Here is a 47,072-nt window from a genome sequence, read left to right as displayed (position 1 = left end):
AAAAGCTATATTTAATAAAAAACAAACTAAGAATTTACCTAATACATTTTGTTTCGCTGTTCCTTTATGGCAACATCAGACATATACTCATCAAAAGTTGAGTAGCGATCAATATTCCCTTTTGGAGTAAGCTCAATTATTCTGTTGGCCACCGTTTGGGCAAATTCATGATCATGGGTAGTAAATAGAACGGTTCCCTTAAAATTCTTTAGAGAGTTATTAAATGCAGTAATACTTTCCAGATCCAAGTGGTTGGTAGGTTCATCTAGCATAAGTACATTGGCTCTTATCATCATCATTCTACTTAACATACAACGAACTTTTTCACCTCCTGAAAGAACAGTACATTTTTTAAGAGCTTCTTCACCACTGAATAACATTTTACCCAAGAAACCTCTAATATATACCTCTTCCCTTTCTTCTTCGGTTTTTGCCCACTGTCTTAACCAATCAACAAGATTAATGTTTTCGTTAAAATAATCCTCATTATTCGCCGGTAAATAGGATTGGTTGGTTGTAACTCCCCATTGATACTTTCCTTCACTTGCCTTTTTCTTTCCATTGATAATCTCATAAAAAGCAGTTGTAGCTCTAGAGTCCCTAGAAATTATTGCAACCTTATCCCCTTTTGCCAAATTGATATTTACATTACTAAACAACAAATCACCATCTTCAGAGGTGGCAGATAATTTATCTACATTTAAAATCTGGTCTCCCGCTTCTCTCTCTCTTTCAAAAATTATGGCTGGGTACCTTCTACTGGAAGGTTTAATGTCTTCAATCTTTAATTTTTCCAGCATTTTTTTTCTAGAAGTTGCCTGCTTGCTTTTTGCAACGTTGGCGCTAAAACGCTGTATAAATTCTTGTAGTTCTTTTGCCTTATCCTCTGCTTTCTTATTCTGTTGTGCTCTCTGTCTAGATGCTAATTGGCTACTCTCATACCAAAATGTATAGTTCCCAGAAAATAAATTAATTTTTCCAAAATCTATATCAGCAATGCTCGTACAAACAGAATCTAGAAAATGTCTATCATGTGATACAACAATCACAGTATTGTCATAATTAGCCAAAAAATGCTCTAGCCAAGTAATTGTCTCATAATCCAAATCATTAGTTGGCTCATCCATTATTAAAACATCTGGATTACCAAACAATGCTTGTACCAATAGGACTCTAACTTTTAATTTAGAATCCATTTCTGCCATACTCATGTAATGGAATTCTTCACTAATACCAAGATTAGATAATAATGCCGCAGCATTGCTATCGGCATTCCATCCATCCATTTCCTCAAACTCTACTTGGAGCTCCCCTATTCTATCTGCATTCGCATCATTATAATCCGCATACAGCGCATCAATTTCCTTTTTTATTGCAAACAAAGGTTTATTGCCCATCACTACCGTTTCCAAAACTGGAAAATCGTCATAGGCATTGTGATTTTGTTCCAAAATTGACATTCTTTTCCCGGGCTCTAAATGAACATGCCCAGAAGTTGGATCAACTTCCCCGGATAAAATCTTTAAAAAGGTTGATTTCCCTGCACCATTGGCACCAATGATACCATAACAGTTTCCCTGGGTAAAGGATACATTTACCTCATCAAAAAGGATTCTTTTTCCAAATTGCACTGATAGGTTGGATACAGATAACATAGCTTAATTTTAATTTTTTGCAAAAATAGATAATTTTACCCCCTTAAACCAATAAACTTAAAAAGCTCGTACTTTATCCATGGTTTAATACAGTTTCACAACATTTAACTACCTATTAACAATCAGTATTTGTTGGGTTTAGTAGCTTTGTTTATAATATCTAGTATTGTATATGGATAAACTTTTACCTTACCTATGTGCTTTTTTACTTATTGGTTGTAGTTCGATTGAAAAAAAATCAGCTTCAACTGTTTACTTTGCGGGTGAAATTGTTAACCCTACAAGTGATTATGTGGTGCTTTATAAAGATGATGTTGTTGTGGACTCTGCCAAATTAGATTCCCAAAACAGATTTTCTTTTAAATTGGATTCAGTCACTGAAGGTCTACATCATTTTGACCATACGCCAGAATTACAATATGTTTATTTTGAAAAAGGCGATAGTCTTTTAACACGTTTAAATACTTCAGATTTTGATGAGTCTCTTGCCTTTTCTGGCCAAGGTGAAGAAATCAATAATTTTCTAATTGATATGTTCTTGACACATGAGGAGGAAGCCTATTTTGTTCACTCTTTATTTAAATTGGAGCCAGATGCATTTTCAAAAAAAATTGATTCGTTAAGAAATCAGAAAATTGAAGCCTTAACAGATTTACAATCAACTGCTGATCTTTCTAAAAAAGCAATAGAAATGGCACAGGCTAGCATTGATTATAACTACTACATATACAAAGAAAAATATCCTTACTATCATAAAAGAAAAACAGGCGAAAAGGATTTTCACAACCTTTCAGAAAATTTTTATAATTATAGAAAAAAACTAAGTTTTAATAATAAGGCCCTAACATATTTTAGACCTTACTATGATTTTATGAAGTACCATTATGGTAACCTCTCATTTACAGATTGTTCTCATAAGTGTGCAATTGAGAATGGTATAGTAAAAAATAACTTGCATTTTTACCAACACAAACTAAAACTTATTGATAGTTGTGTTAAACAAAAAGACTTGCGTGACAATCTTTTTAGAAATGTTGCTGTGGATTATTTATTGAAACATGATATTGAGAAAAACAATGATACGTTTATTAGCAATTTTCATGAATACTCTCAAGAGAATAAACATATTACTGAAATAGATGCACTTTACAAAAGCATCAAGGAAATACAGCCAAATAAAGAAGTTCCAAATCTCCTTGTTTATGATACTAAAGGAAATGAAGTTCTATTAAAAGAAATAACCGCTTCTCCAAGCAAAGTTGTATTCTATTTTTGGTCCAGTACACAAAAAAAGCATTTTGATAATATAACAGAACATATTTCCAAACTATCTGATAAACATCCAGAATATGAATTCGTTGGTATTAGTGTAAAAACTGATTTGAAAAGATGGTTGGCTCTAATAGAGTCCAAGGGCTTGGATGAATCAAAACAATATAGAGCAACAGATTATGATAAATTAGTTCATACCATGATCGTTTTTGATCCTAATAAGGCATTTATTGCAAAAGATGGTATGGTCGTAGATGCTTTTGCCAATCTATATACTTCATTTTAATAAAAACTTTCCAAGCAATAAAAAAAGCCTTGGTTTCCCAAGGCTTTTTTGTTTATTAATTTGAACTTTAATTTCCTTTTTGGTAATCGGCTAAAAACTTAGCAAGACCACTGTCTGTTAAAGGGTGTTTTAATAAACCTTCGATAGAAGACAAAGGCCCTGTCATTACATCAGCTCCAATTTTAGCACAGTCAATAACATGCATGGTATGTCTAATAGATGCAGCCAATATTTCTGTTTCAAAAGCATAATTATCATAAATCAATCTGATTTCAGAAATCAAATGCAAACCATCCGTTGATATATCATCCAAACGACCAAGGAAAGGAGAAACATATGTAGCACCTGCCTTAGCAGCTAAAAGTGCTTGCCCAGCTGAAAATACCAATGTTACATTAGTTCTTATTCCTTTATCAGAAAAATATTTGCACGCTTTAACACCATCAGCAATCATAGGTAACTTTACCACGATTTGCTCATGCAACTCAGCCAATTCCTCTCCTTCTTTAACCATATTAGCAAAATCAGTAGAAATAACCTCGGCACTAACATCACCATCAACAATATTACAGATATCAACATAATGTTTTAAGATATTGTCTTTACCTGTAATTCCTTCTTTTGCCATTAAGGATGGATTCGTAGTTACTCCATCTAAAACTCCCAATTCTTGAGCTTCTTTAATTTGTCCTAAATTGGCCGTGTCTATGAAAAATTTCATGCTATACTTTGATTTAAATTATTATCTATATTCTTTAAAGGTGCAAAATTACAACTTATAATGATTTAGCAATAGTTTCTCATATACTTTATCTGGTAAAACCATTTTTAAAACAATTGAGAACTTTTGTATGAATTCTCCAACTTTATAATGTACTTTGGGTTTCTTAGTTTTTATTATCTTATAAACTTGCTCTGCCACCTCTAAGGGATTCCCCCCACTATCAACATGCTCATTCATCATTTTTAAAGTATTACCATAATTCTTCTTGTAGGGTGAATCATTGAGGAACGGTGCTTGGTATCTACCAGCTGCTATATTTGTTGCAAAATCCCCAGGGGCCAAATTGGTCATTTTAATTCCAAAGTCCTTGATTTCCATTCTAAAAGCTTCGGTAATAAGTTCCAAAGCACCTTTGGTAGCAGAATAGATTCCCCTGAATGGAAGCCCCATATAACCCGCAATAGAGGTTATGTTAATAATTATCCCTTCTTTTTGTTCTCGCATATGTGGCAAAACTGCCTTAATCATGTGTAAAGGACCATGGAAGTTTGTATCAAATGCTTTTAGAATTTCTTCATGTGGCGTTTCTTCGATTGGACCAGTTATACCAACCCCAGCATTATTTATTAAAACATCTATTCTTCCCTCTTTCTCTGCTATGTATTTAACCGCATCGTCAATGCTATCAATTTTCCTAACGTCTAACTGCACCAATTCAAATTCATTGAACTCTTTATAATTCATCAAATTTCTTGTGGTACCGTAAACTGTGAGCCCTTTAGATTTCAAATAAATGCCTATTGCTTTTCCAATTCCAGATGAACCTCCAGTAATCAATACAACTTTACCATTCATAATAGTGTAATATGTATGCAAATAAAGCAATAAATAAGGGAAAGAAAAAAGGAAGAAGTTACGGCAGACTTTTGGGTACAAAAAAAGGCAAGCTACCTACATCGCACCGCTACAACCGCTTACCCTTGCTGCGTTCCCACCCTGGGGGATTCTGCAGGAGCTGGTCGTGTAGGACTTGCCAACGGCAAATATACAACCTTTTAAATTTGATGCAATCGTTTTACTTTCTAATTTTTATTGGATAACTTGCCAGTAAATACATTGTACAAAATGAATTTTTATAAATTTTTAGCACTCAGTTCATTAACCTTTTTGCTTAATGCATGTGGAGGAGGTAATATTCCAATTTCTGAACTTTTTTCTATACAGTTAGAAGGAAATAAAAATGTTTTTAGTCAAAATCAAACTGTTGCTATAAGCTTAAAAAATATTAAAGGAAAAAAGGTAAACAATGTAGTTTACTCATTTGATGGGCAAGAACTTTCTGTTATAGACAACAAAATTACACTTAGTACTCCCAAACTGGGAAACAAAACAATAAAGGCAAGCATAGAGTATGAAAATGGTTCTGGAGAGATTTTAAAAGATATTAAGGTATTGTCCGCAACTTCTCCAGAAGTGTATACTTATGAAATTATAAATACATATCCCCATGATAATAAAGCTTTTACTCAAGGGTTAGAATTTCAAAGAGATACTTTATATGAAAGTACTGGAAAAAAAGGGGGTTCATCCCTTAGAAAGGTAAATTTTAAAACAGGTGAGGTCATTGAGCAAATTGATTTGGAAGATGCTTTCTTTGGTGAGGGTATTACGATTTTAAATGGTAAAATTTATCAATTAACATGGAAAAGTGGAACTGGTTTTGTATACGATTTAAATGAATTCAAAAAAATAGATAGTTTTAAATATGGACAGAGCAAGGAAGGTTGGGGCTTTTGTAATGATGGTGAAAAACTATATAAGAGTGATGGCTCTGAAAAAATATGGATACTGAACCCAGATACGCTTATTGAAGAAGACTATCTAGAAATTGTTACTAACAAATCAATTTTTAACAAGGCAAACGAGCTGGAATATGTAAACGGAAAAATCTATGCCAATGTATATGAAAAGGAAAGCATGATGATTATAGATGCAGCAAGCGGGGCTATAGAAGGCGTTGTTAATTTTGGTGGTCTAAAAAAATTGGTGACTAAAGGAGAAAATTGGGATGAAGTCAATTCTGTATTGAATGGCGTTGCATACAACCCCACTAGAGAGTCATTTTTTGTTACAGGCAAGTACTGGGATAAACTCTTTGAGGTTAAATTGATGAAAAAGTAATGAATGTCCATGAAAAAATTATTCAAGTTCAAGAAAGTGATTTGGATGATTTAAACCATGTTAACAATGTGCAGTACGTATATTGGATACAAGATATTTCTAGAGAGCATTGGCAACTACTAGCTCCAAAGGAAATACAAGATTCTGTAATTTGGGTCGTTATTAATCATAACATAACTTACAAAAATGCAGCTAAATTAAATGACCAAATTATTGTCCATACATATGTGGCCAAAACTGAGGGTTGTTTTTCAATTAGGGCTGTAAAAATGTATAATAAGAAAACTGGTGATTTATATGTTCATTCTGAAACCAAATTTTGCTTACTCAATGCCAAAACTTTTAAACCAATGAAAGTCACAAAAGACATTGAGGGAATTTTTTCAAACTAAATCCCCACGCAACTTGCTATGCGAAAATATTTATTTGGTCTAGTAGTAATTATTTTAATTCTAGTATGGAGTTCTTGTCGTAAGAATTTTGACTATCAAACCAGTGCAGGAAATTTAGAGTTTTCCAAGGACACTGTCTATTTAGACACTGTTTTTACCAATATTGGCACTAGCACCTATTCTTTAAAAGTATATAACAAAAGTAATATTGATGTTCTTATACCATCCATTCAATTGGCAAATGGGCAAGGAAGTAGTTATAGATTAAATGTAGATGGATTGGCTGGCAAAGAGTTTCAAGACATTCCAATTTTGGCAAAGGACAGTATTTTTATTTTTATAGAAACAACATTTGATGTAACTCCCACAAATGAAAAAGAATTTTTATATACAGATGCATTACAATTTTCATCAGAAGGCAATATGCAAGAGGTACAATTGGTGACTTTAGTTAAAGATGCCGTTTTCTTATATCCGAAAAAATTATCCAATGGCAGTAAAGAGTCGTTGCTTTTAGGAAATGATGAAAATGGAAATGAAATCCGTGTTGAAGGATTTGTTCTTGAGCCACCCCTACTAACGTTTACCAATGAAAAACCATATGTAATATATGGTTATGCGGCTGTTCCAGAAAACGAAACTTTGATAGTTGATGCCGGATGTAGAGTATATTTTCATGAAAATTCTGGTATAATTGTGCAAAACACTGCTTCTATTAATGTTATGGGAGAACTTAGTGATAATCAAAAAAAGCTAGAAAAAGAAGTCATATTTGAAGGTGACCGTTTGGAGCCAGAATTTGAATATACTCCAGGACAATGGGGAACCATATGGATAGCGCCAGGAAGTATAGATAATAAAATAAATTATTTAACAATAAAAAACGCGTCAATCGGCTTGTTTGTGGAAGGAGATGGAGTGTTGAACACCCCTACTCTTTCTATTAAAAACTCTCAAATACACAACAGTTTAAATATTAATCTTTGGGCAAGAACGGCATCTATTACTGGAGAAAATCTTGTCTTAGGAAACGCTGGCGTTTCTTCTCTCTATTGTAATTTAGGTGGTTCATATACATTTACACATGCCACCATTGCAAATTATTGGAACAATGGTTTTAGAAACACCCCTTCGCTCTTAATTGATAATTTTGTTGAAACTGAAACTTCTATTTTATCTAAAGATTTAATGAATGCGGATTTCATAAACTCTATAATTGATGGTAACAATAGCCATGAGTTGATTTTAGGAAATAATAATTCTTTTTCTTTTAATTATACATTTAAGAATTGCTCTATAAAGTTCAATGAATCATCAGCACAGTTTCAAGAAAATCCATTATATGATTTTAACAACTCATCTTTGTATAACTCCATTTTATTAAATGTGGATTCAGGTTTTTTGGAAGTACAGAAAAATAATTTCAAAATTGATGAAGATTCACAAGTAATAGGCAAAGCAGATGTTGGCAATTCACAAACTATACCAATAGATATTTTAGGAAATGATAGAACAACTTCTCCAGACATTGGAGCTTATGAATTTGTTCCAAATAATTAGAAATTTTATTATTTGTAGTCTTTTTCTTTCAATATGTATTGATTTTCAGCATTTTAACATAGAAACCATACATATTCTATGGTTTATCTTTAATGTGGTGATAATCAGAATCTTTAATTTTATTATCCATACAGAGAATCCATGGAATATACGTTTATAGTTATTGATTCTAATGCAACTTCTAGCTTACAATTTCAACACTATTTGGAAGAGTATGGAGATTTCTCTTTTTATGGATTGGCAAAAGATAGTGTTGAGGGATTGAACATTATCTTAAAACATTTACCAGATGTGGTTTTTATCAATTTAGATAAAAATACCCAACAATATTATGAAATGGTAAATGAACTATACAAGTATGTATCCAATATGCCCATTATAATAGGTATGTCTAAAACCAAGAATCATGCTTATGACGCAATAAAGAATAATTTTTTTGATTATTGGTTGCTACCCTATAATGAGTTGGATATCCTTAAAACTTTAATGCGTTTAAAAAAACATGTCCCCAAAGAGAAAACGGCTTCAACTATTTGTTTGAAATCATATAGTGATTTTCAGTATTTGAATACAGATGAAATTCTTTATCTAAAGGCTGATAATAATGCTACTGATTTTATTATGAAAGATGGACGTACTATTAGTGCGTTTAAAACGTTAAAAACATTTGAAGGTAGTCTCCCTGAAAACTTTATAAGGGTTCACCAAAGTTATATTTTAAACATGGACTATGTGTCTAGAATAAATTACGGAAAAAGTATTTGCGCTTTAAAAATAGGTCAAGAACAACTTCCATTTTCCAAATCCTACAAAAAGAACATAGATTCTTTAAAAAAAGTATTGGCAAAAAATACAATCTCTACCTTAAATTAGTAAAATACTCACAAATAGTGACAGAATACTCATAGACTAATAGTGTTTGCTAAAGTCTACTTCTTCAAAAGGATATTCATCTTGTTCCATACTATTTTAGTTAAAAATTAAATATTTAACCTTTTAACACAAATAGATTATGAGAAAAGTAATGGGAATTTTAGCAGTAGCACTTATGAGTATGGGTTTATTTTCTTGTGAAGCAGACAATACTGATCAAGCATTATATGAAACTGAAGCTGGCGGTGGCACTAGTAACCCAACTGATGGTAGAGAGTAATTAATTTATTTAGATATAAAAAAAGCCTTACATCCATGATGTAAGGCTTTTTTTATATCTTGTATTCTTTAGTACAACCATGCTACCAACCAAAACCAAATACTTATTTTTTTTTATAAATTTCTTATTTTTTTTTATTGCTTGCCACAACAAAGAAAATATTGTGCAAAGTGATAAAGAACAAAAAATAGATAGTATTTTCTATTTAATCAATATTGAAGGTAGAAACCAAAATTTACCTACTACCTCTAGAAGGCGTGCTTTAGAAAAAGCTTCTACTAAAATGCAAGAAATTAATGATGATTCATTGCTTACTAAATACTACTCCCGCTTATCTCTTGCTTATTTACGGTTGCCTGATTCTGCATTATTTAGGGAAAACAACCATAAAACCATGGAGTTCTCTAGGATAGCTAAAGACACTATTGTTCATGCAGAAGTGCATTGGGATTTAGCACAATTTCATAGAGACCATGGAGTCCAAGATAGTGCCTACTACAATTTTAATGAAGCCTTGAAACTATACCAATCTTTGGGTAATAATCTTTATGCAGGAAGAATGTTAAACAACATGGCTTCTGTACAATTAGATATCAAAGATTATACTGGTAGTGAAATAAATACAATTAAGGCTATTGAGTTGTTAAAGCCCTTGAAAGCATATGAAAGATTATTCTATTGTTATAACAATCTTGGTTCAGTAAGTTTGAAAATTAACGAGTACAATGAGGCATTAAAATATTTTAATGAAGCATTAAACTACCTTAACAAAACAGATAAAAAACATGTTTTTTTCGCAACAGTAAACAACAATATATCTCAAGCCTACCAAGAAATGGAAGAACATGAAAAGGCTCTAGAGGGATTTAATAAAGTGCTAAGAATAGATAGCTTGCAATACAAAAACCCAAAAGAATATGCCCTTGTTTTAAATAATTTAGGATATAGCAAGTTTAAAATAAATGACACAACTGAGCTTCCTGAGCTTTTTTTAAGTGCAATAAAAATACAAGACAGTTTAGAGTATATATGGGATGCTTCAATAAGTTATAGCTCATTGGCAGAGTATTATCTACACCAAGAAGATTCTATCAGTGCTATACATGCTTCTTTAAAAGCAAAGAGCAAAGCAATTCTAAGTGCTAATAATGATGAACTCTTAAAAACATTAAGACTCCTTCCTAATATAGACCCAAAAAATGCGGTTAAATATGTTAATGAATATATTACCCTCAATGATAGCTTGCAATATGAAGAGCGTAAAATAAGAAATAAATTTACCCGCATACGCTTTGAGACCAATGAGTTTATTGAACAAAATGAACTTTTGGACAAACAAAGACAACTATGGTTGGGCATTGCTATTATATCATTTTTATTGGGGGCGTTGTTATTTATCATTATATCCCAGCGTATTAAAACTCAAAAATTGCAATTCCAACAAAACCAGCAAAAAAGCAATGAAGAAATTTTTAACCTAATGCTTACCCAACAAGGGAAATTAGAAGAAGGAAAACATATTGAACAAAAAAGAATATCCGAAGAACTGCACGATGGCATTTTAGGGCAAATGTTGGGCATACGATTAATTCTTTCTGGTTTGAACAAGAAAAAAGATGATAAAGCCATAATACAAAGAGAAGAGTTAATTAAAAAACTCCAATTAATCGAGGAAGAAATAAGGGGTATTTCACATGAACTAAATTATAATTCACATGACAAAGTCAACAACTTTATACTTTCTTTACAAGACTTACTAAATACAATTGGGGAATCTGCAAATTTATCCCATAATTTTACCTATAATGAAGACTTAGATTGGGATCAATTACTGGGTGATGTTAAAATTAATATCTATAGAATTGTACAAGAAAGTTTACAAAATTGTGTTAAGCATGCACAAGCCAAAAATATCAATGTGAATTTTGACACTGAAGATGGTAATATAATAATCACTATTATAGATAATGGAAAAGGGTTTATAACCAAGAAAAGACGTAATGGAATTGGATTAAAAAATATTTCCTCTAGAATAAAAAAACTAAATGGTTCTTACTCCATTAAGAGTAAAATTGGAAAAGGTACAACTGTCACCCTAATAATACCCATAGATGGGAGTATGATATAGAACAAGATTTTGTATCTTGCGTAAGAAAAAACAATCAATTTTGTAGATGAAAAATGTAAGAATACTTGCTGTTGATGATCATGAAATGACAATTATTGGCTATAAGTTTATTTTAGAGGATATTGATTTTCAAGACTTTAAAGTCCATGTAGATATAGCCAATTCTTATGATGTAGGTCAAGAAAAAATTATAGCTTCAGGTAAATCATTGAAATATGATATTATATTTTTGGACATCCAATTGTTTTCATCAGATGAAAAAAGAATGCAAACTGGAGAGGATCTCGGGATTTTAGCCAGAGAGATTGTTCCAGAATCTAAAATTGTTTTCATGTCATCATTCAGTGACAATTATAGAATTAACAGTATTTTAAAATCTGTTAACCCAGATGGATACATGGTAAAATCTGATATTGATCCAAAATCACTGGAAGAATTAGTAAATACAATAATGACCTCCCCCCCCTATTATTCATCAAAAGCATTAGTGGCTATTAGAAAAAAAATGGCCAATGATATTGTTTTGGATGAAAACGACAGAAAAATACTTTACTACCTGTCTAAAGGAACTAAGACAAAAGATATAGTTTCATATGTTTCTATTTCATTGCCAAGCATTGAGAATAGGAAAAGACAGCTTAAAACAATCTTTGGAATTGACAAACAGAATGATCTTGCATTAATTACAGAAGCAAAGAAAAGAGGTTTTATTTAGCATTTTTACTCTTTTATTGATAAAATCACCTAAAAACCATACATATTTTATGGTTTTTCTATAAAATTTATCAATTTTAATACTATAATTTTGTTAAAGGCTCTTGTAATAATTCCCAATTATATGTCTTTAAAAGGAAACGTATATACAAATTCATTCCGTTTTAATATTGATAACACGGCTCATATAAAAGGTCTTGCCGAGTTTAAACATGAATTGGAAAAAGAATATTTTTGTAATCTTAATGTTCGTTCTTATTCATCCAATGATTTTTCAATTAATTTGGTATTGGAGCTGAACTTTAATATGAATCTTTCTGAAATGATTCAATATAATGACCTTCTTCACCTTGAAGAAAATATTTCTAAAATAAAAGACAAAGTAAAACTAACAGTCTTTAACAAATGTTTTGCTGATTTAGAAAAAATAAATAAGTGCACTATAGATATTGAAGAAATAAATATTTATACAACTCAAACATCATTTACAATACAAAAAATATATCCAAAAAGTATTCTAGAACAAATAGAATCTATTCTAGAAAAAATCATTGTACATCAAGCATCTTTTACCACATGTACATTGGAAGTCCCATACGAAGTATACATTCCTGTTTTTGAGGAAAATCAATTATCAGAAGTGAAAAATGGAAAAGGTATGGAGAATGATTATTTTAAATATTGGGGTTTATACATACAATCAAGAGACACAGCTATCATATATGACTTACATACAAGTAGTCAATTAAAGAATGATCTTTATATTCTAAGCCAGTAATAATATTAAAATCCTTTCAAATAGTTTTTTAGCTATTAAATAAAGGCCTGTTTTGCATTAGATGGTTTACTTTTTCCTTAACTGCACTTAAAACCGTTTCATCTTCAGGACTAAGAATTACTTCATCTACCAAATCTACAATAGTTTGCATATCATCTTCTTTTAGACCTCTTGTGGTGATTGCCGCAGTACCAAAACGGATGCCAGATGTAATAAAAGGTGATTTATCATCAAAGGGAACCATATTCTTATTTGCTGTTATCTCAGCTTTCACCAGTGCTTTTTCAGCATCCTTCCCTGTTATGTTCTTGTTTCTCAAATCAATCAACATCATGTGGTTATCTGTTCCACCGGATATGATTTTATAATCTTTTTCAACAAAAGCACTAGCCATTGCCGCTGCATTTCTTTTTACCTGTAACATATAATGCAAAAACTCATCAGACAAGGCTTCTCCAAACGCTATGGCCTTAGCGGCAATAATATGTTCTAAAGGCCCTCCTTGGTTTCCAGGAAAAACAGCCAAATCTAACAAAGCTGACATTTTTCTAAGATTTCCGTTCTTTAATTTTATGCCAAATGGGTTCTCAAAATCTTCACCCATTAATATAAGACCTCCCCTAGGTCCTCTTAATGTTTTATGGGTTGTAGTTGTAACAATATGGCAATGTGGAATGGGATCGCTTAGAATTCCTTTTGCAATCAAACCTGCTGGATGAGAGATGTCTGCCAACAAAAGAGCATTAACACTATCTGCAATCTCTCTAAAACGCTTAAAATCCATATCTCTAGAATACGCAGATGCTCCGGCAATAATTAATTTTGGGTTTTCTTTACTTGCGATTTCTTGAATTTTGTCATAGTTAAGCTCACCTGTTTCTTCATCAACTCCATAAAAAACAGGATTATATAATCTACCAGAGAAATTTACAGGGGAACCATGGGTTAAATGGCCACCATGAGATAAATCGAAACCTAAAATTGTATCTCCAGGTTTTAAACATGCATGATAAACCGATGCATTAGCTTGAGAACCAGAATGTGGTTGAACATTGGCATATACCGCACCAAACAATTCCTTTGCCCTATCAATGGCAATTTGTTCTATTACATCTACCACTTCGCAACCGCCATAATATCTTTTCCCAGGATATCCCTCAGCATATTTGTTGGTAAGAACAGACCCAGCAGCCTCCATAACCTGTGGGCTTACAAAATTCTCTGAAGCTATTAACTCAACACCATTACTTTGACGTTCTTTTTCTTCTGTAATTAAATCAAATATTCTATTATCTCTTTGCATCTTTTGCCTATTGAATAAGGCGCAAAAATACAAATTGTACATTGTTAAATAAAAGAAATATTATAATAGATTAGAAACTTATTAAACACAAATAAACAATTCCTCATAGAATAAAATAAGTATATAAAAGAGAAATTATCAGAAAGAATAATAGTTATTTAAAATGTAGTAAAATAGAGCATTTCACCAGATTTATAAGATATTACATCGTTTTACGTTAGCATTTAAGTTGGTTTTGGCACGGCAATTGAATTCCACCTACGAAACCCTTAAAATGTATTATTATGAAAAAAGCATTACTTTTTAGTATCGTCATTGTTTTTTTAATCGCTTGCGGAGGGGTCAAAAAAACACAAGAAGCTATCAACACTGGAAATTATTACAGTGCAATTAACAAGGCTTTAAAGAACTTAGCAGATAACAAAACAAAAAAAGGGCATCAGCCATATGTTTTATTATTGGAGGAGGCTTTTGAAAAGAATATGTCACAAGAATTGGAACGTATCTCCTTTTTACAAAAAGATGGAACCCCAGCAAATTTTGAAGCAATCTATAATGGGTATACTAACCTTAGAAGTATTCAAGAAAGAATAAAGCCAATTCTGCCTTTACCAATTTTTGATGAAGATAGAAATGCCCGATTTGCATTTAAGGATTATAACAGTAAAATCATAAGCGCTAAAAATAACTTGTCTGACTATTTATACCAAAATGGATTGACGTTGATGGAGAATGCTGTTGAAAAATATGATTTTAGAAAAGCATATGAAGATTTTAAATATTTAAACAAAATAAATCCTGGGTATGCAGACAGCAAACAAAAAATGGAAGAAGCATATAATAAAGGACTGGATTTTGTAAAAGTAGGTATGGTAAATGATACGGAACAAATAATTCCAGAGCGCTTGCAAGAAGAACTTTTAAACTTTAACACATACGGATTGGATAATCTATGGACGGAATACCATACTTCTCCATTAAATGAAATAAAGTATGATTATGAAATGCAGGTGGCTTTTAAGGACATTAGCATATCTCCAGAACAAATAAAAGAGCTACAAATAATTAAGGAAAAACAAATTAAAGATGGTTTTAGTTATGTTCTTGATTCTAATGGAAATGTAGTAAAAGATAGTCTTGGAAATGATATTAAAGTTGACAAGTTCAAGACCATAAGATGTGATTTTTATCAATTTGAACAATTTAAATCTGCCCAAGTAGTAGGTAAGGTAAGTTTTATAGATTTAAAATCTAAACAACAATTAAATTCTTACCCATTGAGCAGTGAATTTGTATTTGAGCATATTTATGCAAATCATGATGGAGATAAAAGAGCATTGGAGAACAGCCAATTACCACTATTAAATCTAACACAAATGCCATTTCCAAGTAATGAACAAATGGTTTATGATGCTGGAGAAGATTTAAAGGCTAGATTAAAAGAAATAGTAAAGAGACATCATTTTAATTAAAAAAAGCCCTGTTTAACAACAGGGCTTTTTTATATGTAATCTTCAATTTTAATATCTGATATGGCACCATGCGAAGCATGGGTAACAACCGCTTCATTTTTAATAATAAGTAATTGCGGAGATTGATGTATAACTTGAAACTTATAACCTGTTTCGTTTGAAACCTCTCTGTATTTATGCAAATCCAAATAATAAACATCCACACTATTCTCTGGTGCGTTATATCCACCAGTGAACATCTTTAATACCATTCTACTAATACCACATGTGGTGGAATGCTTAAAAATAGCCTGAGCCTTATCGTTAGATTTACTTTTTATCTCCTCCAACTGCTCTATTGTTGTTAAAGGGATCCATGGAAAAGTTACTTCTGCATTTTTAACATCTTCTGTACTTTTTCCAAATAAGTTCTTAAATAATGTCATTAATATGATTTTTCTTTAAGTCGTGCAAAACAAGCATACTTACATTCTGCCGAAATGTCTTGAAAATAAAGGTTGTAACCGCCATTTTGTCTGTCCTTCTTAATTGGTAAGATTGTTGAAACCTATATTCTGAAAGCAAAAATAACAGAAAAATATAACTATATGAACTTTAATAATTTCACTATAAAATCACAAGAAGCTATACAGCAAGCACAACAACTTGCACAAGAGCTTGGCCATCAACATATAGAGAATGAGCATTTCTTTAAAGCCATTTTAGAAGTTGATGAAAATGTACTACCCTTTATTTTAAAGAAGTTGGATGTTAATGTTTCCCTCATCAAACAAATATTGGAAAAAGAGTTGGAAAGTTTTCCAAAGGTCTCTGGTGGAGAAATAATGGCCTCTCGTGAAGCTGGAAAAACTTTAAATGAAGCCAGTATTGTTGCAAAACAAATGGAGGACGAATTTGTTTCTATTGAACATCTATTGTTGGCTATTTTTAAATCAAAAAGTAAAATTGCCCAAATCTTAAAGGACCAGGGTGTTACCGAAAAAGATTTGAAAGCTACAATTACAGAGTTGAGAAAAGGCGGAAAAGTAACCTCTCAAAGTGCGGAGGACACGTATAACTCACTAGAAAAGTATGCCAAGAATCTTAATGCAATGGCAGATAGCGGAAAGTTAGACCCTGTTATTGGTAGAGACGAAGAAATTAGGCGTGTATTGCAAATATTATCTAGACGCACTAAGAACAATCCTATGCTAGTAGGTGAACCTGGAGTTGGTAAAACAGCAATTGCAGAAGGTTTAGCACATAGAATTGTGCAAGGAGATATTCCCGAAAACCTAAAGGATAAAATTCTTTATTCTTTGGATATGGGGGCATTGATTGCTGGAGCAAAATATAAAGGTGAGTTTGAAGAACGATTAAAATCTGTAATTAAAGAAGTAACTTCATCAGATGGAAATATCATATTATTTATTGATGAAATACACACACTAGTCGGTGCTGGTGGCGGACAAGGAGCCATGGATGCTGCTAATATTTTAAAGCCGGCATTAGCAAGAGGTGAACTAAGAGCTATTGGTGCAACGACTTTGGACGAATATCAAAAATACTTTGAGAAAGACAAGGCTCTTGAAAGAAGGTTCCAAAAAGTTGTGGTAGATGAACCAGATACTGAAAGTGCCATTTCAATTCTTAGAGGGATCAAAGAAAAGTATGAAGCACATCATAAAGTCCGTATTAAGGATGAAGCAGTAATTGCTGCTGTGGAACTATCTCAGCGCTATATTACAAACCGTTTTTTGCCAGATAAGGCAATTGACCTAATGGATGAAGCTGCTTCTAAGCTTAGAATGGAAATTAACTCCAAACCAGAAGAATTGGATGTGTTGGATAGACGAATCATGCAATTGGAAATTGAGATTGAAGCTATAAAAAGAGAGAATGACATGTCTAAACTCAAGGCTTTAAATGTAGAAATTGCAAACTTAAAAGAGGAGCGCAATGAAATCTTTGCTAAATGGGAAAGTGAAAAAAACGTGGTGGATAATATTCAAAAAACAAAACATGATATAGAGAATTTTAAAGTTGAAGCCGAGCGGGCAGAACGTAACGGTGACTACGGTAAAGTTGCAGAATTACGGTATGGGAAAATTAAAGAAGCCCAAGAAAATTTGGAATTACTCCAAAAGGAGTTAGAAATTCAGCAAGAGGTAGGTACCTTAATTAAAGAAGAGGTTACAAATGAGGATATTGCAGAAGTAGTAGCCAAATGGACCGGAATACCAGTTCAGAAAATGTTACAAAGCGAACGTGAAAAATTATTGAGCTTGGAAGATGTGCTTCATAAAAGAGTAGTCGGTCAAATTGAAGCCATAGAAGCTGTGTCCGATGCTGTTAGGAGAAGTAGGGCTGGGTTACAAGATACAAAGAGACCTATTGGATCTTTCTTATTCCTTGGAACAACAGGGGTGGGAAAAACTGAGCTTGCCAAAACATTGGCTGCTTATTTGTTTGATGATGAGAACGCAATGACAAGAATAGATATGAGCGAATACCAGGAAAGGCATTCTGTTAGCAGATTAGTGGGAGCACCTCCTGGATATGTTGGGTATGATGAAGGGGGGCAATTAACCGAGGCTGTTAGAAGAAGACCCTATTCTGTAATATTGCTGGATGAGATTGAAAAAGCGCATCCAGATACTTTTAATGTTTTGCTTCAAGTATTGGATGAAGGCAGGCTAACAGATAACAAAGGGCGAGTAGCAGATTTTAAGAACGCAATCATAATCATGACTAGTAATATGGGAAGTCATATTATTCAAGAAAAATTTGAAAAAGTACAAGATTTGGAAAAAGCTACTGAAGAGTCAAAAAATGAGGTTCTTGGGTTATTAAGGAAGGCTATTCGTCCAGAATTTTTGAATAGAATAGATGATATTATAATGTTTACCCCATTAAGTTTAGATGACATTACTAAAATTGTGAAACTTCAATTAGGGCAGCTAAAAAGAATGGTAGCAAAACAACATATTACAATTGATGCTACTGATGAAGCTATTTCATATTTGGCAGAAAAGGGATATGACCCTCAATATGGAGCACGACCAATAAAAAGGTTAATCCAGAAAGAAGTCCTTAACAATTTGTCTAAGGAACTCCTTGGAGGAAAAATAAAAGCTGATAGTATTATTCTAATCGATTCTTTTGATAACCATTTGGTTTTCAGAAATCAAAATGAACTAGTTAAATAAAATTCTAAATCAACAATAAAAAGGCATTCAAATTACGGATGCCTTTTTTTATTTAAAATATATACCATACAGTATATAGATTTTTTATATTCGTAAAAAATAACTCTCTTAATGTCAACCAAAGCCCAAAAAACTACTGCTTATATTATTGAAACAGTAGCGCCTATTTTTAATAAGCATGGTTATATGGGCACAAGCATGAGCGATTTAACGGAGGCTACTGGTTTAACTAAAGGGGCCCTGTACGGGAATTTTGAAAACAAAGAAGCGCTGGCTCTTTCTGCTTTTGAATATAACAGCAAAAAATTACTGGGTTCCATTGATGAAAGACTAGAGATAGAAGGCACTGCTTTGGATAAGATTTTTTCCCTTACAAAATTTTTTAAGAATTATGATATTTTCACAAACGAACTAGGAGGCTGCCCAGTATTGAACACTGGTATGGATGCCCAAAACAATAATTCATTGTTGGCTGCAGCAGCTAAAGAAATTATTAAGGTAATTGAAGGTAAAATAGCCTTGGTTTTAGAAAATGGTGTAAACAATAATGAATTAAGGTTACCAGTACCGCCATTGCAATTTGCCAAGCAATTGTACACAATGTTACAAGGTGCTGTGGCAATGTCTTCCATGACAAAAGACCGAAAATATTTAATAAACACCGTAGCTTATCTAAATCTTTTGGTAACTAACGAAATCAAAAAATAGATTTCCTATTTTATTCTAAAAATCCATGTTCTATCTGGATATTTACCATTGAATTTACTTATTCTTGCCTGTTCGGCTTCTTCAATAGTGTTATATCTTTTTAAATACACATAATTATACTTATTAATACTACGATAAAAAGATTTAGGTTCTAAACCTTTATCCTCCAACGTTCTCATGAATTTCTCAAAATAAATTTTGGTTCTATATACATTGGCAATAAGGTAGTATCCAGGTTGTTGGTTATTTTCAGAAATAGCTTCTTCATAGTGCCCTCTTGTTTTAGCCTTGTTTTCTTCTAAAGTAGCCATATCATTTTCTTTAGCCTTATCAACTTGAGCCAACCTTACAGCTGCTATAGAATCCCTCAGTTTTTGTTCCAACGCTTTTTGTTTGGCAATTCTATCAAGTTCAGCCAACCTAACAGTATTTATTGAATCTTGTTTTTTCTGTTCCAATTCTTTTAAAGCAGCAATTCTATCCAATTCAGCTTTTCGCTTAGCTGCTTTCCTTTTAGCGGCTCTAGTTTGGACCAGTTTAACCTTATTAATTGAGTCACTTTTTTTCTGTTCTATTTCTTTTTGCATGGCTACCCTAGCCTCCGTTTCTTTAGCAAGTGCAATGGAATCCTGCTTTTTTTGTTCCTCTATAACAATTTCTTGTTTTCTTATAGTGGATATAGAGTCTAACTTCTTTTGCTCAAGAATAGCTGTTGAATCCACAATTTCTTCTTTCTCCTTCAATATCTCTTCTATTTCTGGAAGAACATCTTCCTCCTCTTCAATATCAAAGTCAACAACTTTTTTTCTTTCATCTGGCTTTCCAAAACTAAATGCAGAAACAATTTCAAAACTTGGGTCTTTATCTTTTATAGATGCATCTGTACCAAACTCAACTAAAGCACCCAAAGAAAACATCTTAAAAAGCTTTGCGCCGCCACCTACGGAAAATCCATAAAAATTATTATATCCCGTTTGAGCCCAAAATTTTGATGTTGAGAACAAGGTGATTAGCCCAACTTGAGTATCATATGTTGGGATAGACTTTATGTAAATTGAAGGTCTGATAAAAGAAATGCTATCTCCAAAAACCTCAATAGGAAAATCATAACTTGTATGGCCTAAATAAATTTTATCTGAAGAATATGATTCATCGCTAGAAAGCGTTACAAAATTCTCTGAAGTAAGTCCTAAGGTGAATTTATCTATATTCAACTTAATTCCAGGGGCAATTTGAACTATGAATTCATTATTGATTTCCAATTGCGGTAATTGAATATTTGGGTCTGGTAGAAAAATATCATTGGCGAATTCTTGTTGAAACCCAAATATGTTAGTTCCAATTGCAATATTAGTGTTTGGACCTAAACTAATATCATAGGCTAAATTTACAACCCCTCCAGTTTGAAGAAATGCACCCGTATTATGCTGAATGAAACCTGCTCCTATTCCAAAATTTCGAGATATGCTCCCATTATAATTAACAAATATAGAAGTTGGATCTCCATCTATAGTTTGCCATTGCCACCTATTCCATAATGAGACTGAGTGTTTATTTTTTCTATTCAAAAAAGCTGGATTAAACAAACTGGGGTTATACTCGGTCAGATTATGTTGCCTATAGTCAACTGGAAGTTCTACTCCCTGACCATAGGAAGATATAAATATAGTTAGGAATAAAATGGTTGCCAGTGTTTTAAGCATATGCAAAAAAACAAAAAACAGATAGTATTACATACTATTTTCTAGTATATTTAGTTAAATAAATAGTAGAATTGACTCAAATATGAATTTTATTAAAGCTCTTGTATTTTCACTTCTTTTTGTTGTTTTTTTTAATTGTAAAGAAGACAAAGAACCTATTTCCAGTGCTGAACCCGTTGTATCTACCTTTTATTTTATTAGGCATGCGGAAAAAGATAGAAGTAATCCTGAAAATGAAGACCCAGAATTGAACCAAGATGGTCTTGGAAGAGCAATTCGTTGGGCAGAAGTATTGGACGATGTCGACTTAACTGCAATTTACACCACGGATTATGAAAGAACTTCTATGACCGCAGCTCCTGCGGCTGTTAAAAAAGATATTATAGTTCAATACTACAATCCTCAAAATATTGATGTTGAACAATTTAAAGTGGATAATTTAGGAGGTAATGTGTTAGTAGTTGGGCATAGTAATACAACACCAGATTTGGTAAACAAAGTTATTGGAGTTGAAAAGTATGAGGCCATGGATGATTACGACAATGGGAGCCTTTTTATTGTAAGAATTATTGATGGTATCCCAACAGATACACGCCTACATATCAATTAAGCCTACTTACCATTACATTTTCCAATTCTATCTTGGATAATAATTCCAATTCTTCTTTTTCAAAGGCCTTATCTACAGTATAAATGGATACTTTTTCTTCCTTTGGTTTGTAATTATTATAATCAACAAACCTTATTCCATTAACATACCTTTCATTATATGCCTCTCTAAAACGAATACCACCACCATTTACATGAAACTCGTACGCCAAATAATCGGGCTTAAAAGTTTCTTTGTTGAACCAATAGATGTATACATCATCAAAATCATCCCCTCCACCTTCTTGATCAAAAGTAATTTTAACTTTATAATAGTCTTTGCCCTTAATAGTTACATCTTCTAACAATTCTTTATTCACGGCCTTGGCATTAAGGCCATATGGAAGGTTTGCAAAATAGTGTACGGAGTTTACAGAATTAGAATAAGAATTAGCAAGCGAATCTGGAACCATGACCATATTTTCATCAACATAACGGCAAAATTCTTTGGGCTCTTTTATATCAACAATTAATGCTGAATCTTTGGCAAAAATCCTTTTTAGGATTTTTCTATTCTCAATCTGTTCAGAATGATATTCTTTATCTCTAAAATTAAAATATAGATTGCTTTTTTCATACAAATCCCCCCCACTAACTTCAATGGAAGCATCCACAATTTCCTGAACGTTTTTAGTTACAGATTTAGATTCTTCTTTACATCCAAATAAAAAAATCAAACCCAATAGTATAAAACAAAATTTTTTCATTCTTTTTATTTATTCTGTTCGAAAAAACATAACACTCTTTACAAAGATAATAGGTGAAATCTAATCTTTTATAAAATCTTTAATCACATATTTATTCTATTTTTGCCCAACAGATGCAGAAAAACATTAACATAAAGAATAAAAAGGCCAAATTTGAATATGACCTTTTGGAAACGTTCATTGCTGGTATTGTCCTCTCTGGCACAGAAATTAAATCCATTCGTTTAGGTAAAGCCTCTATTTCTGAAAGTTTTTGTGAGTTCAATGAGAAAGGTGAGTTATTTGTAATAAATATGCAAGTTGATGAATACATGCATGGTTCTCATTACAATCACAAACCAAAAGCAGAACGGAAACTGTTATTGAACAAACAAGAGCTAAAAAAAATGCGTAAAGAAGTTACCACTTCTGGCAACACAATAGTTCCTTTAAATCTTTTTGTTAATGACAATGGATTGGCAAAAATTAAAATTGCTTTGGCCAAAGGAAAAAAACTTTATGATAAAAGGGAAACTATCAGGGATAGGGACAATAAAAGGGACTTGGACAGAATAAAAAAGAATTTTAATAATTAATTCTTGTTCTCTAAAAGTGGCACAAACTTAAAAGAACCTAATTCTTTCTTTTCAAATTCCTTATCAGATTTCCTTACAAAAAGTGTCATTACTTGTTCATCCACACCAACAGGGATTACTAACCTTCCTCCTACTTTTAGTTGAGACATTAATGCCTTAGGAACTTCTGGTGCTCCTGCAGTTACAATAATTCCATCAAAAGGAGCTTCTTCTGGCAACCCTTTATAGCCGTCACCAAAAATTATTTTCTTTGGTCTATACCCCATTTTTCCAAAAAATAGCTTCGTCTTTTTAAAGAGTTCTAATTGTCTTTCAATTGTATAAACTTTAGCTTTTAAATGAAGTAAGACAGCTGTTTGATAGCCACTACCAGTGCCAATCTCCAATACTATAAAATCAGGTTTTATTTTTAATAGTTCCGTTTGAAAAGCAACAGTGTAAGGTTGGGAAATAGTTTGGTCCGCTCCTATTGGAAATGCCTTGTCTTGGTAGGCATGGTCCTCAAAACCACTATCTAGAAATAAATGCCTGGGTATCCTTTTTATTGCATTTAAAACATCAACATCTTTAATTCCCTTAACAGATAATACATCTGCCAATTTATTACGCATTCCTTGATGCTTTAAAGTATCTTTCAATAGTTTGTTTTTGGTATTGCAAAGTTAAAAAAACTAAGTCTTTTCTTAATCTATGTTTCAAATAAATATTGACAATTTCTACTTCTTTAATATAGATTAAATATTGGGGAATGGCTACATATTCCTATTTTTGAAAAAACATTTTTTATGCTCAAAGTTGGAGTTTTAGGCGCTGGACATTTAGGTAAAATTCATTTACGTCTTCTCAATGAATCCAAAAAATATAATTTAGTCGGTTTTTATGACCCAGATGAAATCAATGGTAAAAAAACTTCTGATGAGTTTGGGTACAAATACTATGATAATATCAATACACTCATAGAAGATGTAGATTTAATTGATATTGTAACCCCAACCCTTTCCCACTATGACTGTGCAAAAAAAGCTATGGAGAAAGGCAAACATGTTTTTATAGAAAAACCCATTACCAATACATTAGAAGAAGCGGAGACCTTACTTGCATTGGAAAAAAAATATAACGTTAAAGGCCAAGTTGGGCATGTAGAGCGTTTTAATCCAGCTTTTACTGCTGTAAAGGATAAGATTGAAAATCCTATGTTTATTGAAACTCACAGACTCGCAGAATTTAATCCAAGAGGGACTGACGTTCCTGTGGTGCTAGATTTAATGATACATGATATTGATGCAATTCTAAGTGTTGTAAACTCTGAGGTGAAGAAAATAAATGCCAGTGGTGTGTCTGTAATTAGCAAATCACCGGACATTGCTAATGCAAGGATTGAGTTTGAAAATGGCTGCGTTGCCAACCTTACAGCAAGCCGAATTTCATTAAAAAGCATGCGTAAATCACGTTTCTTTCAACGTGATGCTTACATCTCTGTTGACTTCTTGGAAAAGAAAGTAGAAGTCGTAAAAATGCAGGATTCCCCAGAAAAACCTGGGGACTTTGATATGATACTTCAAAATGCTGAAGGTGAAAAGAAACAAATCTATTTTGAAAATCCTGAAATAGAAGCTAACAATGCTATTTTGGATGAATTGGAAACCTTTGCTGATGCAATCACTAATAATACGGTGCCAGTGGTATCTTTGGAGCAAGGGACAAAAGCATTAAATGTGGCTTTGCAAATTATTAAATCTTTTAAAAACTAAGGATGAATATAGTTGCAGTACTTGGAGCAGGAACAATGGGAAATGGTATAGCTCATGTTTTTGCCCAATATGGATATAAGGTTAATTTAATTGATGTTTCTAAAAACTCTCTCGATAAAGCAATTGCAACCATTAACAAAAATTTAGACCGAATGGTTCTCAAAGAATTGATTGATGAACCAAAAAAAAGTAATACTCTAAATAATATATCCGTTTTCACCAATATTCATAAAGGTGCTAAAAATGCGGATTTAGTAATTGAAGCTGCAACAGAAAATTCAGAAATAAAGAAAAATATTTTTAAAGAGCTTGATGCTGTTTGCAAAAAGGATGCAATTCTAGCATCAAACACTTCTTCTATTTCCATAACCGAATTGGCTAATGAAACCACTAGACCAGAAAATGTTATTGGTATGCATTTTATGAACCCTGTTCCGCTAATGAAATTGGTAGAGGTCATAAAAGGTAAAGAAACCTCACCTATCGCTGTGCAAACTATAATGGAACTTTCAAAAGGGTTAGATAAAATTCCTGTTGAAGTAAATGACTTTCCAGGGTTTGTAGCAAACCGAATATTAATGCCCATGATTAACGAGGCTATTGAGGCTTTACAAGATGGGGTTTCTGGCGTTGTGGAAATTGATACTGTTATGAAACTGGGAATGGCACACCCAATGGGGCCTTTGCAATTGGCCGACTTTATAGGGCTAGATGTATGTTTGTCTATATTGAATGTTATGTATCAGGGTTTTGATAATACAAAATATGCTCCGTGCAATTTGCTTATACAAATGGTTAAAGAAGGAAAACTGGGTGTGAAATCTGGGGAGGGTTTCTATGATTATTCCACCTCAAAAAAGGCTGAGACTGTCTCAGCACAATTCAGATAAAAATGGCCATTGTCAAACCATTTAAGGCAATAAGACCTTCAGAGGACAAAGCAGCATTAGTGGCTTCTCGTTCCTATCAAACATATTCAAAAAAAGAGCGCAAAGGTATTTTAATGCTCAATCCATTTTCATTTTTACATATTATCAACCCAGGCTTTAAATTAAAAAAGAAAGTGTCTGGTACAGAACGGTTCAAATTGGTACACCAAAAATACTTAGAATTTTTACAGGACAATATTTTAATGAAAGATGCCAAGGACAGTTTTTATATCTATCAAATTGAGAAAAAAGAGTTTACTTCTTGTGGCATTTTTTGTGGAACCAGTGTGGCCGATTACCAAAATAATGTCATTAAGAAACATGAAGAAACCATGCAACCCAGAGAAGAACTATTTGCCAATTATTTGGCAAGTGTTGGTTTTAATGCAGAAGCTGTCTTAATGACTTACCCGGACAACGAATTGATTTCCAGTATCATTCAAAACAAAAAAAAGGAAGAACCCAATTCCTTTTTTACAACCACCGATAAGGTTATACATAAAATATGGGTGGTTTCGGACCGTGAAACCGTTGAACTCATTCAAAAAGAATTTAGCAAAATGAATTCCATTTATATTGCTGATGGACATCATAGAAGCGCTTCTTCAAACTTGCTTGCCTTAAATTCATTGAAAAACAATCCAACCCATTCAGGAGCTGAACCATACAACTACTTTATGAGTTATTTGATTCCCGAATCGGAAATTAAAATATATGAGTTTAACAGAACGGTTAAAGACCTAAACAAATTGAGTAAGAAAGAATTTCTTACCAGATTGAATACCCATTTTAATTTGAAAAATAATGGCGATAAGCTTTATAAGCCAGAAAAAAAGCATCAATTTGCCATGTACTTGGATGGTGATTTTTATTCGTTATCTCTTAAAGAGGAAGTTTATAATTTTACAGATGCTTTGAGTGAATTAGACACCCAAATTCTTTTCAAAACTATTTTGGAGCCTATTTTGGGTATAAAAGATTTTAGGAATGATGAAAGAATTCAATATGGTCATGGGAAACACAACATGGCAAAAATGAAAGATGATATTGATTCTGGAAAAGCCAAAATTGGTTTTAGTATGGTACCCATCACTGTAAAAGAAATAAAAGCAATTGCAGATGCCGGCCTGGTAATGCCTCCAAAGAGCACATATATAGAGCCTAAATTACGAAGTGGATTATTGATTTATGAATTATAATATGAGCATCAAAGAAAATCTATCACGCATAAAAAACACTTTACCAGAACATGTAATCCTGGTCGCAGTTTCTAAAACCAAGCCTGTTTCAGGTATTTTGGAAGCATATCATGCCGGTCAGAGAGTTTTTGGTGAAAACAAAATACAGGAAATGACCCAAAAGTGGGAAGAACTGCCAAAAGACATCCAATGGCACATGATTGGCCATGTACAAAGGAACAAGGTAAAATATATGGCAGAGTATGTTTCATTAATCCATGGTGTGGACAGTTTTAAGTTGTTAAGGGAAATTGACAAACAAGCCCAAAAGTACGACCGTATTATTGATTGCCTTCTACAGATACATATCGCAGAAGAGGACACTAAATTTGGGCTGGATGAAAATGAACTGAATGAAATTTTACAGTCCAATGAGTTTTTGGAATTAAAAAATGTGAGAATTGTTGGTCTTATGGGAATGGCAACGTTCACAAATGATAAAAATCAAATCAAAAAAGAATTTAGTAAGCTAAACACCATTTTTTTGCAAATAAAGAATTTAATTCCTAGCATATCTATACTTTCTATGGGAATGAGTGGGGATTATCAACTTGCTATAGATGAGGGCAGTACCATGGTCCGTATTGGAAGTAGTATTTTTAGTGCAAGAAACTACCATTAACTTCTTACCTTTAGATTAATGTACGCTATTTTAGATATAGAAACCACAGGGGGAAAATACAATGAAGAAGGCATCACTGAAATAGCCATTCATAGGTTCGACGGACATGAAGTCGTAGATAAATTTATAAGTCTTGTAAATCCAGAAAAGGATATTCAACCTTTTGTGGTTAAGCTCACAGGGATTAACAATAAAATGTTGCGTACTGCCCCAAAATTTCATGAAGTGGCAAAGCGTATCATAGAAATTACCCAAGGTGCTGTTTTAGTGGCTCATAATGCACAATTTGATTATAGAATCCTTAGAACTGAGTATAGGCGCTTGGGTTATAATTATGAAAGAAAAACCATTTGTACGGTAGATTTATCAAAAAACCTTCTGCCAGATGCAGAATCATATAGTTTGGGCAAATTGGTTCGTTCACTTGGAATTCCAGTCAGTGATAGACACAGAGCCAATGGTGATGCTTTGGCAACTATCAAATTATTTAAATTATTACTATCCAAGGATTCTGACAAGTCCATTCTAAAAAGTGTAGTCAAAGACGAAACTTTGGGTGAACTTTCTCCTACCCAACTAGATATTGTAGAACAATTGCCTTCTGAAACAGGCGTGTATTATATGCATAATAAAGACGGGGAAATAATTTTTCTTGGAAAAAGCAACAACATAAAAAAGAGGGTAAACCAACACTTTACCAATGATGGAGAAAAAGCAAGAAAACTACAGAAAGAAACCAAGAAGGTGACTTTTGAAAAAGCTGGAAATGAGCTGATTGCTCTTTTAAAAGAGCACGAAGAGTTGGTGAAAAACAGGCCTTTATATAATGCCCAAAGAAAACAAAAACTATTTTCCTATGCTATTTATGTATCGGCTAATGAAAAGGGATATTTAACTTTATCAGTTAAAAAAAATATAGGGGAAAAAAATAGGGTCTCTACCTTTAGCGGCTTTCATTCAGCAAAAAATCACTTATTTAAACTCAGTCAAGAATTTCAATTATGTGATAAGTTAAATGGTATTTCTGAAGCAAAGAATAATTGCTCAAAATATAATGATGGGGAATGTCATGGAGCCTGTATTAATAAAGAAAGTGTTGAGGGTTATAATAAAAGGGTACAACAAGCCATACACAAATACGGACTCAAGAAAAAAGACATTGTTATTCTAGATAAGGGTAGAGAGTTAGGCGAACGTAGTGCCATTTTAATTAAAAATGGACTATTTGTTGGTCTTGGTTTTATAGATCTTAATTACCAAATAAATAATATTCATATCTTAGAATCCATAATTACTTGTATGAGGGGTGATGAAAACACAAATCATATTATAGAATCTTATCTAAGAAAAAGAAGGGTTCAAAAAATAATTGAATTAAACTAATAGTTTTGAAAGACTCAAAAAAACATCCTGGATGGCGTGGAAAACTTCATGAAATTATTTATGAAGCAGATACACCTATGGGTAAGTGGTTTGATATTTTTCTTTTTGTTCTAATTATTATTAGTGTGGTGCTGGTAATGTTGGAAAGTGTGAAAGAGATTGATGATAAATATCATCATTCTCTCCTAATAATGGAATGGATTGTTACCATATTCTTTACAATAGAATATATTGTTAGAATCATTAGCATAAAGAAACCATCAAAATATATTTTTAGTTTCTATGGCATCATAGATTTTATTTCTACCATACCTCTTTATTTGTCGTACTTCTTTGTTGGCTCACAAGCTTTACTTGTTGTAAGAGCATTAAGATTATTAAGAGTTTTTAGAATTTTAAAACTGGTCAAGTTTTTAGGTGAGGCATCAACTTTAACTAAAGCCCTCAAAGCCAGTAGAACCAAAATTTCGGTTTTCATTTTTGCAGTTGTAATTCTTTCTGTAATCATGGGGACTATTATGTATTTAATAGAAGATAATGAAGCGGGGTTTACAAGTATTCCTAGAAGCATTTACTGGGCCATTGTGACTTTAACCACAGTAGGTTACGGAGATATTGCCCCCCAAACAAGTCTTGGACAATTTATTGCAACTGTAGTAATGATTTTGGGTTATGGAATTATTGCAGTTCCTACCGGTATTGTAACTGCCGAATTTTCAAAACAAGGAAAAAATGCAAAAATACATCTTAATACACAATCCTGCCCAAGTTGCTCTGTTGAAAATCATAGAGATGATGCTACTCATTGTTATAACTGTGGAAGCGAGCTATAATGGAAAAAATGCTTGTTTCTATAGTAGGTCCAACGGCCATTGGTAAAACTAAACTTGCCATAAAGATTGCCCAACATTATAATACTGAGATTATTTCGGCAGATTCGCGTCAGTTTTTTAAGGAAATGAAAATTGGTACTGCGGTACCGTCAAAAGAAGAATTAAAAAGTGCAACTCATCATTTTATACAACATAAAAGTATTAAAGATTCTTATTCAGTAGGAGAATTTGAAAAAGAGGCAATTTCTTTATTGCAGAAACTTTTTAAAGAAAATGATGTGGTGATTATGGTAGGCGGTAGTGGGCTCTATGTGGATGCTATTATTCATGGATTTGATGAATTTCCAGAAGTGGATCCAAAAATTAGATTGAAACTCAATAGGATATTAGATAAGGAAGGAATAAAACCATTGCAAGATAAGTTGAAGGAGTTGGATGAGAAATATTATTCGATGGTAGATATTAAAAATCCACAACGTGTAATCCGAGCTTTGGAAATATGCATTGGTTCCCACAAACCATATTCATCCTTTTTAAAAAAGAAAGATGTAAAAAGACCTTTCAATATTGTTACTATTGGAATAAATGCTGAAAGAGAATTGATTTATGACAGAATAAACAAAAGAGTAGATCTAATGATGCAAGATGGTTTACTGGATGAAGCTAAATCATTGGTTGAATATAAAAAACTGAATGCCATGCAAACAGTGGGATACAAAGAGCTTTTTAATTATTTTGATGGAGGTTGGTCATTGGATTTTGCCATATCTGAAATCAAAAAAAATACTAGGAGATTTGCTAAAAGACAACTAACGTGGTTCAAGAAAAATGAAAACACCAATTGGGTTCCCTATAATTATAAAATTGAAGATGTTTTGCATCTAATTCAAAGTAAAATCAAAACTAATTAATGTCAGGCATCAAGAAGAACATTTTTTATATTATGGGTGTATCTGGTTGCGGAAAAACAACTATCGGCACCTTATTATCAAACAAATTAAACTACCCTTTTTATGACGGAGATGATTTTCATCCCAAAGTCAATGTAGATAAAATGGCTGCTGGTAATCCTTTAAATGATGATGACCGTTATGGTTGGTTGGTTAGATTAAATGAACTGGCCATTAATCACCCAGATGGTGCTGTTATTGCGTGTTCTTCATTAAAAGAATCATATAGAGAATTGTTATCTCAAAGCATAAAGGAAAGAGTTGTTTGGATACATCTTACAGGAACTTTTAAAGAAATATCCGAACGGATGAATAAAAGGAAAGACCATTATATGCCCAGTTCCTTACTGGAATCCCAATTTCGTACTTTGGAGGTTCCCAATTATGCAATTACCGTTAGTATAATTAAAAAGCCAGAACAAATAATTGATGAAATTCTAAATAAGTTTGAATGACATAAAAAGAGCCGCATGTTATACACATACGGCTCTTCTTAATTTAAGGGAACATTTTCTTTATTCTGCTACCCCATTTTTTACAACCAAACGGAAACCTTCTCCATGAATATTCAAGATTTCGACTACATCATCTTTCTTAAGATACTTTCTGAGTTTGGCAATGTATACATCCATACTACGAGATGTAAAGTAATTATCATCCCTCCAAATTTTTGTCAATGCTAATTCCCTTGGCATTAAATCATTTTCATGCAATGCCAATAAACGTAACAACTCATTTTCTTTCGGAGAAAGCTTAATGGACTCCTCATCCTTATATTTTAAAAATCTGAGTTTAGAATTCAAATTAAAATTACCAATCTTAAACTCGAACTGTTTACTATCTGCTAAAGAATTGGAGGCTTTTCTTTGTATAATGGCTTTAAGCTTCATTAACAATACCTCAGAATCAAAAGGTTTGTTTAAATAATCATCTGCTCCTGCCTTATATCCTTTCAAGACATCTTCTTTCATAGTTTTTGCCGTCAAGAAAATAATTGGAACATTCTCGTTCTTCTCCCTAATTTCTTTTGCCAAGGTAAAACCATCTTTATAAGGCATCATTACGTCCAAAATACAAACGTCATAATTATCCTTTTTAAACTTCTCAAAACCTTCCATACCATTTTTGGCCAGAACCACATCAAAATCGTTCATGGACAAATAGTCCTTCAGGACAATACCAAAGTTTGGATCATCTTCAACTAAAAGAATTTTCTTATTTATTGTTTCCATAATTTTTTATATTAAAGGCAATTTTATATAAAAAGTGCTTCCTTTTCCCTTTTCACTCTCTGCATAAACCTCACCTTGGTGATCATCTACTATTTTCTTTACATAAGCCAGACCTAAACCATGTCCTTTTACATTATGTATATTTCCTGTGTGTTCTCTATAAAATTTTTCAAAAACTTTTTTTAGAACTGCTTTGCTCATACCAGCACCCTGGTCTTGTATTTTTACAACGATACTATTCTTTGCCAGTTCCGTAAATACATCAATTTTTGGAGCATCTTCAGAATATTTCACGGCATTGTCCAAGATATTTACAATTACATTGGTCAAATGCATTTCATTTCCTAAAACCTCTGTTCTTTCAGCATTAAAATTTGTTTTTATATATCCCCCTCTGTCTGATACTATAAGTTCTATATGGGCAATGGCATCATTAATAATGTCGTGAACATCTACCTTTACCTTACTAATTTCCAATTGTTTCTTCTCCAATCTAGAAATGCGCAATACATTTTCTACCTGTGCATGCATTCGTTTGTTCTCCTCTTTTATCATTTTTAGGTATCTATTTACCTTTTCCTCATCACCAATTGTCTTTGGGTTTTTAATGGCCTCTACTGCCAAATTTATTGTTGCAATGGGTGTTTTAAACTCATGCGTCATATTATTGATAAAATCTGTTTTTATTTCAGATATTTTTTTTTGTTTCAAAAGCTGAAATATTGCACTGGTATAAGCTACAATAATTACCACTGTGAACAAAAATGACAAAATAGCCATCCCAATAATAGATCTAAACAAGAACTCTTTTTTCTGAGGAAAATTAAGTAGAAGTGAGAAATTTGTATTCCCTTCACTATCCTTAAAAATAGGTGCTTTATAGAGTTTGCTTTCTGAGAATTTAAACTTCTTAGATTTTAATTTGGTGGGTAAACCCTTACTATAAACACCGTATTCGTAATCTATATTTATTCTACGGTTTTTAAGTTCTCTGCTTATGAGAAGCTCTATCTCCTGTCTAGAAGCCCTTTCGTGCACAGGAACTGTTTTCGCCATCTGCCCAAAAACATCATCAAATTTAGCCTTCTCCATTTTTGACAATCCACCAATTTTTTCCAATTGTTGGACTGGAGTTAGCTTGCTACGCCTTCCATCTAAGCCAAAATCTTCCTTAAAAACAGTGGTTGACCTTCTACTCGTAAAATTTTTAATGCTACTGGTATCTGTTCCGATACCATTATCAAAGAACGTTGATGATATATTATAATCTTCCTCTAAAATTCCATGTTGATAAAAACGAATTTCATTGGAGTTGTCATCCCTATTTACAAAAACTAAACTACTTAATTGAGAACTTTGTGGTTTTCCTACACTATCTATAAGGCCGAAATATCTTTCAAAATAAGTGTTCCTCTCACTTTCCTCAATTTTATCAGTTACCCTACTCAAAACTTCAGACACTGTGTTGGAAAATTGCTCCTCCCTATCCTCTACCGACCTTGTAATCCAATATCCTTGAACAAATATTATCCCAATTAGGGAAAGGCTCATTAAGATTACTAGAAGTATAAATAACCTCTTATTCATTTTTGTAAAATTAGAAATTTAACATCTTGTAGTTGAAGTGTTTAACCAAACCTTAACAATTATGTTAAAATTAATGGATAACTACAACGAAAGGAGCTGGTTATGAATTCTTAAAACCTCTTCTTGGGTCGCATCCAAATAGATGTTTTCAATAATATAGTGGGCCTTTTCCTTCTTCGTGGTATCATCCCATTGATTATCTATCCTATCTTGCACTTTTTTCTCGGCAACTTTGTCTCTGGTTACCACTCTTTTTACTCGAATTTCCTCTGGAGCAGTCACCAAAATAATCTTATCGTATTTATCTTCTGATGAATTTTCAAATATTATGGCCGCTTCCTGTATAACATATTGCGCATTCTGTTTCTTTGTCCATGACAAAAAATGTTTTCTCACTGCAGGGTGAACAATGTTGTTCATTTCCTGAAGTAAGTTTTTATCGCCAAATATCCTACTTGCTATATAGGCTTTGTTTAGTTTTTTGTCTTTGTATGCTTCCTCCCCTAAAAGCTCAATAATAGCTTTTCTTACTTTTTTGGACTTCTTCATAAGTCGTTTAGCCTCCTTATCAGAATTATATACCGGGACTCCCAATGCCTTAAACATTTTTGCAACTGTTGTTTTTCCACTCCCAATACCACCCGTAAGTCCAACAATCATTCCTCTTTTTTTAAGATATACTCAACTTCAGTTTCCAAAGGCTGTGCACTATATACAGAACTAGGCATTTTTGTCAATTCCAATGGCAATACGTTAGTTGGGCTATCGACCGCCATACTATAATTCACAGAAAGTGAAAAATCGGAAGCTCTTAAGTTCTTTAATTCATCTAATTTGGCTTTACAAAGAACAGAAACTGTATTAGGGAAAGTCTGTATACTTAGCCCTTCTGGAAGGTTGATTACTTCCACTGGAACATCTATAACTATTTCCGAAAATTTTGATACATTACCTGATATTTTTACAGTATTGACAGAATAATGAGTATTTAGAATCTCTTCGGGCTTCACCAGGTCTATCGGGTATGAAAAGTCAGAATTTAAATCTGATATTGTTTTTGGAAAAGTTCTAACACTAGTTATAGTATCTATTTCATTTTTAGGACCTTTAATAGTGATTGTCTTGGGCTTAATGACCAGTTCACCTTCTAAGATATGGTTCTGGGCTAGCGTAATTCCCAAATTACAAATAACTGGGACTTCCTTAGTAAACAATTTAAAAAAATCAAAAAAAATAGTATCATTATCAAGATTAACCAACTCAACAGAATTGCCTAATTGTCTATCTATTTGCTTTTTATAAGTCTGTGGGGTAACAAAGTATTTAGCTCCCTTTTTTTGAATAGATGATAAGTCCAATTTTACTTTTTCTCGTTTTAGTCCATAATTTAAAAACTGAAATCCGTTTGCTTTAAGCTTAACATCTATTTTGTTCTTTGAAACATTAGCCAGTAGTAAACTGTCGGGAACATTTTCAAATTCCAAATCAAAGGTAGAATCACTAGCATATGATTCTGATAAATTACTAATTAACCAAGCCAAACCAGAGCATAGAAAAAACAATAGAAAAATTTTCACTTTTCTTCTGTTAAGGCTACTTTTTAGTCTCTTTATCAACTTAATCTGTTTTAAAAAATAATTTTGGAAATAATTCCTGTGGATTTTTATTGCTAAAATTAGTCAAGATTGTGGACTTTAAAAAACCATAACCGTACCCAAAAAATTGAATGCAAATTGCTAATATTGATAACAAGGCTACAGAAAGATTCTTGTTCTTAATCAAGGAATCAAAAAAAACAATCATAAAATACACCCCATAAAAATAAAGTGGAATTTTAACGTCTAAAAGTATTAATGCAAATGAAACCAACAATCCAATGCAAAAAAGCGCTGGAAACCAGTAAGTCATTTTCCCCGTGCCTTTATGCCACTTATTAAGAATTGGACGCACCATTCCAAATTTATTTACTTGAATATAAAACTTGTTCCAATCTATTCTTCGCTTATGATATACATACGCTTCAGGAATCAATTTGGTCTTATATCCACTATCCCAAATCCTAAAAGTTAAATCCGGGTCTTCCCCAGGATGAATATTTCCGTACCCATTTGTAGACAAAAAGGCCTCCTTAGAAATTCCCATATTAAAACTCCTTGGCTGAAATTTATTCACAGAATTCTTATTCCCCCTAATACCACCAGTTGTAAAAAAAGAGGTCATAGCATAATTTATTGCCTTCTGTACAATACTGAAAGAATCATGGGCCGCATCTGGGCCACCAAAACAATTGACAAATTCTTTTTGCAAAGAGCTGTCAACTGCACTTAAATAATATGATGGTAAAATACAATCTGAATCTAAAACAATAAAATAATTGCCTTTAGCATGATGCATACCATAATTTCTAGAATCACCTGGTCCCGTATTCTTCTTTTTTAAATATGTAATAAAGAGCTTATCCTTGAACTCTTTAATCACAGTCTCAGAACTCAAGGTTGAGCCATCCTCCACTATTACAATTTCAAAATTGGACTTGTAATCTTGAGTCACCAAACTGTCCAATAGCTCCTTAATTTCATCAGGTCTATTATAAACAGGAATTATAAATGAATAACTTAAGCCCATATACATATCAATGTAAAAAAGAAAAGCCATCCTCACAAATGGGATGGCTTTTATTATGTGTATTATTTCATTATGAAAATTTCTCTATAACTTCTTGACTTACTCCCGTATTGGAAAAACCACCATCGTGGAATAAATTCTGCATAGTAACTTTTTTTGTCAAATCAGAAAATAAGCTTACTGTATAATCTGCACAATCAGCAGCTGTAGCATTTCCAAGTGGAGACATTTTTTCGGCATAACTAATAAAGCCATCAAACCCTTTAACTCCTTGTCCTGCCGTAGTTGGAGTTGGAGATTGGGAAATAGTATTTACTCTAACATTTTTCTCTTTTCCATAGAAATAACCAAAACTCCTGGCTACAGATTCTAAATATGCTTTATTATCTGCCATGTCATTATAATCTGGGAATGTTCTTTGCGCAGCCATATAGGTCAATGCAACAATACTTCCCCATTCATTCATAGCATCTTCTTTATACAGACTTTGCATTACTTTATGGAAAGACAATGCAGAAACGTCCCAGCCTTTAGCTGTAAAATCATATTTTTCGTCTGTATAAGACCTTCCTTTTCTAACATTGACAGACATGCCGATTGAATGCAAAACAAAGTCCAATTTACCCCCAAGAATCTCCGTAGCTTTAGTAACCAAGTTCTTTAAATCCTCTTCATTTGTAGCATCTGCAGGTACAATTTCAGAGCCAGTTTTTTCAGCTAATTCCTTTATCTGTCCCATTCTCATGGCAATTGGTGCATTGGTCAATACAAATGTACCTCCTTCTTCGTGTACTCTTTCTGCAGTTTTCCAAGCAATTGAATTTTCGTCCAAAGCTCCAAAAATTATCCCTCTTTTACCTTTCAATAAATTATATGCCATGCTGTTCTTATGTTTTAATAATAGTGTTCAAAGATATTTAAAATTAGTTAATTTAATAGTTGTTTGGCGTGAGCGATAGCAGAATCGGATAAAGTTTTTCCTCCAAGCATTTCTGCCAACTCCACTACCCTTTCGTCCGTAGTTAGTTTTTTAATTCTTGTGTGGGTCTGCACACCATCATCTTCCTTATAAACCTTATAATGATGTGTCCCTTTTGACGCCACTTGTGGCAAATGTGTTATTGAAAAAACCTGCATGGTACCGCTCATTTCTTCCATTATATCACCCATTTTGTTTGATATTTCTCCAGATACTCCTGTATCAATTTCATCAAACATAATAGTTGGCAACTGTTCATATTTAGTAAGTATGGATTTTATTGTCAACATAATTCTAGACATTTCACCACCAGAAGCCACTTTTTTAAGCTCTCCATAATCAGCACCTTTATTGGCTGAAAACAAAAAGGTTAAATTATCTTTTCCATTACTCTTAAAATTAGAAGAAGGATTTAGCTCAATTTTAAATGATGCATTGGGCATCCCTAAAGATGTAAGTGTTTCTATTAATTGTTTACCCAAAGAAGGTATAATTTTTTTTCTTTCAGCACTAATACTATCAGAAAGATTTGCAACTACTTTTTCTTGTTCAGTTAATTCCTTTTCCTTTTCCAAGATGTTCTCCTCAACATTTTCAGAAGCAGACACTTTGATTACAAGTTCTTCCCTAATTTCAATTAATTCTTCAACAGTTTGTGTATGGTGTTTTTTTTGTAAATCATACAACAGTTGTAGCTTACCATTTATTTCTTCTAATAATTTAGGATTAGCCTCTACTCCCTCTTGAATAGTTACAATTTCTGTGGAAATATCATCCAACTCAATAAAAATAGATTGTATTCTATCGTTTAAAGATTGATACTGGGTGCCAAAAGAAATTAGTTTGGCAGAAACTTGCTTCAATTGTGACAGCAAAGCAACCGCTCCTATTTGCTCGTCATTTAAAAGCTGATTCCCTTTTGACAGTTCTTCTAAAATAACTTCCACATTGTTCAACTGCTCATACTGCTCTTCCAGTTCTTCTATAATTCCTTTCTGTAAGGGCGCGTCTTCCAGTTCTTTCAATAGAAAACTGTTATAGTCATGGTCTTTAGTAGCATTTAGTTGAAAATCCTTTAACTGGAATAATTCTTTGTCAATTAAATTATATTTTTTTAATTCTTTTTTATATTCATATATCAAAGAACTATTATCTGCCAAAGCATCAATAACCTTCAATTGAAAATCATTATCCGTTAACTGCAAAGTCTGGTGCTGAGAATGGACATCAATTAACCTATTGCCCAACTGCGTTAAAATATCTAAAGTAACAGGAGAGTCATTGATGAAAGCTCTGGATTTACCACTTGGTCGTATCTCTCGTCTTATTACCGTCAATGCTTCATAATCCAAATCATTATTGCTAAAAAAGGATTCAAGGTTATATTTTCCTACCTCAAACTCAGCTTCAATAATACATTTCTTTTCTTTATCTCTTAAAGAAGATAAATCTGCTCTTTTTCCCAATACCAAAGAAAGTCCCCCGAGTAAGATTGATTTACCAGCGCCTGTTTCTCCTGTAATTACGGTAAACCCATTTGTAAACTCAATGTTTAAATGGTCTATTAATGCGTAGTTTTTTATGGAAAGGGTTGATAGCAACTTATAGCAAATTAGTGCCGTAAAGATACTTTTTTATACCCTGCAAAAAAATGAGGTTTAAAACTTTATTTCATTCCAGGTTGTGGAATAAAAAGGGGCGATTTTATTGAGGGTCTCTTGCAGCTTAACAACGTCTACCTTTGGGCCATCAGAAAATATATTACGAATTTCCTCTGACTTGGCGTCAAAAAAGGTCTGAATTAAAAAGGCGTTGGGACGTCTAGAAATCAACGTTTCAAACAAACGCATACTTCCAGAGATAATTTGTTTCCCTGTGCTGTTATTGTCCGCCAGTATATCCATACCTTTTCTGTGATAGTTGTACATGGCAATACGGTATTCCCTAAAGGTGTTGGATAATAAATTATCTACCAACTCAAAACGAGTTCTTTCCCCTGTTGTTTGTTTCCAACCAGAGAAATTGGTACTCTGAGCTTGGGTAACTATGTTTTGTGCTTTACGATACATATCATTTCCGCCTTCCAAGGCAAATGTATCAGCATCCAATCCTAAAATTAGGTATACATAGTAAGATATAACCCCAACCAAATTGGAATCAAAAACATTTTCATTAAATGCCAAAGGTTGAAATTCTATATACTGAAAATCGAACTGGTTATCCTTATAATTAAAAACTGGAGTCTCATACGAAGAATTAAAAACTGGTCTGGATGATTGTAATTGAATGTTAGCTCTAAACCTATCAGATTCATATTCCGTCACCGTAATGAACATTCTGGCATTAACTCGTTCGTTTTCTTTATAAACTTTATTGGTCCATTTTGTTCTATTGACAAAATCGTTCAAAGAACGCTCCAAGGTTTTAAAAACTTGTTGGTTAGTTTGCCCAACTTGGTCAGAATTAATTGTAATTGTACAGTTTAATTCCTGCGCCCCAAGAAAGATGCTAAAAGAAAAACAAAAAAATGCAATTAGAAAATTACGCATGTATTCTAACAATGATTTCATTCAATAAATCCAAGGCTACTTCTGCCTTCGTCTTTAATTCAAACGTCTTAATATTCAAATTCTTATCAATAAAGGATATTTTGTTTGTTTGTTTTCCAAAACCAGCCCCAGAATCATTTAAGGAATTCAAAACAATAGCGTCAAGATTCTTTCTTTTGAGCTTTCCTTTTGCATTTTCAACCTCATTCTCTGTTTCCAAAGCAAAACCAACTATGAATTGATTTTCTTTTTGCTCACCCATAGAAAGTAATATGTCCTTATTCTTAACTAAATCAATAGTCAATTGACTTTCCTTTTTCTTAATTTTTTGGTCCGCAACTTCTTTTGGCTTATAATCTGCTACTGCGGCGGCAGAAATAGCAATGTCCACATCTTTATAATGTTTATGTACTGCTTTATACATATCATCTGCAGATGTTACCATAATTAATTTAATAGAATGGTGTTGAATTGATAAGTGTGATGGTCCTGATACTAAAATCACCTCTGCCCCCATTTTTGCAGCTACCTTGGCTAATTCGTATCCCATTAATCCTGAAGAATGATTGCCAATAAACCGCACAGGATCTATTGCCTCATAAGTTGGTCCAGCAGTAATCAAAATTTTTTTTCCACTTAAGGGAAGCCCCTTAGATAGATAGGTTTGAATAAATTCAATAGTATCCTCCGGTTCCGCCATTCTTCCTTCACCATGCAGGCCGCTAGCCAACTCTCCAGAAGTTGCTGGTATCATTATATTGCCAAAAGATTTTAATCTGTCAAAAGAAAGCTTGGTAGATTCATGCTTGTACATATCTAAATCCATGGCTGGAGCAAAAAAAACTGGGCACTTTGCAGACAAATAAGTCGCCAACAATAAATTGTCGCAAGTGCCATGTGCCATTTTGGACAAGGTATTGGCAGTAGCGGGAGCAATTAGCATTAAATCTGCCCAAAGTCCTAATTCTACATGATTGTTCCATGAAATACTATTATCTTCTTCCTTTACAAAGGAAGAAAGCACTGGGTTTTTAGAAAGGGTGGCAAGTGTTAGTGGGGAAACAAAAGAGCTGGCACTTTCAGTTAAAATTACTTTAACATCTGCACCAGCTTTAATCAATAATCGTACAAGGAAAGTGGTTTTATAGGCGGCAATACCCCCTGTTATTCCTAAAAGGATATTTTTTCCGCCCAGCATAACTCTAAACGTCTTTCTCTGTATTCCTGTGGTATATCTTATCCTCTAACCACTCTATCACTGCTAAAGCATGTGGTTTTGGTAATTTTTCATAAAACTTAGAAACTTCTATTTGTTCCTTATTTTCAAAAACTTCTTCTAAGCTATCGCTATAAGTAGCAAATTCTTCCAGTTTTTCTAAAAGCTCCTTTTTTATTTCAGAATTAATTTGAATGGCTCTTTTGGCAGTAATTGCAATTGCCTCATAGATGTTTTCCGTTGGGGCATCAAACTCATTCTTGTTTATAGTTACGGTAGATACCGGAGCTTTCGAATTTTTTAAATCGTTCATGTTCATTTTAGTTGAAGATTTTATTTTGAATAATTTTGTAATTGTTTATCTACTTTCCCCAATAAATCATCTGCTTTCTTTTGATATTTTGTGTCTGGGAAATTCTTTTTTAATGTTCTATATGCTTCTTGAGCATTTCTTAGTCTTTCTTCCATTCTGTTCGCTGTACTATTTAACGCCAAATTGGTGGTTGCTATTACTTTTTGATACATAACCTCTTCCTTATATATGGAACCAGGGTAATCTGAAATAAAATTATCAAGAGCAGCAATAGCAGAAATATTATAATCCAAAGTATAAAATTCCCCAAGTTTTGCAAATTGCTTGGCTATTTCATAAGCTTTTCTTTCTTTCTTAGTAGTAAGCTCTTTCGCCATAATATTGGCCTGTGGCAAATATTCTGAATCTGGATAGGCATTAATAAAATTTTGAAGTTTTAATAAAGCTTTATCGGTATCTGTCTGATCCAAAGAATATCTTGGTGACAATTCATAGTAACTTCTTGCTCCAAGAAATGTAGCTTCTTGTGCCTTATCACTCTTTGGATATGATTTTACAAAACGCTCAAACTGATATCCTGCTGTATAATAATCTTTAATCTTAAAATAAGAATCTGCAAAAAAGAACATCACTCGTTCCCCTTGTGGTTTTCCAACATACTTGGGCGCTACTTGTTCAAAAAGCCTATTGGCCCTTTTGAAGTCCCCTTCCTCATAAAATTTTTGGGCCATATCATATTTGGCCTTTACATCATCTTCTTTCAGTACTTTTTGGTACTCACTACAGGATGATAAAATGGTTAAAAAGAATAAAATAGGAAGTAGTCGTCTCATTTTCAAAAACATTTTGCAAAATTACGGATAATCAACGGATTTAAAAAACATTTTTACAATGCGAAAATAAGGCTGCCCATACCTTTCGACAACAATTTTGGCTAAGCTTTAACTTTATGAAAAGTAGATAACTATGCGTGTACCTTAGAGAACACTTTTAGAAATTCTGAAATTCTACTCTTTAAAGAGTTTGTAGCAACAACCAATGGCAATCTTACAGCTGCTCCAGACAATTCAAAAATTTCATATATGGCCTTTATACCAGCTGGATTTCCTTCTTTAAAGATAAGTTCCATTCCATCTTGCAAAGCATATTGCAATCTATATGCTTCATCAACTTCACGCTCCAGACCAAGTCGAATCATTTTAGAAAATTCTCTGGGAAGTCCTTGCCCTAAAACAGATATAACACCTGTGCCTCCAGCCAATACTGTTGGCAAAGCTGTAAAATCATCCCCAGAAATAACCATAAAATTTTCTGGCTTCTTTTGAATTATTTTCATGACCTGCGCCATATCTCCAGAAGCTTCCTTTACTCCAACAATATTTTTAAAATCATTTGCCAAGCGCAAAACTGTTTCTGGCAAAACATTACTTCCTGTTCTACCTGGGACATTATATAAAATAATAGGTTTAGTAGATATTAAAGCCAATGCTCTAAAGTGTTGGTAAATACCTTCTTGTGTTGGTTTGTTATAATATGGAGATACAGAAAGTATGGCATCAAAATTATCTAAATTCCAATATTGGAGTTCATTTACTACACCTGCAGTATTATTGCCGCCAATACCTAGAACCAATGGTAATCTACCCGCATTGGCAGAAACAATGGTGTCTATAACCACTTGTTTTTCTACCTTAGATAGTGTAGTAGGCTCACCTGTTGTTCCTAAAACAACCAAATAATCCACTCCTCCATTTATATTGTATTCCACAATTTTCTCCAATGCAATGACATCAACAGAAAAATCCTCTTTAAAAGGGGTTACCAATGCTACTCCTGTACCATGTAATTGTTCCATTACTTATTAATTTCCTTTAGTACAATCAAATATTTTTTAAGCTCTTTCTTAAATGTCTTAAAGTCCTTTAACGGAGCATTTAAAATTAGGTCGTTAAAATTTTCATCTATTTCACCAAAACCAACTTTAATTCTAGCTTTTGTTTTCAAGGTCATCAATTTCATTAATAAACTATCCTGTGTATAGTAGTTTATCAATAAATCATATTCCCTGTTCAAAAATTCTAATGCATAACTGTTTTCAACATCTCCATTCCAACCCAAATCTTTATCAGAAAAAACAGGTGTTGAATAAGGTGAGTTCTTATCATAAAAACTTTTATACCCAATTATCTTAACCGCATTTGGCCTTAAAGAAAAATCTTCCAACAATTCAAAAAACACTTCAGAATTTGTAAACTGATCCAAATCAACAATACAACCTACAGAAGATATTCCCTTCTTTCTGTCAACAACAGGATGATTTTTTTTTAATTCCTCCTTTAGGTGCTTTAAACCAGATTTAACTTTAAATTTATCCTTTAGACCCTTTAAAAACATTTATTTTTCACATTTTTACAAATGTAAAAATATCCATATAACTTTACAGCTAAGATACCAACTATAATGATTTTAAAAATAAAACATTTTGTTATATTTATAACTTTTATTTGTTTTTTTTCTTGTAAGAAGAAAAGCTATGTAGTAACATCTATACAAGGTTCACAAATAGAATTAACGGACTCTATTAATGAGGTAGACTCCATTGAGTCTTTTGTTACGCCTTACAGAAATAGAATAAATGAAATATTGGACAGTACCCTTGCCTATGCACCTAAGATGATTAGTAAAATTGATGGTAAATACAATACTTCTGCAGGCAACCTAATGGCAGATATTGTTCTTTCTGAAGCCAATCCAATTTTTAAATTAAGAAGTACAAATGATATAGATTTTGTTCTACTGAATTATGGAGGGATTCGCTCTATCATTTCCAAAGGAAAAGTAAGCGCTCGTACAGCTTACCAGGTTATGCCTTTTGAAAATGCTATTGTTGTAGTGGAGTTAACTGGGAAATCAGTCAGAGAATTGGTTTATTTTCTTATAAATTCTGAAGTACCACATCCCATTTCTGGGTTGCAAATAATTTTAGATAAAAACAACAGCTTACAATCTGTAAATATTAATGGGAAACCTTTTAATGAAGACAACACCTATTTTGTAGCTACTTCTAGTTATTTGTTAACTGGTGGTGACCGAATGGGCTTCTTTAAAGATAATATTGGAGTAACTGAAGTAGATTATATGATACGGAATGCCATGATAGACTACTTTAAAAAAGTGGATACCATTGCGCCAGTCGTTGATGATAGATTTATAAAATTATGATGATGAAAAGAAGAAAATTTATTAAGCAGACGACTGCTACATCAACATTCGTAGGATTAGGAGGACTCACATTAAACTCTTGCCAAACAGATTCTAAAAAGAAAATAACTATTCTACACACCAATGATGTCCACAGTCATATTGATGCATTCCCAATGGACCACTCCCAATTCCCTAATTTAGGAGGTCTAGCGCGTAGGGCAAGCTTAGTGGAGCAAATTAGAAATGAAAACCCCAATACGTTACTTTTTGATGCCGGTGACATCTTCCAGGGTACTCCATATTTTAATTTTTATGGTGGGGAGCTAGAGTTTAAGCTCATGAGTATGTTAAAATATGATGCCGCTACCATTGGAAACCATGACTTTGATAATGGTATTAATGGGCTCCTTTCCCAATTACCCCATGCCAAGTTTGAAATGCTTTCTGCAAATTATGATTTTACCAATACACTCATGGATGGGTATGTAAAGCCCTATAAAACTTACATTATTGATGATATTAAAATAGGGGTCTATGGTTTGGGTATTCAGCTTCAAGGGTTAGTTACTAAAAATCTGTATAAGGAAACTAAATATTTAAATCCTTATGAAATTGCTACAGAAGTGGAACTTAAGTTAAAAGAAGAAGAAAAATGTGATATCATTGTTTGTCTTTCCCATTTAGGATATGCATACCAAGATACCAGTAGACCCCATGATTTGGATTTGGCAACGAGAACCACCCATACAGATTTAATAATTGGAGGGCATACCCATACTTTTTTAGAAAAACCAACTATTAAGAAAAATAGAAAAGGGAACAATGTGCTTATAAATCAAGTAGGGTGTTATGGCATTAATCTGGGGCGAATAGATTTTTATTTAGACAGTAATAAAAATGCACAGGCAGATGGTGTTTCAATTTTAGTATAAACTTCATTTTTACTTTTCATAAACCAACTTAATTTTGAATAATTTTGTTTCTATTTTGTTTCAAAAAAAGAAGTCCTTTTAAAAAATAACTCTTAATTTTAGTTAATTAACAATGCTTATCTAGTTAAAAATCACTACCTTATACTAATCATTTGGGTTTTGTTAAAACAAATAAACTAAAGTTTAAAAATCATGCTATATAGAAAAAACAACTCACAACTAAGATTCTCTTCAATTTTAATTTTGATATTATTATTGGTTGGGGCTACAGGAACTTTACAGGCATCAGCCTTTTTTCAAGATGACCAAGGTGTTTCATTTAATCAATTTAAGGGGGAGGTTAGGGATAGCCAGACCAAAAAGCCACTTGTCTTTGCTACAATAGCCTTAGATGGAACTAATATTAGTACCATTTCAAATACCGAAGGGGAGTTTTTATTAAAAGTTCCAAAAAATACAAGAGATGGCAATGTTATAATATCATTTTTGGGGTATAGTACTAAATTAATTCCCCTATCTCAATTTAAAAGTGAAAAAAACGTCATAGGGTTAGATGTATCTATAATAGAATTATCTGGAGTGGATATTTCCATTCCAAAGGATGCCAGGGAATTAGTAAAACAAACATTGGCAAAAAAAGGAGAAAATTATTTTAATGACCCAACTTTAATGACCGCTTTTTACAGAGAGACCATTAAAAAACGAAAAACAAATGTATCGCTTTCCGAGGCTGTAGTAAATATTTATAAAACACCTTATACATCCAACCGTAAGGATGCCATGCAGCTTTATAAAGCAAGGAAAAGTACAGACTATAGCAAACTAGATACAGTAACACTCAAATTACAAGGAGGGCCTTTTAATACTCTTTTTGCGGATGTTATGAAATATCCCGAATATATTTTCACAGACGAATCCATAGAAGATTACACTTTTAGTTTTGACCATTCTACTAAAATTAATGATAAGAATGTATTTGTGATAGATTTTAAACAAAAAGGGCATATTGATGAGCCCCTATATATGGGTAAATTATATATTGATGCTGAAAAGAAAACACTTACAACAGCAGTATATTCATTAAATATTACCAATAAAGAAAGAGCAGCACAAATATTTGTTCGTAAAAAACCTAAAAATGCCAAAGTGTGGCCCACTGAAATGGCATACAGAGTAAATTATAGGGAAAAAAATGGAAGATGGTATTATGGATATAGTAATGTTTTGCTTGAGTTTAAAATTAATTGGGATGATAAATTATTTAATTCAGTTTATAGTATGTCAGCAGAGATGGCTGTGACCGACTGGGAAACAAATAAGGACGGAGAAGTACCAAAATATAAGGATAGACTTAAATCTTCTATTATTTTAAGTGATGAGGCCATTGGTTTCTCTGACCCAGATTTTTGGGGAGAATACAATATTATTGAACCAGAAAAATCTATTGAATCTGCTATTAAAAAAATACAAAGGCAACTAAGAAGAGCTAAAAATAATAGTGGTCAGGCAATACCAACTCCATAGAATTCAATATAAAAATTTAAAAAATCCTCGGTAAAGCACGAGGCTTTTTTTATTTATT

At 32.8% G+C, this 47,072-nt stretch carries 46 protein-coding genes and 1 other RNA gene; 25 read left to right on the top strand and 22 right to left on the bottom strand.

Annotation, left to right across the window (positions count from 1 at the left end):
• Window positions 1-38: 38 nt before the first annotated feature.
• The gene (locus AC000W_RS14285) at window positions 39-1,655 is read right to left on the bottom strand and encodes an ABC-F family ATP-binding cassette domain-containing protein (protein ID WP_474749242.1); all 1,617 of its coding nucleotides are present in this window, start codon (window positions 1,653-1,655) and stop codon (window positions 39-41) included.
• Between the two features lie 172 nt (window positions 1,656-1,827).
• Between AC000W_RS14285 and AC000W_RS14280 the strand changes: the two genes are divergently transcribed.
• Window positions 1,828-3,213: a TlpA family protein disulfide reductase gene (locus AC000W_RS14280; RefSeq protein WP_474749241.1), complete on the top strand. Its 1,386-nt coding sequence runs from the start codon at window positions 1,828-1,830 to the stop codon at window positions 3,211-3,213.
• Window positions 3,214-3,280: 67 nt separating this feature from the next.
• Here AC000W_RS14280 and fsa read toward each other — a convergent pair whose 3' ends face one another.
• From fsa to ffs, 3 genes are all read right to left on the bottom strand, one after another.
• Entirely contained in the window at window positions 3,281-3,934 is a 654-nt protein-coding gene (gene fsa / locus AC000W_RS14275) for a fructose-6-phosphate aldolase (protein ID WP_474749239.1), read from the bottom strand.
• A 48-nt stretch (window positions 3,935-3,982) separates the two neighbouring features.
• Entirely contained in the window at window positions 3,983-4,792 is an 810-nt protein-coding gene (locus AC000W_RS14270; RefSeq protein ID WP_474749238.1) for an SDR family oxidoreductase, read from the bottom strand.
• A gap of 82 nt (window positions 4,793-4,874) precedes the next feature.
• Window positions 4,875-4,973: signal recognition particle sRNA small type (gene ffs / locus AC000W_RS14265), an RNA gene on the bottom strand.
• Between the two features lie 89 nt (window positions 4,974-5,062).
• Here ffs and AC000W_RS14260 point away from each other — a divergent pair.
• The 8 genes from AC000W_RS14260 to AC000W_RS14225 all read left to right on the top strand — a co-directional run bounded on the left by AC000W_RS14260 (window position 5,063) and on the right by AC000W_RS14225 (window position 12,843).
• Window positions 5,063-6,118, top strand: a complete 1,056-nt coding sequence (locus AC000W_RS14260; protein WP_474749236.1) for a glutaminyl-peptide cyclotransferase — start codon at window positions 5,063-5,065, stop codon at window positions 6,116-6,118.
• Complete coding sequence (locus tag AC000W_RS14255) at window positions 6,118-6,510, top strand: acyl-CoA thioesterase (RefSeq protein WP_474749235.1); 393 nt, start codon at window positions 6,118-6,120, stop codon at window positions 6,508-6,510. Before AC000W_RS14260 ends, AC000W_RS14255 begins: the two co-directional genes overlap by 1 nt.
• 18 nt (window positions 6,511-6,528) lie before the next feature.
• Complete coding sequence (locus AC000W_RS14250) at window positions 6,529-8,070, top strand: hypothetical protein (protein WP_474749234.1); 1,542 nt, start codon at window positions 6,529-6,531, stop codon at window positions 8,068-8,070.
• Window positions 8,071-8,211: 141 nt separating this feature from the next.
• Entirely contained in the window at window positions 8,212-8,943 is a 732-nt protein-coding gene (locus AC000W_RS14245; protein ID WP_474749232.1) for a LytR/AlgR family response regulator transcription factor, read from the top strand.
• Between the two features lie 139 nt (window positions 8,944-9,082).
• Window positions 9,083-9,223 carry a hypothetical protein gene (locus AC000W_RS14240; RefSeq protein ID WP_474749231.1) on the top strand — a complete coding sequence of 47 codons (141 nt, stop codon included), beginning with the start codon at window positions 9,083-9,085 and terminating at the stop codon, window positions 9,221-9,223.
• Between the two features lie 163 nt (window positions 9,224-9,386).
• Window positions 9,387-11,351, top strand: a complete 1,965-nt coding sequence (locus AC000W_RS14235; RefSeq protein WP_474749230.1) for a tetratricopeptide repeat-containing sensor histidine kinase — start codon at window positions 9,387-9,389, stop codon at window positions 11,349-11,351.
• Between the two features lie 46 nt (window positions 11,352-11,397).
• Window positions 11,398-12,066 carry a response regulator gene (locus AC000W_RS14230; protein WP_474749228.1) on the top strand — a complete coding sequence of 223 codons (669 nt, stop codon included), beginning with the start codon at window positions 11,398-11,400 and terminating at the stop codon, window positions 12,064-12,066.
• 123 nt (window positions 12,067-12,189) lie between these two features.
• Entirely contained in the window at window positions 12,190-12,843 is a 654-nt protein-coding gene (locus tag AC000W_RS14225) for a hypothetical protein (RefSeq protein WP_474749227.1), read from the top strand.
• A 28-nt stretch (window positions 12,844-12,871) separates the two neighbouring features.
• Here the strand turns inward: AC000W_RS14225 and glyA are convergent, their stop codons facing one another.
• The gene (gene glyA / locus AC000W_RS14220; protein ID WP_474749226.1) at window positions 12,872-14,146 is read right to left on the bottom strand and encodes a serine hydroxymethyltransferase; all 1,275 of its coding nucleotides are present in this window, start codon (window positions 14,144-14,146) and stop codon (window positions 12,872-12,874) included.
• Window positions 14,147-14,430: 284 nt separating this feature from the next.
• Here glyA and AC000W_RS14215 point away from each other — a divergent pair, with 284 nt between their 5' ends.
• Entirely contained in the window at window positions 14,431-15,618 is a 1,188-nt protein-coding gene (locus AC000W_RS14215; protein ID WP_474749224.1) for a hypothetical protein, read from the top strand.
• A 29-nt stretch (window positions 15,619-15,647) separates the two neighbouring features.
• Here the strand turns inward: AC000W_RS14215 and ytxJ are convergent, their stop codons facing one another.
• Complete coding sequence (gene ytxJ / locus AC000W_RS14210) at window positions 15,648-16,043, bottom strand: bacillithiol system redox-active protein YtxJ (RefSeq protein WP_474749223.1); 396 nt, start codon at window positions 16,041-16,043, stop codon at window positions 15,648-15,650.
• Window positions 16,044-16,205: 162 nt separating this feature from the next.
• On the opposite strand from ytxJ, the gene clpB reads away from it, so the two are divergent.
• Both clpB and AC000W_RS14200 read left to right on the top strand, forming a co-directional pair.
• On the top strand, window positions 16,206-18,806 hold the full coding sequence (clpB, locus tag AC000W_RS14205; protein ID WP_474749222.1) for an ATP-dependent chaperone ClpB: 2,601 nt from the start codon (window positions 16,206-16,208) through the stop codon (window positions 18,804-18,806).
• Between the two features lie 111 nt (window positions 18,807-18,917).
• Entirely contained in the window at window positions 18,918-19,514 is a 597-nt protein-coding gene (locus tag AC000W_RS14200) for a TetR/AcrR family transcriptional regulator (protein WP_474749220.1), read from the top strand.
• Between the two features lie 5 nt (window positions 19,515-19,519).
• Here AC000W_RS14200 and AC000W_RS14195 read toward each other — a convergent pair whose 3' ends face one another.
• Window positions 19,520-21,217: a PorP/SprF family type IX secretion system membrane protein gene (locus AC000W_RS14195; RefSeq protein ID WP_474749219.1), complete on the bottom strand. Its 1,698-nt coding sequence runs from the start codon at window positions 21,215-21,217 to the stop codon at window positions 19,520-19,522.
• Between the two features lie 82 nt (window positions 21,218-21,299).
• On the opposite strand from AC000W_RS14195, the gene AC000W_RS14190 reads away from it, so the two are divergent.
• Complete coding sequence (locus AC000W_RS14190; protein WP_474749217.1) at window positions 21,300-21,827, top strand: SixA phosphatase family protein; 528 nt, start codon at window positions 21,300-21,302, stop codon at window positions 21,825-21,827.
• Here the strand turns inward: AC000W_RS14190 and AC000W_RS14185 are convergent.
• Entirely contained in the window at window positions 21,820-22,572 is a 753-nt protein-coding gene (locus tag AC000W_RS14185) for a DUF6503 family protein (protein WP_474749216.1), read from the bottom strand. The genes AC000W_RS14190 and AC000W_RS14185 overlap by 8 nt on opposite strands.
• A 113-nt stretch (window positions 22,573-22,685) precedes the next feature.
• On the opposite strand from AC000W_RS14185, the gene smpB reads away from it, so the two are divergent.
• The gene (gene smpB, locus AC000W_RS14180; RefSeq protein WP_474749215.1) at window positions 22,686-23,147 is read left to right on the top strand and encodes an SsrA-binding protein SmpB; all 462 of its coding nucleotides are present in this window, start codon (window positions 22,686-22,688) and stop codon (window positions 23,145-23,147) included.
• On the opposite strand, the gene AC000W_RS14175 is transcribed toward smpB, so the two are convergent.
• Entirely contained in the window at window positions 23,144-23,785 is a 642-nt protein-coding gene (locus AC000W_RS14175; protein WP_474749213.1) for a protein-L-isoaspartate(D-aspartate) O-methyltransferase, read from the bottom strand. The two genes, smpB and AC000W_RS14175, sit on opposite strands and share 4 nt — an antisense overlap.
• 147 nt (window positions 23,786-23,932) lie before the next feature.
• On the opposite strand from AC000W_RS14175, the gene AC000W_RS14170 reads away from it, so the two are divergent.
• The 8 genes from AC000W_RS14170 to AC000W_RS14135 are packed head-to-tail and all read left to right on the top strand — an operon-like array spanning window position 23,933 to window position 31,308.
• Window positions 23,933-24,898, top strand: a complete 966-nt coding sequence (locus AC000W_RS14170; RefSeq protein WP_474749212.1) for a Gfo/Idh/MocA family protein — start codon at window positions 23,933-23,935, stop codon at window positions 24,896-24,898.
• A gap of 2 nt (window positions 24,899-24,900) precedes the next feature.
• Window positions 24,901-25,788: a 3-hydroxyacyl-CoA dehydrogenase family protein gene (locus AC000W_RS14165; protein WP_474749211.1), complete on the top strand. Its 888-nt coding sequence runs from the start codon at window positions 24,901-24,903 to the stop codon at window positions 25,786-25,788.
• Window positions 25,789-25,790: 2 nt separating this feature from the next.
• Window positions 25,791-27,026 carry a DUF1015 domain-containing protein gene (locus tag AC000W_RS14160; protein ID WP_474749209.1) on the top strand — a complete coding sequence of 412 codons (1,236 nt, stop codon included), beginning with the start codon at window positions 25,791-25,793 and terminating at the stop codon, window positions 27,024-27,026.
• Window position 27,027: 1 nt separating this feature from the next.
• Entirely contained in the window at window positions 27,028-27,687 is a 660-nt protein-coding gene (locus AC000W_RS14155; RefSeq protein WP_474749208.1) for a YggS family pyridoxal phosphate-dependent enzyme, read from the top strand.
• Window positions 27,688-27,705: 18 nt separating this feature from the next.
• Window positions 27,706-29,070: an exonuclease domain-containing protein gene (locus AC000W_RS14150; protein WP_474749207.1), complete on the top strand. Its 1,365-nt coding sequence runs from the start codon at window positions 27,706-27,708 to the stop codon at window positions 29,068-29,070.
• A gap of 5 nt (window positions 29,071-29,075) precedes the next feature.
• Window positions 29,076-29,903: an ion transporter gene (locus AC000W_RS14145; protein ID WP_474749206.1), complete on the top strand. Its 828-nt coding sequence runs from the start codon at window positions 29,076-29,078 to the stop codon at window positions 29,901-29,903.
• Window positions 29,903-30,814, top strand: a complete 912-nt coding sequence (gene miaA, locus AC000W_RS14140) for a tRNA (adenosine(37)-N6)-dimethylallyltransferase MiaA (protein WP_474749204.1) — start codon at window positions 29,903-29,905, stop codon at window positions 30,812-30,814. The genes AC000W_RS14145 and miaA overlap by 1 nt, the downstream gene beginning before the upstream one ends.
• A complete protein-coding gene (locus AC000W_RS14135; RefSeq protein ID WP_474749203.1) occupies window positions 30,814-31,308 on the top strand; it encodes a gluconokinase in 495 nt (164 codons plus the stop codon). Before miaA ends, AC000W_RS14135 begins: the two co-directional genes overlap by 1 nt.
• 60 nt (window positions 31,309-31,368) lie before the next feature.
• Here the strand turns inward: AC000W_RS14135 and AC000W_RS14130 are convergent, their stop codons facing one another.
• The 13 genes from AC000W_RS14130 to AC000W_RS14070 all read right to left on the bottom strand — a co-directional run bounded on the left by AC000W_RS14130 (window position 31,369) and on the right by AC000W_RS14070 (window position 43,748).
• Window positions 31,369-32,085, bottom strand: coding sequence for a response regulator transcription factor (locus AC000W_RS14130; RefSeq protein WP_474749202.1), 717 nt, complete (start codon window positions 32,083-32,085; stop codon window positions 31,369-31,371).
• A gap of 6 nt (window positions 32,086-32,091) precedes the next feature.
• On the bottom strand, window positions 32,092-33,672 hold the full coding sequence (locus AC000W_RS14125) for a sensor histidine kinase (RefSeq protein WP_474749200.1): 1,581 nt from the start codon (window positions 33,670-33,672) through the stop codon (window positions 32,092-32,094).
• Between the two features lie 81 nt (window positions 33,673-33,753).
• Window positions 33,754-34,332: a dephospho-CoA kinase gene (coaE, locus tag AC000W_RS14120; protein WP_474749199.1), complete on the bottom strand. Its 579-nt coding sequence runs from the start codon at window positions 34,330-34,332 to the stop codon at window positions 33,754-33,756.
• On the bottom strand, window positions 34,329-35,249 hold the full coding sequence (locus AC000W_RS14115; protein WP_474749198.1) for a CdaR family protein: 921 nt from the start codon (window positions 35,247-35,249) through the stop codon (window positions 34,329-34,331). The genes coaE and AC000W_RS14115 overlap by 4 nt, the downstream gene beginning before the upstream one ends.
• Before the next feature lie 40 nt (window positions 35,250-35,289).
• Window positions 35,290-36,297 (bottom strand): glycosyltransferase family 2 protein, encoded by a 1,008-nt coding sequence (locus AC000W_RS14110; protein ID WP_474749197.1) that lies wholly within the window; start codon window positions 36,295-36,297, stop codon window positions 35,290-35,292.
• A 70-nt stretch (window positions 36,298-36,367) separates the two neighbouring features.
• Entirely contained in the window at window positions 36,368-37,177 is an 810-nt protein-coding gene (locus AC000W_RS14105; RefSeq protein WP_474749196.1) for an enoyl-ACP reductase FabI, read from the bottom strand.
• A 47-nt stretch (window positions 37,178-37,224) separates the two neighbouring features.
• Window positions 37,225-38,877 carry a DNA repair protein RecN gene (gene recN, locus AC000W_RS14100; protein WP_474749195.1) on the bottom strand — a complete coding sequence of 551 codons (1,653 nt, stop codon included), beginning with the start codon at window positions 38,875-38,877 and terminating at the stop codon, window positions 37,225-37,227.
• A gap of 57 nt (window positions 38,878-38,934) precedes the next feature.
• Window positions 38,935-39,825 (bottom strand): type IX secretion system protein PorD, encoded by an 891-nt coding sequence (gene porD, locus AC000W_RS14095; protein WP_474749244.1) that lies wholly within the window; start codon window positions 39,823-39,825, stop codon window positions 38,935-38,937.
• Window positions 39,818-41,023: a bifunctional phosphopantothenoylcysteine decarboxylase/phosphopantothenate--cysteine ligase CoaBC gene (gene coaBC, locus AC000W_RS14090; RefSeq protein WP_474749194.1), complete on the bottom strand. Its 1,206-nt coding sequence runs from the start codon at window positions 41,021-41,023 to the stop codon at window positions 39,818-39,820. Before coaBC ends, porD begins: the two co-directional genes overlap by 8 nt.
• Window positions 41,024-41,027: 4 nt before the next feature.
• On the bottom strand, window positions 41,028-41,360 hold the full coding sequence (locus tag AC000W_RS14085; protein WP_474749192.1) for a DNA-directed RNA polymerase subunit omega: 333 nt from the start codon (window positions 41,358-41,360) through the stop codon (window positions 41,028-41,030).
• A gap of 14 nt (window positions 41,361-41,374) precedes the next feature.
• On the bottom strand, window positions 41,375-42,187 hold the full coding sequence (locus AC000W_RS14080; protein ID WP_474749191.1) for an outer membrane protein assembly factor BamD: 813 nt from the start codon (window positions 42,185-42,187) through the stop codon (window positions 41,375-41,377).
• 131 nt (window positions 42,188-42,318) lie between these two features.
• A complete protein-coding gene (dapA, locus tag AC000W_RS14075; protein ID WP_474749190.1) occupies window positions 42,319-43,209 on the bottom strand; it encodes a 4-hydroxy-tetrahydrodipicolinate synthase in 891 nt (296 codons plus the stop codon).
• Entirely contained in the window at window positions 43,209-43,748 is a 540-nt protein-coding gene (locus AC000W_RS14070) for a DUF6913 domain-containing protein (protein ID WP_474749188.1), read from the bottom strand. The genes dapA and AC000W_RS14070 overlap by 1 nt, the downstream gene beginning before the upstream one ends.
• A gap of 66 nt (window positions 43,749-43,814) precedes the next feature.
• Here AC000W_RS14070 and AC000W_RS14065 point away from each other — a divergent pair, with 66 nt between their 5' ends.
• The 3 genes from AC000W_RS14065 (at window position 43,815) to AC000W_RS14055 (ending at window position 47,014) form a co-directional block, all read left to right on the top strand.
• The gene (locus tag AC000W_RS14065; protein WP_474749187.1) at window positions 43,815-44,576 is read left to right on the top strand and encodes a 5'-nucleotidase C-terminal domain-containing protein; all 762 of its coding nucleotides are present in this window, start codon (window positions 43,815-43,817) and stop codon (window positions 44,574-44,576) included.
• 2 nt (window positions 44,577-44,578) lie between these two features.
• The gene (locus AC000W_RS14060; protein ID WP_474749185.1) at window positions 44,579-45,490 is read left to right on the top strand and encodes a metallophosphatase; all 912 of its coding nucleotides are present in this window, start codon (window positions 44,579-44,581) and stop codon (window positions 45,488-45,490) included.
• 192 nt (window positions 45,491-45,682) lie between these two features.
• The gene (locus AC000W_RS14055; RefSeq protein ID WP_474749184.1) at window positions 45,683-47,014 is read left to right on the top strand and encodes a carboxypeptidase-like regulatory domain-containing protein; all 1,332 of its coding nucleotides are present in this window, start codon (window positions 45,683-45,685) and stop codon (window positions 47,012-47,014) included.
• The last annotated feature ends 58 nt before the right edge of the window (window positions 47,015-47,072 follow it).

The organism is Saonia sp. (genome assembly GCF_056326165.1).
Note: the sequence above shows the minus strand (reverse complement) of the source record. Positions and strands in the feature narration are given on the sequence as shown.

What these genes read in the sequence shown, in the direction of transcription:
- AC000W_RS14285 (WP_474749242.1), bottom strand. Translation starts at nt 1,655, where the DNA reads ATGTTATCTGTATCCAACCTATCAGTGCAATTTGGAAAAAGAATCCTT.
- AC000W_RS14280 (WP_474749241.1), top strand. Translation starts at nt 1,828, where the DNA reads ATGGATAAACTTTTACCTTACCTATGTGCTTTTTTACTTATTGGTTGT.
- fsa (WP_474749239.1), bottom strand. Translation starts at nt 3,934, where the DNA reads ATGAAATTTTTCATAGACACGGCCAATTTAGGACAAATTAAAGAAGCT.
- AC000W_RS14270 (WP_474749238.1), bottom strand. Translation starts at nt 4,792, where the DNA reads ATGAATGGTAAAGTTGTATTGATTACTGGAGGTTCATCTGGAATTGGA.
- AC000W_RS14260 (WP_474749236.1), top strand. Translation starts at nt 5,063, where the DNA reads ATGAATTTTTATAAATTTTTAGCACTCAGTTCATTAACCTTTTTGCTT.
- AC000W_RS14255 (WP_474749235.1), top strand. Translation starts at nt 6,118, where the DNA reads ATGAATGTCCATGAAAAAATTATTCAAGTTCAAGAAAGTGATTTGGAT.
- AC000W_RS14250 (WP_474749234.1), top strand. Translation starts at nt 6,529, where the DNA reads ATGCGAAAATATTTATTTGGTCTAGTAGTAATTATTTTAATTCTAGTA.
- AC000W_RS14245 (WP_474749232.1), top strand. Translation starts at nt 8,212, where the DNA reads ATGGAATATACGTTTATAGTTATTGATTCTAATGCAACTTCTAGCTTA.
- AC000W_RS14240 (WP_474749231.1), top strand. Translation starts at nt 9,083, where the DNA reads ATGAGAAAAGTAATGGGAATTTTAGCAGTAGCACTTATGAGTATGGGT.
- AC000W_RS14230 (WP_474749228.1), top strand. Translation starts at nt 11,398, where the DNA reads ATGAAAAATGTAAGAATACTTGCTGTTGATGATCATGAAATGACAATT.
- AC000W_RS14225 (WP_474749227.1), top strand. Translation starts at nt 12,190, where the DNA reads ATGTCTTTAAAAGGAAACGTATATACAAATTCATTCCGTTTTAATATT.
- glyA (WP_474749226.1), bottom strand. Translation starts at nt 14,146, where the DNA reads ATGCAAAGAGATAATAGAATATTTGATTTAATTACAGAAGAAAAAGAA.
- AC000W_RS14215 (WP_474749224.1), top strand. Translation starts at nt 14,431, where the DNA reads ATGAAAAAAGCATTACTTTTTAGTATCGTCATTGTTTTTTTAATCGCT.
- ytxJ (WP_474749223.1), bottom strand. Translation starts at nt 16,043, where the DNA reads ATGACATTATTTAAGAACTTATTTGGAAAAAGTACAGAAGATGTTAAA.
- clpB (WP_474749222.1), top strand. Translation starts at nt 16,206, where the DNA reads ATGAACTTTAATAATTTCACTATAAAATCACAAGAAGCTATACAGCAA.
- AC000W_RS14200 (WP_474749220.1), top strand. Translation starts at nt 18,918, where the DNA reads ATGTCAACCAAAGCCCAAAAAACTACTGCTTATATTATTGAAACAGTA.
- AC000W_RS14195 (WP_474749219.1), bottom strand. Translation starts at nt 21,217, where the DNA reads ATGCTTAAAACACTGGCAACCATTTTATTCCTAACTATATTTATATCT.
- AC000W_RS14190 (WP_474749217.1), top strand. Translation starts at nt 21,300, where the DNA reads ATGAATTTTATTAAAGCTCTTGTATTTTCACTTCTTTTTGTTGTTTTT.
- AC000W_RS14185 (WP_474749216.1), bottom strand. Translation starts at nt 22,572, where the DNA reads ATGAAAAAATTTTGTTTTATACTATTGGGTTTGATTTTTTTATTTGGA.
- smpB (WP_474749215.1), top strand. Translation starts at nt 22,686, where the DNA reads ATGCAGAAAAACATTAACATAAAGAATAAAAAGGCCAAATTTGAATAT.
- AC000W_RS14170 (WP_474749212.1), top strand. Translation starts at nt 23,933, where the DNA reads ATGCTCAAAGTTGGAGTTTTAGGCGCTGGACATTTAGGTAAAATTCAT.
- AC000W_RS14165 (WP_474749211.1), top strand. Translation starts at nt 24,901, where the DNA reads ATGAATATAGTTGCAGTACTTGGAGCAGGAACAATGGGAAATGGTATA.
- AC000W_RS14160 (WP_474749209.1), top strand. Translation starts at nt 25,791, where the DNA reads ATGGCCATTGTCAAACCATTTAAGGCAATAAGACCTTCAGAGGACAAA.
- AC000W_RS14155 (WP_474749208.1), top strand. Translation starts at nt 27,028, where the DNA reads ATGAGCATCAAAGAAAATCTATCACGCATAAAAAACACTTTACCAGAA.
- AC000W_RS14150 (WP_474749207.1), top strand. Translation starts at nt 27,706, where the DNA reads ATGTACGCTATTTTAGATATAGAAACCACAGGGGGAAAATACAATGAA.
- miaA (WP_474749204.1), top strand. Translation starts at nt 29,903, where the DNA reads ATGGAAAAAATGCTTGTTTCTATAGTAGGTCCAACGGCCATTGGTAAA.
- AC000W_RS14135 (WP_474749203.1), top strand. Translation starts at nt 30,814, where the DNA reads ATGTCAGGCATCAAGAAGAACATTTTTTATATTATGGGTGTATCTGGT.
- AC000W_RS14130 (WP_474749202.1), bottom strand. Translation starts at nt 32,085, where the DNA reads ATGGAAACAATAAATAAGAAAATTCTTTTAGTTGAAGATGATCCAAAC.
- AC000W_RS14125 (WP_474749200.1), bottom strand. Translation starts at nt 33,672, where the DNA reads ATGAATAAGAGGTTATTTATACTTCTAGTAATCTTAATGAGCCTTTCC.
- coaE (WP_474749199.1), bottom strand. Translation starts at nt 34,332, where the DNA reads ATGATTGTTGGACTTACGGGTGGTATTGGGAGTGGAAAAACAACAGTT.
- AC000W_RS14110 (WP_474749197.1), bottom strand. Translation starts at nt 36,297, where the DNA reads ATGGGCTTAAGTTATTCATTTATAATTCCTGTTTATAATAGACCTGAT.
- AC000W_RS14105 (WP_474749196.1), bottom strand. Translation starts at nt 37,177, where the DNA reads ATGGCATATAATTTATTGAAAGGTAAAAGAGGGATAATTTTTGGAGCT.
- porD (WP_474749244.1), bottom strand. Translation starts at nt 39,825, where the DNA reads ATGCGTAATTTTCTAATTGCATTTTTTTGTTTTTCTTTTAGCATCTTT.
- coaBC (WP_474749194.1), bottom strand. Translation starts at nt 41,023, where the DNA reads ATGCTGGGCGGAAAAAATATCCTTTTAGGAATAACAGGGGGTATTGCC.
- AC000W_RS14085 (WP_474749192.1), bottom strand. Translation starts at nt 41,360, where the DNA reads ATGAACATGAACGATTTAAAAAATTCGAAAGCTCCGGTATCTACCGTA.
- AC000W_RS14080 (WP_474749191.1), bottom strand. Translation starts at nt 42,187, where the DNA reads ATGAGACGACTACTTCCTATTTTATTCTTTTTAACCATTTTATCATCC.
- dapA (WP_474749190.1), bottom strand. Translation starts at nt 43,209, where the DNA reads ATGGAACAATTACATGGTACAGGAGTAGCATTGGTAACCCCTTTTAAA.
- AC000W_RS14070 (WP_474749188.1), bottom strand. Translation starts at nt 43,748, where the DNA reads ATGTTTTTAAAGGGTCTAAAGGATAAATTTAAAGTTAAATCTGGTTTA.
- AC000W_RS14065 (WP_474749187.1), top strand. Translation starts at nt 43,815, where the DNA reads ATGATTTTAAAAATAAAACATTTTGTTATATTTATAACTTTTATTTGT.
- AC000W_RS14060 (WP_474749185.1), top strand. Translation starts at nt 44,579, where the DNA reads ATGAAAAGAAGAAAATTTATTAAGCAGACGACTGCTACATCAACATTC.
- AC000W_RS14055 (WP_474749184.1), top strand. Translation starts at nt 45,683, where the DNA reads ATGCTATATAGAAAAAACAACTCACAACTAAGATTCTCTTCAATTTTA.